We start from the raw sequence: 57,671 nt of genomic DNA, 5'->3' as shown, positions 1-57,671 counted from the left end.
CTGGATTCGCTAGTAATCGCGCATCAGCCATGGCGCGGTGAATACGTTCCCGGGCCTTGTACACACCGCCCGTCAAGCCATGGGAGCCGGGAGTACCTGAAGTATGCAACCGCAAGGAGCGTCCTAGGGTAATACTGGTGACTGGGGCTAAGTCGTAACAAGGTAGCCGTACCGGAAGGTGCGGCTGGAACACCTCCTTTCTGGAGCGACCTGCAAAAAAGGGCTAAAAGAGGAGATTATGTTCTCGTACTACGAAGGTCTATTGAAAGAGATACAATAAATAAGAGACAGCCACCGTTCCGGCAGGCGATTTGCCAGTCCTATAGCTCAGTAGGTTAGAGCGCTACACTGATAATGTAGAGGTCGGCAGTTCAAATCTGCCTGGGACTACCTGACAGAAGGTTAGGGGGGATTAGCTCAGCTGGCTAGAGCACCTGCTTTGCAAGCAGGGGGTCAACGGTTCGAATCCGTTATTCTCCACGAAGAAGAGATCATTGACATGTTGAAACGAAAGTAAATCGAATAAAAAAAACGAACGAGTATAACGCCGGTATATACGATACCGCACGTGAGATCGTCAGAAAAGATTTCACGAGCACGGCGAAGAAAGTAAAGAAGGGCGTATGGCGGATGCCTAGGCTCTCGGAGGCGAAGAAGGACGTGATAAGCTGCGAAAAGCTGCGGCGAGGAGCAAATATCCTGTGACCCGCAGATTTCCGAATGGGGCAACCCGGCAGGATAACCTGTCATCCCGAATAACGGGAAGCAAACGTGGGGAACTGAAACATCTCATTACCCACAGGAAAAGAAAATAACAATGATTCCGTCAGTAGTGGCGAGCGAAAGCGGAAGAGCCCAAACCGACTCTGTTTCGGCAGAGTCGGGGTAGAAGGACTGCATAAGACAAAGAAGCAGGTAGCCGAACGGTCTGGAAAGGCCGGTCAAAGACGGTGATAACCCGGTAGGCGAAACCAGCGACAGCGACAGCAGTATCCTGAGTAGTGCGGGACACGAGAAATCCTGTATGAATCAGCGGGGACCATCCCGTAAGGCTAAATACTCCCGAGAGACCGATAGCGAACCAGTACTGTGAAGGAAAGGTGAAAAGAACCTCGAACAGAGGAGTGAAAAAGACCCTGAAACCATACGCCTACAAGCGGTCGGAGCCCCTACGTGGGGTGACGGCGTGCCTTTTGCATAATGAACCTACGAGTTACTTTTGCCAGCCAGGTTAATCGATTCAGTCGAGGAGCCGAAGCGAAAGCGAGTCTTAATAGGGCGGTATAAGTTGGCAGGAGTAGACGCGAAACCAAGTGATCTACCCATGAGCAGGTTGAAGGTTAGGTAACACTAACTGGAGGACCGCACCGGTAAACGTTGAAAAGTTTTCGGATGACTTGTGGGTAGGGGTGAAAGGCTAATCAAACTTGGAGATAGCTCGTACTCCCCGAAATGCATTTAGGTGCAGCCTTCTGAATATATTTAAGAGGTAGAGCGACTGATAAGATGCGAGGGCTTCACCGCCTATCAAGTCTTGATAAACTCCGAATGCTTAAATATGAATCAGAGGAGTGAGGGCATGGGTGCTAAGGTCCATGTCCGAGAGGGAAATAACCCAGACCACCGGCTAAGGTCCCGAAATAACGGCTAAGTTGAATTAACGAAGTAGAATTGCAAAGACAGCTAGGATGTTGGCTTGGAAGCAGCCATTCATTTAAAGAGTGCGTAACAGCTCACTAGTCGAGGAGTTCTGCGTGGATAATAATCGGGCATAAGCCGTTTACCGAAGCTGTGGAATTGGCAACAATTGGTAGGGGAGCATTCCATGAGCCGCAGAAGGTTTTCCTTGAGGAATGCTGGAGGTAATGGAAAAGCAAATGTAGGTATAAGTAACGATAAAGAGGGCGAGAACCCCTCTCGCCGAAAGACCAAGGGTTCCTGATCAACGCTAATCGGATCAGGGTAAGTCGGGCCCTAAGGCGCAGCCGAACGGCGCAGCCGATGGCAGAAACGGTTAATATTCCGTTACTATGATACGGAGTGACGAGGAGACGGAGAAGTGACACTCTCGCCTGCTGACGGAATAGCAGGTTGAACGGAGTAGATAATGACATGGTAGGCAAATCCGCCGTGGCAGTCGAACCGGATAGTACTGGGCGCCCCCGGGCAACCAGATAGTAGAGGTAATCAGGCTCCCGAGAAAATCCCCTAAACATATGCGTATCATACCCGTACCCGAAACGGACACACGTGGTTGAGTAGAAAATACTAAGGCGCTCGAGCGACTCACGGTTAAGGAACTAGGCAAATTGACCCTGTAACTTCGGGACAAAGGGTCCCTCCCTGGTGGGAGGGCGCAGAGAATAGGTCCAGGCAACTGTTTAACAAAAACACAGGGCTGTGCGAAATTGAAAGATGAAGTATACAGCCTGACACCTGCCCGGTGCTGGAAGGTTAAGAGGAGATGTCATCGCAAGAGAAGCGTTGAATTGAAGCCCCAGTAAACGGCGGCCGTAACTATAACGGTCCTAAGGTAGCGAAATTCCTTGTCGGGTAAGTTCCGACCTGCACGAATGGTGTAATGATCTGGACACTGTCTCAACCGTGAACTCGGTGAAATTGTAGTATCGGTGAAGATGCCGATTACCCGCAACGGGACGGAAAGACCCCGTGAACCTTTACTGCAACTTAACATTGAATTTGGGTAACTGATGTGTAGGATAGTCCGGAGACAAAGAAGTGGATACGCCAGTATTCATGGAGTCACCCTTGAAATACGGACCTTTGGTTATTTGAGTTCTAACCCGTAGGATATGGGGACACTGTTTGGTGGGTAGTTTGACTGGGGTGGTCGCCTCCAAAAGCGTAACGGAGGCTTCTAAAGGTACCCTCAGGCCGATTGGTAACCGGCCGGAGAGTGTAATGGCATAAGGGTGCTTGACTGAGAGACCGACAAGTCGATCAGGTAGGAAACTAGAGCATAGTGATCCGGTGGTTCCGCATGGAAGGGCCATCGCTCAAAGGATAAAAGGTACTCCGGGGATAACAGGCTGATCGCTCCCAAGAGCTCATATCGACGGAGCGGTTTGGCACCTCGATGTCGGCTCGTCACATCCTGGGGCTGGAGAAGGTCCCAAGGGTTGGGCTGTTCGCCCATTAAAGTGGCACGCGAGCTGGGTTCAGAACGTCGTGAGACAGTTCGGTCCCTATCTGTTGTGGGCGCAGGAAATTTGAGGAGACCTGACACTAGTACGAGAGGACCGTGTTGGACAGACCGCTGGTTTATCAGTTGTTCCGCCAGGGGCATAGCTGAGTATCTAAGTCTGGAAAGGATAAGTGCTGAAAGCATCTAAGTACGAAGCCAACTTCAAGATGAGATTTCCCTGAAGGGTCGTTGCAGACGACGACGTAGATAGGTTGCAGATGTAAAGGCGGTAACGTCAAAGTCGAGCAATACTAATCACCCGAGACTTTCCGCTGCGAGAGCGGTATATTATGTACGATGGCGTTATACGGGATGCAGTTTAGTGAAAAGATTTACGGACGAATCGACATGTCAAAGGAAATTCAGGTGGTTATAGCGTCAGGGATCCACCTCTACCCATACCGAACAGAGAAGTTAAGCCTGACCACGCCGATGGTACTGCGTAAAAGTGGGAGAGTAGGTAGCCGCCGATTTTAGATAGGAAGGGGGAGACGAGAAAAGATCGTCTCCCCTTTTTTTATCCCCCCCTCCCGATGCTTCTTGCCCGGACCGAGGATACGAAGATAAAATGAATATAAGTTTGATGTTGATGAATGATATGCACTCCGGAGAGCAGGCCCTTCGGCAGTGAGAAATGACGGTATGCTTTCCCTATTGTCCTGTAAAATAAAAAAGAGCCGTTTGTAAAGCAAACGGCTGTTCAGGCTAAATAAACAAAAACGATTAATTATTATTATTGTCTCTCTATTAATGAGTCTATTAAAGAGTAAATGATAGAATTTGACAGATTATCTTTTTGTTTATTATTTTTGAGTAGCTGCGGTTGAAATAAAAATTGATTGAATATTTTATTATTTTGTCGGATTTTATTGTCTTCAAAAAATTCTAATGCTTCACGGTTTATATAATAAATTAAGTTAGATGAAAAAGACGAATCACCTTTGTAAACTTTGTAATATTCATCTGTATATTCTACCGTATATGTTAAATTAGACATAAACGAAGGATCTCCTTTATAAATTTTATATCCTTCGTTTGTATATACCAATGCATAAATAAGGTTTGAAGAAAAATCTGTATCTCCTTTATAAATTCTGTAACCTTTATTATCTGCTTCTACTGCATAAATTAGATTTGAAGAAAAAGCGGAACTACCTTTAAATATTTTGTAATTTTTGTTGGAAAACTCAATTGTATAAACCAAATTTGAAGAGAAAGCCGGATTCCCTTTATAGATTTTATATTCGTTATCAGAGCTTTCGATCGTATATCCCGGGTAATGAAAAATAGGTTCTCTTCTTTTCCCTATCTCAGAGCAGAATATATTCCCAATTGTGCAAATACTAAAAATAAAGGAGATGATCAGTTTCTTCATAAAGTTTATTTTTAGCAGGCTTTAAAACTCATGTCTAACCCTTTGACAGAATGAGTTAATGCTCCTACTGATATAAAATCTACACCGCATTCTGCATAATCCCTAATCGTGTCGAAAGTAATTCCTCCGGATGATTCTGTTTCGTATTTTCCTCCGATTCGTTTTACAGCTTTACGCGTAAGTTCAGGAGTAAAGTTGTCTAACATGATACGATCTATGCCTCCGATACGCATAACTTCTTCGAGTTCGTCCATGTTGCGGACTTCGATTTCTATTTTCAGATCTTTTCCTTTTTCCTTCAAGTATTCTTTTGCACGTGTTATAGCTTTTTCTATGCCTCCGGCAAAGTCTATGTGATTGTCTTTAAGTAAAATCATATCGAAAAGTCCGATTCTGTGGTTTACTCCACCTCCGATTTTTACAGCCGCTTTTTCGATCATGCGCAATCCCGGTGTTGTTTTACGAGTATCTAATATGCGGGTATGAAGACCTTCTAATCGTTTTACATATTTGTTTGTAACGGTTGCTATTCCACTCATTCGCTGCATTACGTTCAACATTAGACGTTCGGTTTGCAGAAGGGATCTGACTTTTCCTTCTACAGTAAAGGCTATATCTCCCGGTTTAACAGCTGTTCCATCTTTGATAAATATTTCCATCTTTAGATTAGGATCGAAATCTTTAAAAATGCGTTGAGCCATCTCTACGCCAGCTAGAATGCCTTCTTCTTTGATTAGTAATTTAGATTTACCCATAGCGTTTTCTGGAATACAACACAAAGTTGTATGATCTCCATCGCCGATATCTTCGGCGAATGCCAATTTTATTAAATCATCAATTAATTTGTCCATTAGAAATTTTCTATTCTTAATTGGTTTATAATATATTTTTTATCTGTTATTTTCATTAAAATGTGTACTCTGAATTCATGATTGTCAGAGGAAAGTTTTCCGATCATGTATCCTGAGTTGTTTTGTTCGCTTTGGTGGATCGTTTTAAAATCTGTCGGTTTATTTTTAGAAAAGAATGCTGATAGTTTTTCTTTTGCTTTTGGACGAGGCAATTGTCGTTTTATGCCTGATATAGTTAGAAGTATTTTATCTTCCATGTATTTTTCGAGACATTGAACATCTCCGGTTTTAAAAGCTTTGGGAATATCATTCGGTATATTTTGAGACAGAGTAGTTCCCGTTATGATTAGACCGAAAATCAATAGTGTAATAACTTTTAGCTTCATAACATTATTATTTTATGAGTTGTCAATCCTTAGAACTTTCTGTAAAATTTTATTACCTTTGCTCCCCAAAAAAAGGAAAATATCCGGACCGATTTTTATTACTTAAATGCAAATGTAAACAAAAAGCGGGAATATCATATCTATAAGATGAAAATACTCCTTTTAGTTGTCGGAAAAACTACTGAATCTTATTTTTCAGAAGCAATTAAAGAATATAGTGAGCGATTAAAGCACTATATCACTTTTGACATGGAAGTAATACCTGATTTGAAAAATATGAAGAATTTGAGTTTTGACCAACAGAAAGAGAAAGAGGCCGATCAGATTTTTAAATTTTTGCAATCGGGAGATTATTTGGTTTTATTAGACGAACGGGGTAAAGAATATTCTTCTGTGCAGTTTGCTGCTTATATTGAACGGAAAACACATGTAGTTCCTAAAAGACTTGTTTTTATTGTAGGTGGGCCATACGGTTTTTCCTCTCGTGTGTATAAGGCTGCTAATGAGAAAATATCACTTTCAAAAATGACTTTTTCGCATCAAATGATCCGGATGATATTTGTAGAACAACTTTATCGGGCTATGACTATATTGAATAATGAACCGTATCATCATGAATAGATTTGTTTGTTTTAGAATAACGTTAATAATAGTGTTTGTTGCTGTTTTTTTTAATCGTGTTTCTGCTGTAGAGTTTGATAGTGGGATGATGTTCGGCATCACTGTACAAAAGCAATTTACAAAACGATTTGGTGCGCAAGTGCAACAAAACTTGTGGATAAATCAGAATTTTACTCGTTATGAACGTTATATGCCTATTGTTGGTTTGCATTATTCTATATGGAAAAATTATTTGAAAGCTAATGTATATTATTACTATTTGAACCAGCTGTCCGAAACAGGATATCGAATACATCGGCAACGTTATCAATTAGGATTAAGCGGAGGATATACATTTACTCACTTGTCGGTATCTCTTTTGTCTCGTTTTGAGTCTACTTATACCAGAAATGCTTCTCGGAATCCTAATAATAAATGGCGTAATAGGGCACAATTCAGTTATATAATCGGTAGACAATGTAACTGGAAACCGTTTATTGCTGCAGAGGTATTTAATACTTTAAATCGTTTAGGTGGAAATGCTACTGAACGTGTATGGTATGAAATCGGAGCTGAGTGTAGTTTAGATAAGTCGATGTCTATAGAATTAAAGTTGCGTGAAGAACAAATGCTTTTGACTTCACCTGAGAAATTGAATACTTTTTTAGGTGTAGCTTATAAAGTAAGATTATGATATTTATTGTCTCTTTGTAATAAGAAAGTTACAGAAGATCGCATTTGGGAGTTCTGTACTGTGAATTGATTGATTTTCGTAGTAACTTATAGTTGTTAGACATTTCGAAAATATTTTCCACTTTCATGCATGATAGGAAATTATTTTCAGGTGTAGCATAATGTGTGGGGATAATCATATGTGCCGACTTAGACAAGGTACGGCAATAATTATTATGATAGTAGATAGGATTCCGACGAAAATTCAGAAATATTTCCGATCTAGTTTCATAGTAGAAAATTTATAAAAAATCGATGCTAAACAAATGTAGTGAATAAATCTGATTTCTTTTTTTCGTATGTCTTTTTTCAATTTAAGATAGAGCGATTTTCTAAAAAATGATTACATTTGTTCACTATAAAGAGAACTCCGTATTTGTGGAAAAATATTTTTCGGAGGGATTGAGAAGAAATAATAAATAAAATATAACATCATGAAATTTATTGTATCAAGCACAGCTTTATTATCTCATTTGCAAGCGATCAGTCGAGTGATAAATACAAAAAACTCTATGGCTATTCTTGATAATTTTTTATTTCGGCTCGAAGGTAATTCATTGACCATGACAGCATCGGATCAAGAAACCACTATGACTACCACAATAGAAGTTTTGGAAGCCGAAGGGCAAGGGTTATTTGCTGTTTCTGCAAAAATTTTGTTAGAGCCGTTAAAAGAATTGCCCGATCAGCCTTTGACATTTGAAATCAATGATGAGAATTTGGAGATATTTTTGTATTTTCAAAATGGTAAGTATAATTTTATTGGTGTGAATGGCGATGAGTATCCTCAAAAATCTCCGTTGAGTGATACGGCAAAAACATTTTCTATCAGTTCACAGGTATTGTTGAATGGAATTAATCGCACGATATTTGCTACGGCTGATGATGAATTGCGTCCGATAATGAATGGTATCTGTATGGATATTCATCCTGAGGATATTGTTTTTGTAGCTTCAGATAGTCATAAGTTGGTTCGTTGTAAAAATGATTCGGTACAATCCGGAATCCAGGCATCGTTTATTCTTCCCAAAAAACCGGCAAATCTTTTAAAAAATATTTTACCCAAAGAAGCCGGAGATGTAACGGTCTCTTTTGATGATAAGAATGCATGCTTTACATTATCGAATTTTGTTTTGAATTGTCGTCTTATTGAAGGCCGTTACCCTAATTACGCATCGGTAATACCTCAAAATAATCCCAATAGATTGATTATCGACAGGGCTTTATTTACAAATGTATTGCGTCGTGTATCCGTATTTTCTAATCAGGCGAGTAATTTGGTGAAATTGCAGTTGAGTGAAAATCAGATTGTCGTTTCTGCTCAAGATATAGATTTTTCTACATCGGCAGAAGAAAGCATTTCTTGCAGTTATTCAGGAGACTCTATGGGTATCGGTTTTAAATCGGTATATCTTATTGAGATATTAAATAATATCTCTTCTCAGGAAGTCTCTATAGAACTTTCTGATCCTTCGCGTGCGGGGCTTATTTTGCCAATAGAGAATCAGGCTAATGAAGATTTGTTGATGTTACTGATGCCTATGATGTTGACCGATTTTTAAACAAATAAGAAATTAAATGCAGCTGAATCTTAAAAATCCGATTGTTTTTTTTGATTTGGAAACAACCGGAGTTAATATTGCCACCGATAGAATTGTCGAAATAAGTTATTTAAAAGTATATCCTAACGGGAAAGAAGAGTGTAAAACATTGCGGATTAATCCGGGAATACCTATTCCTCCAGAATCGACAGCCGTTCATGGAATAAGTGATGCTGATGTTGCAAATTGTCAGACATTTAAAGAAGTTGCAAAAACGATTGCTCGTGAAATTGAGGGGTGCGATTTGGCTGGTTATAATTCGAACCGTTTCGATATACCTCTTTTGGTCGAAGAGCTATTGCGTGCAGGGGTCGATATTGATCTTTCAAAGCGAAAGATGATCGATGTACAGACTATTTTTCATAAAATGGAACAACGTACGTTGTCGGCGGCCTATAAGTTCTATTGTGATAAAGATTTAAATGATGCTCATACGGCAGAGGCTGATACACGGGCTACTTATGAAGTTTTGAAGTCACAACTTGATCGTTATGAGAATTTACCTAATGATGTAGCTGCACTTGCAGAATTTTCGACTCATAATAAAAATGTCGATTTTGCCGGTCGTATAGTGTATAACGATAAAGGTGAGGAGGTCTTTAATTTTGGAAAATATAAAGGACGTTCTGTTGCCGAAGTTTTTAAAACGGATATCGGATATTATGGCTGGATGATGCAGGGTGATTTTACTTTGAATACTAAAAATGTGATTACTAGCATCAAATTGAGAGCCTTTAATAAATAAGATTGTTAAGCCCGGTATTTTTTTTCTACCAATAATTGGCGAGAAGAGAATATTGGGGCTTTTTATATAAGATTTTTTCTGATAAAGATTGCTTTGGAGATGAGAGGGAAAAAAATTATATTGGGTATAACCGGAAGTATTGCAGCATATAAAGCCGCATATTTGGTGCGTGCATTTATAAAGAAAGGAGCGGAAGTTCAGGTCGTGATAACACCGGCGGGAAAGGAGTTCATTACTCCGGTTACGCTGTCGGCATTAACGGGTAAACCGGTAGTAAGTGAATTTTTTACGGCAAATGACGGTACTTGGCATAGCCATGTCGATTTGGGGCTATGGGCTGATGCAATGGTTATTGCACCGGCAACGGCAAGCACGATCGGAAAGATGGCAAATGGAATTGCCGACAATATGCTGATAACGACTTATCTTTCTGCGAAAGCTCCTGTATTTATCGCTCCAGCTATGGATCTTGATATGTTTGCTCATCCGTCCACTCAGCATAATCTTGATTTACTACGTTCGTATGGCAATCATATAATAGAACCCGGAATTGGAGAATTAGCAAGTCATCTTGAAGGGAAAGGTCGGATGGAAGAACCGGATAAGATTGTTGCAATTATTGAAAACTTTTTTTCTATTCGGCAAGAGTTGGCAGGAAAAAAAATTATAATAACTGCCGGTCCGACATATGAAAAGATCGATCCTGTACGTTTTATAGGTAACTACTCTTCCGGAAAGATGGGTTTTGCTTTAGCCGAGGAGTGTGCAGCAAGGGGGGCAGAAGTTACTTTGATAGCAGGTCCAGTCTCTTTAAAAGCATATCATTCTTCGATCTGTAGGATTGATGTTGAATCTGCTCGGGAAATGTATGATGTCGCATTAAGAGAATATCCCGGTGCTGATGCTGCGATAATGTGTGCGGCCGTTGCCGATTATGCTCCAGATCATTGTAGTGATATAAAGATAAAACGTTCGGGAGATGATATAGTCTTACGTTTGCAGCCAAATCCTGACATTGCGGCTGCTTTAGGAAAGATAAAGCGTCAGAATCAAGTGTTGGCGGGTTTTGCTTTGGAGACTGATAATGAAGAAGAGCATGCACGGTTGAAGATGAAGCGGAAGAATTTAGATTTTATTGTTTTGAATTCATTGAAGGATGCCGGAGCAGGATTTCGGTGCGATACGAATAAAGTTACGATATTAACAAGAGACGGGGAAAAAATTCCGTTTGAAGTTAAGCCTAAAAAAGAAGTGGCATCCGATATAATATCGGTTTTATCCGGATATATGAAATAACAGGAGAATAAAGAATGAAACGAGTATCTTTTTTTATCATGTGTTTTTTACTTTTGTCGTCTTTTTTGTCGGCACAAGAATTGAATTGTCGGGTACAAGTCAACAGCGATAAAATACAAGGTACCAATAAGCAGGTTTTTACTACGTTAGAACAAGCTATTTCGGAATATATTAATAATCGGAAATGGAGTAATGCTCAAATTTCTAATAACGAGCGTATCGAATGTACTTTTTTGCTTACAGTAAATGAAGTGGAAGATAATCGGTATAAATGCGATTTGCAAGTGCAATCGAGACGTCCGGTTTATAATGCTTCCTATTCTACGGCAATGCTTAATTTTAGGGATACGGAATTTGAATTTAATTATCAAGAGTATGAACCTTTGGTATATAATGAAAATACATTAGAGAGCAATCTTACTGCAGTGATAGATTTTTATGTGTATATGATTCTGGGATTGGATTTTGACAGTTTCTCTCCCGAAGGAGGAACGGTGTTTTTCCAAAAGGCGGAAAAAATTGTAGCGATGGGACAATCTTCTATGGAAATCGGATGGAAAGCTTTTGAGAGTAATCGTAATCGTCATGCTTTGATGTCGGCTTTTATTGAACCTCGAACTGCATTATTCCGCCAATTGTGGTACACATATCATCGGAAAGGCCTGGACGAGATGACTGTCAGTGCGGATAAGGGGCGAGCTAAAATAACAGAGGCTATCAATCAATTGAAAGAGGTTCGTTCCGAATCTTCTACTTCGGTGGTATTGCCTATATTCAGCGACAGCAAGTTGGATGAAGTAATTAATATATATTCTAAAGCCCCACAGCAAGAAAAAGAAGATATTTATAAAATTTTGATTGGTATATATCCTACCGAAAACAGTCGTTTGAAAGCAATTCGCGAGGAAAGTCGCTAATAGAATAACTATGATTCGAAAATTGTCTATTCGCAATTATGCACTCATTGATGCATTAGATATTGATTTTTATTCCGGTTTTTCAGTTGTTACGGGAGAAACAGGGGCTGGTAAATCAATTATTTTAGGAGCTCTTTCTCTTCTATTGGGGCAAAGGGCAGATAGTAAAGCTGTAAAATCTGGGGCGACAAAGGCGGTTATCGAAGGCTTCTTCGATATTTCTGCCTATTCATTACGATCGTTTTTTGAATATAATGATTTGGAATATGATCCAGAAAATTGTATTTTAAGACGTGAGATGCAGGCGTCAGGAAAGTCGAGGGCATTTATTAATGATACTCCGGTGTCTTTGGCTCAGCTTAAAGAATTGGGGGATCAATTGGTCGATATCCATTCTCAGCATCAAAACTTGCTTTTAGGAGATGGTCGTTTTCAGATGAAGGTTATTGATGTGTTAGCTCATAATGACCAAATTTTGAGCGATTATCATAAGGAATATAAAAAATATAAGTTACTTATTAAAGACCTTGAACGGTTAAAGATTGAGAATGAGAATAACCGTCAGGAAGAGGATTATATTCGTTTTCAGTTAGAACAGCTTCAGGAAATTGCTTTGGTTGACGGGGAGCAAGAAACTCTTGAGCAGGAACAGGAGATGCTTACACATGCCGAAGAAATTAAAAGCGAATTATATACTTTGTCCGGATATTTTGAATCGGAGAATATCGGAGGGCTTTCTTTAATGAAGAATATTCTTTCTGGTGTGCGCTCCTTACACCGGATTTATCCGTCTGTTGAGTCTCTTCAAAATCGTTTAGAGACACTCTATATAGAATTTAAGGATATTGCTGAAGATATAGAAACCCGATTAGAGTCTGTTTCTATTGATCCGGAAAGATTAGCAGAGGTGGAGGAGAGATTAGATGCCATTTATCGGTTACAGCAAAAGCATCGTGTTCAGACTGTTTCAGAGTTATTGGAAATTCAACGAAAGCTGGCGGCTAAACTTGAAATGATCGATAGTTCTGATGAGGCGATAAATTTGTTGGAGCAAAAGATTGCCGGACAAAAGGATGTGCTATGCCGTATGGCAGGCGAATTATCGCAAAAGCGTGCTGATGCAGCCTTGTGCTTTTCTAAAATGCTGGTTTCAGCGGCGACTCCTCTCGGAATGCCAAATCTTCGTTTTGAGGTTTTTTTTAGGACTAAAGAAGATTTAGACGAAAATGGGGCAGAGCAAGTGCAATTTTTGTTTTCTGCAAATAAAAATCAATCTTTACAGCCTGTTGCCGAAGTTGCTTCAGGAGGTGAGATTTCGCGATTGATGCTGTGTATAAAGTCGTTGATTGCAGGAGCTGTAGCATTGCCTACTATTATATTCGATGAGGTGGATACCGGCGTATCGGGAGAAATTGCCGATAAAATGGGGGTTATTATGAAAAATATGGCATGTTATATGCAAGTAATCAGTATAACACATTTGCCTCAGGTTGCGTCTAAAGGTTCATTTCATTATCGGGTATATAAATCGGATACCGATTTGGATACGGTAACCCGAATCGATTGTTTATCGGAAGAGGAGCGAATTGAGGAAATTGCCCGTATGTTGAGTGGAGTCGAATTGACTGATGCTGCTTTATCTAACGCACGTGAATTGTTACGTAAATAAAAAAGAATTAAAGAATGGAAAGAAATGAAATGATCTTTGGTATTCGAGCGGTAATTGAAGCTGTTGAGGCCGGAAAGGATATAGATAAAATATTAATAAAAAAAGATTTGCAGAGTGATTTGGCTCAAGAGCTTTTTGCTGCTGTCAGAGGACGTAATATCGTGGTACAAAAAGTGCCGATTGAGAAAATTAACCGGATGAGCCGCAAAAATCATCAAGGTGTTCTTGCGTTTATTTCTGCCGTAACTTATCAGCATCTCGATGACATTGTTCCTGGATTGTATGAAGAGGGAAAAAATCCCTTTATTATCTTGCTCGATGGTATAACGGATGTCCGAAATTTCGGTGCTATTGCCCGAACTTGTGAATGTGCCGGAGTGAATGCGATTGTGATACCGGAGAGAGGAAGTGTCTCAGTCAATGCCGATGCAGTGAAAACTTCGGCCGGAGCATTGCTCCATTTGCCGGTTTGTCGTGAATCATCCGTTTTTGAAGCAGTACGATTTTTAAAAAATAGTGGATTTAGAACCATAGCGGCTTCTGAAAAGGCTGTAGTCAATTATACAGATATTGATTATACAGTACCGGTAGCTATTGTAATGGGAGCAGAAGATACAGGAGTTTCTAAAGAGGTGTTGCGTTTGTGTGACGATATGGTTGCTCTTCCTCAGATGGGAGTTATAGGGTCGTTAAATGTTTCAGTGGCAGCAGGAGTTATGATGTATGAAGTCGTACGTCAACGAATGGGGAATTGTAAATAGATATTTATTAAAGAATAAGCACAGCGCGACGCTCATTTTGGGCGTCGCGCTGTGCTTATTCTTTACTTAGGTAAAGATCCTGTCTTTTTTATATAATAAAATATATGGTGAAAGAGAGGGCTGAGAGTTTTTACTCTCGGCAAGACTATACATTCCCGACCGAATGTTTAGGAGCCTTGCAATCGTAACGGATAGTGTCGGCGTTTTTTGTGTGTTTTAGGTATTTAGAAGGATAACAAGATTGGTAAGAAGGTAACTCTTGACCTTCTACTTATATTCCATCTTTGCAAAGGTAGGCTTTTTCTTTAAACTTCTTTCTTGAAAGAGAGAAAAGTTTTGTCCAAACGGTTGATTTATATATAATATATGTTAAATTCATAATAAAACGACAGATAAGTGTAAAATATACAATCAATTTGTGCTTTCCATTAGTAATAATAGAGACTATTCGAGCCCGTATAATTTCAATTTGTTATATAAAGTTTTTCTGTCTATTTGAAGTAGCCGTGCAGCTTTGGATTTATTATTTCCTGTTTTTTCTAATGCTTCTTTTATTAAGATCTTTTCTGTTGTTTCATTTCGTAATGGTATTGCTGTTTTGGTTTCCGAATGTTCGTATATTTCTGGTGGAAGTTCAGATAAAGAAATATAGTCTGTCGATGCAAGTAGAGCTGCCCGTTTTATAACGTTTTTCATCTGGCGTAGATTTCCCGGCCAACTGTATTGTAAAAAGATAGCAGAACATTCGGAAGTAAACCCTATTACATGTTTCCCCAATTCTTGATTTGCCTGATCTAAGAATAGATCAGCAAATAAAAGAATATCATCTTGGCGTTCTTTCAATGTCGGGATACGCAAAGTAAATTCGTTGATCCTGTGATATAGATCTTCTCTGAAATTACCTTTATTAATAGCCTCTTCTAAATTTTCGTTCGTTGCTGTAACCAAACGTATATCGACTGTTATTTCTTGATTACTACCTATCGGTTTTATTTTTCTTTCTTGTAACGCCCGTAGGAGTTGTACTTGCACTTCATAACTAAGATTTCCGATTTCATCCAAAAACAGAGTACCACCTTGTGCGGCTACAAAAGCTCCTGTTTTATCAGTTAAAGCTCCGGTAAAAGATCCTTTGACATGTCCGAAAAATTCAGATGCAGCCAATTCTCGAGGTATAGCTCCACAATCGATCGCAATGAACGGTTTATCCTTGCGCTTACTTAGTTGGTGTATTTCTTGTGCAATATGTTCTTTCCCTGTGCCGCTTGCTCCGTTTACAAGAACAGACATGTCAGTCGGAGCTACCAGACGAATATATTCGTATAATTGACGAGCCTGCTCGCTTTTCCCTTCCATGAATCGTGGAGGGGCAGGAGCTTTAGCTGAAGATTCATTTTGATGGTTATTGACCGAAGATAATTCTGTTTTTTGCTGTAATAACTCGTTTATTTTGATTAGTAATGCTTCTGGATTAAAAGGTTTGGCAATATAATCTGATGCTCCTGATTTCATTGCCAGCACCGCCGATTGTATATCTGCATAACTCGTCATTATGATAAAAGGGGGGACGGGAAAATTTTGCTTTTTTAGCCAAGCTAGCAGCATTATTCCTTCTTGATCCGGTAATCGGAGGTCAGATAGTATTAGATCGAACTCTCCTTTGGATAATTGTTTCTGAGCATCAGCCACATTTCCGGTATGAGTTACATCGAAACCTTTGCGAGAAAGCCATGTTTTCAGCATTAGAGCAAATGTTATGTCATCCTCGATAATTAATATTTTCCTTTTATTCATGAAATCTATTAGTAAGTCTGTTACAAAAATAAAGGATTTTAGGAAATTTGTTTTGTTCGATCATACTTTTTTCACCTATATTATATATTGATAATCTGTCAGAATTTTCTGATAAAGTAATCTGGTCGGTTCTTTTTTTGCATTTTCTTCCGACCTGTTGTTTTAAATATAACTTCGAACAAATCTCCAGAATATGTCGAATAATGATTACCTTTATCCCATTAAAAGAAGATTGAGAAGAATGATAAGTTTTTTACAGGTAGAAGGATTGACTAAATCTTTTGGAGATTTGGTATTGTTCGAGAATCTCACTTTCGGGATTTTTGAAGGGGATCGTATCGGTTTGATTGCGAAAAACGGAACGGGAAAGACTACGTTATTGAATATCATTACGGGAAAAGAAGATTATGACTCCGGTAATGTTGTCTATCGTAGGGATTTGCGTATCGGTTATCTACCTCAAGATCCTCATTTTCCCGAAGGTATAACAGTTCTCGAAGCCTGTTTTCATAGCGATAGTGAGGTTGTGGGTGTTATATCGGCATACGAAGAAGCTTTGATATCGGGAGATTCCGGTCGTATAGAGGAATTGGTAGAACAGATGGACCACCTGAAAGCGTGGGACTATGAATACAGGGCAAAACAAATTCTTTCGCAACTGAAAATTAATAATTTTGATCAGAAGATAGAACATTTGTCGGGAGGACAGTTAAAAAGGGTGGCTTTGGCAAATGTTCTTATTTCAGAGCCTCAGCTGTTAATTTTGGATGAACCGACCAATCATCTCGATTTGGAAATGACAGAATGGCTCGAAGAATATTTGAAGCGTAATAACATTACTCTGCTGATGGTTACTCACGACCGTTATTTTTTGGATCGAGTTTGTAGTTCGATTATGGAGATTGACAAACGGTCTTTATACTCATATAATGGTAATTATAGTTATTATTTGGAGAAAAGGCAAGAACGTATCGATGCGCAGAATGCAGAGGTTGCCCGTGCGAATAATCTGTTGCGAACCGAACTTGACTGGATGCGTCGTCAGCCTCAAGCTCGGGGTTCCAAAGCTAAATATCGTATAGATGCTTTTTATGAACTTGAAAAGAAAGCCAAACAGGAGCATGATACTGGAAATGTCAAACTCGATGTAAAGTCATCTTATATCGGATCGAAAATATTTGAAGCAAAGCATCTTTCAAAACGATTTGGAGATGTGAAAATCTTGGAAGATTTCAATTATATTTTTGCCCGTTATGAAAAAATGGGTATTATCGGAAATAACGGAGCGGGAAAGTCTTCGTTTATTAAAATGCTGATGGGACAATTGCAACCTGATAGTGGAGAAATAGAAATTGGGGAGACTGTACGTTTCGGTTATTACAGTCAAGACGGGTTGCAGTTTGACGAGCAGATGAAAGTAATAGATGCCGTACGCAATATAGCAGAAGAAATATCATTGGGAGATGGGCGACGTTTATCTGCATCTCAGTTTTTACAACATTTTCTTTTTACACCCGAAACACAATACAACTATATCTATAAATTGAGTGGGGGAGAGAAAAGGAGACTTTATCTCTGCACGGTGTTGATCAACAATCCTAATTTTTTAGTTTTGGACGAGCCGACAAATGATCTTGATATTGTTACCTTGAACATTCTTGAGGAATATCTCAGATCGTTTAAAGGATGTGTTATTGTAGTTTCCCATGATCGTTATTTTATGGATAAGGTTGTCGATCATCTGATGGTTTTTAAGGGTAATGGAGAACTAAAGGATTTTCCGGGAAATTATAGTGATTATAGAGAATGGAAGAATTTGATGGAGGAACAAAAAAAACTGGAAGTTTCCGAGAAAAATAAAAAAACGAAGAATGAAGCGAAGCAAATACGTGAAGTAACGACGACATCGAAGCGTCGTCTATCTTTTAAGGAAAAAAGGGAATTTGAGGAGCTGGAAATATTGATTCCCCGATTGGAAGAGGAAAAATCGAATCTTGAAGTAGAACTTAGTTCAGGGACTCTTTCTAATGATGAATTGTTAGAAAAATCGAAAAGAATTAGTGTACTTATCGATGAGATCGATGAGAAAACAATGCGTTGGCTTGAACTGAGTGAGATAGAAAGTTAAGCAAATATTAAAATGACAGCCGTTATTATTCCTATAATAATAACGGCTGCTTTTATTTACTCCCGATGTTTAAATTTTCTGGAAAAGAAATTTAAGCAGGCTCATGTCAGAGATGGTTTTATTTGTTATTTTCCAACCATTTTAAACGACGTTGGTCGGGTAGATGCTTTACTTTAAAATATTCAAATTTTGCATCGAAACCGTTTCCGTCCGGACTGGCGGCCATTAATCCGACCATGACAGGAGTATTATCTTGTAAATGAGCGTTTCTCATCATCGTATAAGTTTTATCGTCATACGAATAGAATATTTCTACAGCGTCGAGACGTCTGACGGCTTTTATCCACACAAAATCCGGTGTTTTGTCTAATGTAATCACACTCCAATCACTTGTTTTATGTGTTACTACGGTACTTAAATTGAATTTTCCATCGACAAATTCAACTCCGGCTTTGATGTAGTTTTCATGATCGATGCGGAGCATAAGTCCCATTTGATCGAACCTGCTTTTATAATCACCTGTAATTTTTACTTTTACCTCGAATTCTCCGCCATAAGTTGCATAATAAAAGGGCGCATCATCGACTGTGAAACCGTAATGAGATATTCTCCAATAGTCGCATTGCGGTGTGACGAACATGGTGAGGGCATTATCTTTTATTTCCCATTTTTCAGGTTCGTTGAACCATTGCATTTTTTCTAAACTTTGAGCGTATGTGCTTTGGAATATTCCTAAAGCCAAGATACCTAAAAATAATTTTTTCATCTTTCTATTATTAATTTTGTTTTAGGTGTTTTTATCTTATTATGTTCAGTTCTTCTATCAAGTGGGACGCATTTGCATATTTATCGATGATAAATAATATATATCTTATATCTGTACAAATGGTGCGTTGATAAGTTTTTTGATATTGAATGTCTCCAGTTATACCCTCCCAATTCCGGTCGAATCCGATACCGACAAGCTCTCCTTTTGAGTTCATTACAGGACTTCCCGAGTTACCTCCTGTCGTGTGAGTGTTTGCAATAAAATTTACAGGCATAGAACCGTCTGTTCGACTATAATTCCCGAAGTCTTTTTTCTTGTACAATTCTTTTAGACGAGGCGACACCACGAATTCCCAGTTGTCGGGATCTTCCTTTTCCATAACTCCGTCTAAAGTAGTATAATAACGACAAGAAATTCCGTCTGCCGGATTTAACGGAGATACGTTTCCGTAAGTTAACCGGATAGTGAAATTTGCATCCGGATAATTGGGTTTATCCCCGTTCATTTCTAAAATACCTTTGATGTAGGTGCGTTGAGCATTAGCTATTTTTATCTCATCTTGCTTTAGCGCTTTTGAAATATTTTTTGCTTCATCCCGTATTGATCGGGCAAAAGCGATCATGCCGTCCTGTTCTAAAACCTTAACGGATGGATGTTTTTTGAATTTTTCATATTGAGAGGGATTACCATATATCGATTTTTCAAATAATTCATCGACATACCTATCGATATTTCCGTTATATTTTTTGTCTATTGTTTTAAAGAATGTCGGACGCTTTTCCGGAGATATTTTTTCAGCATATAGTTTCAATAATGCTTTTGCGATTTTCTTGTCTACTTCAGGTGCGTAATCTTTATTTCGGAAATTAGAGTACCCTTTATTTATGATCTGCATAGCCGAGTCTGGAAAAATTTTCTTTCCGGATTTTTTCATTTTTTCAATTAAACTTTGATGCGTAGGAACCCGACTGAATTCAATGCCGATAAATAGAGCTTCATTGAGATATTGCATGCGTTTTTTTAGATTGGCTCTGTTATTGACAATCGTTGCTATATCTTCTGCGGCCTGTTTATATTCCGGTTTGTCGTTTTGTTTGCTCCATTCCAACAACTGTTGTTGCTCTTTCTCCTTAAGAGTTACAAGTTGCTGTTGGTTTATCATTTTGTTCATTCCTTTACTGCTTTTATAACTATTGGTAGAATTGGCATATTTTCCGGAATATTGAATGCGTATTTTCGGATCTTTCAACATTTCTTCCAACATTAATTGTTGACGAAGGTCTCGTACCTCGACTCGAATGCTATTTTCTATGTCTCGTCGTTCGATGACTTCGGCCGGAGTATAGTAATGATTAGTACGTCCCGGAAAGCCCATGAGCATGACAAAATCATTTTCTTGAATACCTTGTGTCGAAAGATTGAAATATTTTTTAGGTCTTAAGGGAATGTTTTTTTCAGAATACGGGGCTGGATTACCCATATTGTCGGCATATACTCTGAATATAGAAAAATCCCCTGTATGACGAGGCCACATCCAATTGTCCGTATCTGCACCAAATTTGCCGATAGAAGAAGGTGGCGCTGCTACCATTCGCACATCCGAATAAACTTTTTGGGTGAACATGTAGTATTGATTTCCGCCATAGAACGGTTTTATCGTAACTTCGATTCCCGGATGTTTTTTTAAAAAATCTTTGCCGATTCTCTTTTCTGCAAGATTATTCAAATATGATGCAGACAAATAATTCAGTTCTTGTTTTGACGTATCTTTTTTTATCTCGTTTTGAACATAAGCCGTTACATCTTCTATTTTGTCGATAAATGTGACGGTCAGTCCGGGATTGGGGAGTTCTTCTTCTCTGTTTTTAGCCCAGAACCCGTTGGTCAACAGATCGTTGTCGACAGAACTATGTTGCTGTATGTAACTATATCCGCAATGATGGTTAGTCAAAATCAACCCGTTGGGGGATATGACTTCCCCGGTACAACCTCTTCCGAAAATCACAACGGCATCTTTCAGAGATGTGGAGTCCGGGTGGTAAATGTCTTCGGCACAGATATCTAATCCGAGACCTTTCATTTGTGATATGTTTTGTTGGTTTAAGAGAGGAAGTACCCACATTCCTTCATCTGCCTTTGTAGAAAAGAAAGAAGAAGAAAAAAGCAATAGAATAAAAAGAAAAATTTTTTTCATAGAGGAGAAAATCTGATTTGTATATTCGAGGCGAAGATAAAAATAAAATCATCCCGTTCCAAATAGCGGCGCAGGATGATTTTTTGTATGAAAGAATATCAAAATTCCAATATTTCAGATTGCATAGAAAGGACATCTATTGTAAACAGCCGGTTACGTAACGGTTTTCCGCATCCGGTGATCACTTTAATGGTTTCCGAAGCCTCTATACATCCGATAATACCGGGGACTACACCTATGACACCGTTTATTGTGCGGGGCTTAGAGGTCAGTTCTTGTTCGTCGGGGTAAAGATCTCGGTAAGTCATACCACCTTGATAATTGAATACGGACGCTTGACCGAAAAATTCTCCGATTGTTCCGTATATATAAGGCTTTCCTGCTGCAACACAACAGTCGTTTATCAGATAACGTGTAGCGAAGTTATCGCACCCGTCTATAACCAGATCATATTTCTCGACTAAACTCATCGCATTTTTTTCTGAAAAAAACTCTTGATATGTATCGATTTGTATATTTCCTGACAGAGCCTGAAGGCGACGTTTCGCACATTCTACTTTCGGTAATCCTATTTCTTGTTCGGTGTATAGCACTTGTCGTTGTAAATTACTTTCTGAAACAACATCGGCATCGATTAATCCGATACGTCCTATTCCTGCTCCTGTAAGATAAAGAGATATAGGAGAACCCAATCCTCCTACACCCACTAATAGTACCGATGCTTCAGAAAGTTTCTTTTGTCCTTCGTTCCCGATTTCGGGAAGCATAATTTGACGGCTATAGCGTTCCATATTCGTTTAATTTATCTATCGAATATCTCATCCCAATCTTTCCATACAACTTCATATCCCTGCTGTTTGATCGCTTTTTCGACCTCTTCGGGGGATCTTTCGTCACTGACTGCGAATTGTTCCAAAGCTTGAGGATAAGTAAAATATCCACCCGGTTCGGTTTTTGACCCTGCGCTCATCGATGTGACACCAAGAGTCGTAATATTGTTCCTGAAGTTGGGGCTTTCTCGTGTAGAAATCGATATATCGACATCATGATCAAAAATGCGATACGCAAAAATCAGTTGAGCCAGTTGTCTGTCGGTCATTACTACATTCGGCTGGAAATGTCCTTCAGAGGGACGCATACGCGGAAAATTTACACTATATTTCGTTTTCCAGTAGTGTTTTCTCAGATATTGTAAATGTATGGCCATCATAGTCGTGTCGGTACGCCAATCTTCCAGTCCGATCAATACGCCCATTCCGATTTTATGGACTCCTGCTTGCCCCATGCGGTCAAACCCGTTTACTCTCCACTCGAATTTCGATTTCATTCCTTTGGGATGATATACCTTATAACGATCTTTGTTGTAAGTTTCTTGAAAGCATACCACACCATTTAACCCTGATCGGGTCAGTCGATAGTATTCTTCGCTTTTCAGAGGCATTACTTCTATTGTCAAATTCGAAAAATAAGGGCGGGCAAGCCGTAAAGCGTTTTCAAGATAATCGACACCTGCGTCACGGGGATTTTCTCCTGTCACTATCAATAAATTTTCAAATGGTCCGATTCTGCGTATGGCCTTGCATTCGTTGACAATTTCTTCATCCTTCAATATGACTCGTTTTATCGGGTTATCATGTTGAAATCCGCAGTACACACAATGATTTGTGCAGGAATTTGTAATGTATAAAGGTACATACATTTGTATCGTTTTACCGAAACGTTGTTGGGTGTACATGCGGCTTAGAAATGCCATTTTTTCAAGATATTTATCTGCTGCCGGAGAAATTAGCGCTATAAAATCGTCTATTTGCAAATGCTTTTTATTTAAAGCTCTTTCTACATCGGCATCTGTTTTGGCATAGATCTGTTGTGTGATCTCATCCCATGAATATTTTTCTAATTCTTCAGAAAATAACATATACTTATTTTTCTTTTTTATGCAATGAATTGATTCTTTTGAGAATGTTTTTTCGGGTACATCGTACACCAACGGAATAATATTCCGGTTCGGCATTCTCCAGATAAACTTTTAGTTCACGTAATAACTCCTGTTCTTGCATACACAATTTATAGGCTAATTTCATGCAAAGAGCCTGTACCGCAATGCTTTCACCGGGAGATAGCATATGATTGATACAATAATCGAAAAGGGTAACAGGGAAATCCCCTGTTACCGGTAATTGATATAATATAGACAGTCGCAACCGCTTTATTCCGTCGTGAGGAGAGTCCGGGAGTTCCTGTATCAATTGTTCGTAATAGGGGACGAACCATTCAGGATACATTTTACATAACTTTTCACATGCCCAAGTTGCTCGCCATGCAATTTTTATTTCGCTGTCTTTAGTTAATTGTATTAACGGAATAAACTCTTGTGGACGGCGCGAAACAGAAGTGACAATCTGATCGATAATCTTGCGTGACAAGGACTCTGATAACAATCGGCGAAAATCGGTTACTTTTTCCATTTATATTTATTTTGTACAGTCGTTTAAGTTTTGACTGATGCGCATGGCACAAAAATTCGGACCGCACATTGTGCAATATTCTCCGTCATTTTTTGAGCCTTCTTTATAATACTCTAATGCTCTTTCCGGATCTAAGGAAAGGTTAAATTGGTCTTTCCAGCGGAATTCGAAACGGGCTTTGCTCAGTGCATCGTCCCGTACCTGAGCACCCGGATGACCTTTGGCTATATCTGCTGCGTGAGCTGCGATCTTATATGCGATAACGCCATTACGTACATCCTCGCGATTGGGGAGACCTAAATGTTCTTTAGGAGTTACATAGCAGATCATTGCTGTACCGTACCATGCGATCATTGCGGCTCCGATAGCAGACGTTATATGATCATATCCCGGAGCGATATCGGTAGTCAACGGTCCTAACGTGTAAAAGGGTGCTTCATGGCATGATGTCAGTTGCTTGTCCATATTTTCTCTGATTTTTTGCATGGGAACATGTCCCGGACCTTCGATAATGACTTGTACATTATGAGCCCATGCTTTTTGGGTTAATTCTCCAAGTACATCTAATTCGAGGAATTGTGACCTGTCGTTGGCATCATGTATCGATCCGGGGCGCATGCCGTCACCTAAGGACAAAGCAACATCATACTGTTTCACGATTTCACAGATTTCGTCGAAATGAGTGTATAGGAAATTTTCCTGATTATGACTTATGCACCATTTTGTCATAATAGAACCTCCACGAGATACGATTCCTGTGAGTCGTTCTCCGACAAGTTCGGCATGAGCTTTTAATACTCCTGCGTGTATAGTGAAATAATCTACACCCTGTTCGCATTGTTCGATTAAAGTGTCCTTATAAATTTCCCATGTGAGGCCTTCGGCTTTTCCGTTTACTTTTTCGAGAGCTTGATAGATAGGAACAGTTCCCATCGGAACAGGACAATTGCGAATGATCCATTCTCGTGTCTCATGAATATTATCTCCGGTGGACAAATCCATTAAAGTATCTCCTCCCCAGCGACAACTCCATAACGCTTTGTCAACTTCTTCTTCAATACCAGAAGAGAGTGCCGAGTTACCGATATTCGTATTTAGTTTTACTAAGAAATTTCTGCCGATAATCATCGGCTCGGCTTCGGGATGGTTGATATTTGCAGGGATAATAGCCCGTCCGGCGGCAACTTCATCTCTGACAAATTCCGGAGTAATATGGCTTTTTATACCAAGCATCTCGTTTTGTAGATTTTCTCGGATAGCCACATATTCCATTTCCGGGGTAATAATTCCTTTTTTGGCATAGTACATCTGAGTAATTTCTTTCCCTTTTTTGGCACGATAGGGCAGTTGTACATTTTTGAAACGAATCGGATCTAAAGATTTATCTGCCGTGCGGGAACGTCCGTATTGGGATGTAATTTCGGAAAGACGTTCGACATCATTACGTCCTGTAATCCATGATTCCCGCAAGCGTGGCAATCCTTTTTCCAAATCTATTTCTATTTTCGGATCGGTATAAGCTCCGCTGGTATCGTAAATATATACGGGGTCATTATGCCTTGTGATCCGTTTTCCGTCAATGATTTTTACCGTATCGGTCAAATTTACTTTCCGCATGCCTACCTGGATGTTATATAATTTTCCGGGTACATAGATTTTTTCAGATCCCGGATAACTATTTTTCATGTCGTTTTTAGGTTTCATATCGTGTATTTTATTTATCAGGTGAATTAATCTAGAAAAGAGGTGAGGGGGCTGCTTGCTTCGGCATGGCGTCTTTGAACTCCGAGTCCTGATTCATAAGCTAACCGTCCGGCTTCTACGGCTTGTTTGAAAGCTAAAGCCATTTGCTCAGGATTTCCTGCGATTGCGATTGCTGTATTTACAAGTACAGCATCTGCCCCCATCTCCATAGCTTCTGCAGCATGTGATGGAGCTCCGATACCTGCATCTATAACGACAGGGATATTGCTTTGTTCTATGATAATTTCAATGAGATCCCGGGTAATGATGCCTTTGTTCGTTCCGATAGGAGCACCTAAAGGCATCACAGTAGCAGCACCTGCTTCTTCTAACCGTTTGCATAGTACCGGATCGGCTTGAATGTAAGGCAATACGACAAACCCCATTTTCGCTAACACCTCGGTTGCTTTCAGTGTTTCTATGGGGTCTGGTAATAAATATTTCGGATCGGGATGTATTTCTAATTTTATAAAATTAGTTCCGAATGCTTCTCTTGCTAATTGTGCAGCAAGTACTGCCTCCTCTGCATCACGGACTCCCGATGTATTCGGAAGTAATTGTATATGATCTCGATTGATATGGACTAAGATATCATCTTCCGGATTTTGCATATCAACACGTTTCATGGCAACGGTCACCATCTCTGATCCTGAAGCGATGATCGCTTTTTCCATTAACGGATTAGAACTGAATTTGCCTGTACCTACAAAAAGACGGGAGTTGAATTCCCTGCCTCCGATTACTAATTTATTCATTGTTATACTTGTTTATAAGATTTATAATCAATTGAGTTTCGACTTGAGGATTTTCTGCTCGCAGAATGCTTCCTGATAAAGCAATGCCTGTGACTCCGGTTGACATGATTTCAGGAATGTCATTTTTGGTAATTCCGCCTATCGCAACGATGGGTATTGTATACCCTTTTTCTTTACAAGCCATAAGTATTTTTTTATAACCGTCGATCCCTAAAATAGGGCTCAGATTTTTTTTTGTTTCTGTATAGCGAAAAGGTCCTAACCCGATATAATCGACTCCTTCTTTTATTAGCCGTTCGATATCATCGAGCGTATTGGCTGTTCCACCGATAATATATCCGTTCCCTAATATTTTTCTGGCATCAGATGGGGACATATCGTTTTTCCCTAAATGCACTCCGTCTGCTCCGGTTTTCAATGTCGCTTGTACATGATCATCGAGAATCAATTTTGCATTATATTTTCGACAATATTCTTTTAGTTGTAGAGCTGTTGCCATAACGGTCTGTTCCGGTATATTTTTCATTCGGAGTTGTATCCAGTGGCATCCTCCTTTTAAGGCTTCGATTGCAGATGTCAGATAATCGTATTTTTCGTTGCTATGGGTAATGAATTGTAACATAAACAGATTTGTTAGCAGATTGAATTTTTTAAGATGTTTATTCGATGTTGTAAAGTATGTAGCGTTATGTCTTCCCATAAATAACCGAGTACGGCAACGCCTCCGAAACCGAATTCTTGCAGTAATGGAATATGTTCGGGAGTTATTCCTCCTAATGCATAGACCTTTGAATTGATAATTCCTTTACGTGATGCATCAGCGAGTTCTTCTTTAGAAAAAGCAGATAAATATCCTTTTTTGGAAATACTGTCGAATATGGGACTGAGGAAGCAGTAGTCTATATCTTCGATATGATCGAGTTCTTCTATTGAATGGCATGATCGGCTTACCGACCCTGTGTGTATTGATGGACATACAGGATTGCGTTTGTTCAAATGAATGCCTTTTAAAGGAAAGGATTCGATTAAATCGAAATGATCGTGAATAACGATTTGTGAATACAGATGAGGTGGTATATCAGACAATAGAGATGCAATATTTTCGGACAAAGAACCCGGTTTACGTATATGTAATAAATCGAGTCCCCCCTCTAACAAAAGTGTTATGGCGTCTGCTTCTCCTTTAAAGAAAGTCGGTCGAGTAATTCCTACTAATTTCATGTAGTGTGCATCTTTTGGAAAGTTCGGTTCTTCTAATGAGAACCGAACTTCAGATTAATCGTATTTTAAAGAACTGAACCGAATCAGCCTCCACACGTAGCCCGAATTACCGTAACTTTATCGCCGTTGGCTAAGAAGGTATCAGGCCAATCTTCTTTACTGATAATTCGGTTATTGACAGCTACTGCTACTCCGTCTGACGTGATGCTCTGACCCGCGAGTAGATCTCGTAGTGTGACCCTGCTTCCTACACAGATTTCTTGGTGATTCAAAAATACTTTCATACACTGTTTTGTTTAATTTCAAGTCTAGGTTGTTACTATTTGTTTTGTTGTTGTGAGTTCAGTGGAATGTGTCTTCTTCCTTTTTTAGGATATGCAAGGGCTGTGGGGCAAAAAAGTGATTTAATGGACCATGTCCCTTGCCGGTTGTAACTTTACTGCCGGTTTTTATGGCTGAAGTAACAAACTGCTTTGCTAGTTTTACCGAATCGGATAAGGAATGACTCAATGCCAGATAAGAAGCTATAGCCGAGGATAGGGTACATCCAGTTCCGTGAGTATTGGATGTTGTTATATTCTCAGCTTTAAAGATATATTCTTCTCCATCTGCTGTAAGTAACAAATCGGTCATTATCTTACTTTTTAGATGCCCGCCTTTCATTAAAACTGCGTGGCAACCTTTCTCCAATAATTTTTTCCCGGCTTTATACATGTCTTTCTCTTTCGAAATTGGTATATTGCTTAATAGTGAGGCTTCATCAAGATTAGGAGTGATAATTGTCGATCGGGAAAACATTGTTTCTCGAATAGTATCGATGGTATTATCTTCGATCAATTTATGCCCGCTTGTCGATACCATTACCGGATCGAAGACGACATAACGAGGGGTATATTTGTCCAAAATTTCAATGACCGCTTTTATGATATTGACGGAGTGTAACATTCCTATTTTTATAGAATCTGTTCCAATATCGCTCAGAACTGCTTCTAATTGTGCCGTTACAATATCAGAATCGATGGGCTGTATAGCTTTTACGCCACAAGTATTTTGTGCAGTAATAGCTGTAATGACAGACATCCCGTACACTCCAATTGCCGACATGGTTTTTAGATCGGCTTGTATTCCGGCTCCGCCGCCACTGTCAGATCCTGCAATAGTCAGACATTTCGGATAATAAATCATCTTTGCTCAACTAATTAGATTTGAGTTTTGTTTTAACTCAAAAGAGGCAGGACCCTATGTAGTTTATAATATATGCTATGAACAAATTCCTACGCCGGCATTATCCGTCAGGTTCATAGGGTATAATCTCAGCCTTTTAGGGCACCCCTTTTGTTTCGTACAAAAGTAGAAAAAAGGTTTGGTTTTATTGCTATAATTTGATTAAAATCGGAAAATAAATTAAAAATGAACTTTAATTTAATATAAGTGGTTTATAAACAATGTTATGAATAATCTGTATATTTGTTTTATTGATATTTTCGGAGTTCTTGAAATTTTGAAAGATTTTTATAATACTAATTTGATAAAATATGAAAATGAAATTTGTAAATGATTTTAAGCAGTTTGCTATGCGTGGTAATGTGGTCGATATGGCTGTCGGTATCATTATCGGTGGTGCATTTGGTAAAATTGTATCGTCTGCGGTTTCTGATGTAATTATGCCGGTGGTCGGTTTATTGATCGGGGGTATTAATTTTACGGATTTGAAGTTGACGTTACATGCTGCTGAGGTCAATGCTGCAGGAGAGGTAGTAACTCCTGCTGTAGAGCTGAATTATGGAAATTTTATTCAAGCAAGTGTCGATTTTCTGATTATAGCGTTTGCTATTTTTTGCATGATTAAGTTAATGGCGAAGTTTACTTCTCGGCAAAAAGAAGAAAAAACGGCTACACCTCCAGCCCCTTCAGAAGAAGTTCAGGTTTTAACACAGATCAGAGACCTTTTGCAAAAACAAAAAACAGAGTGATTATTCTAAATTTTCCCGATAAAAAGATATTATCAGGTCATTTGAGTGTTTTATTTCGGTCTGTTTTCGTTTGTCGGATAGCTGTTGTCACCTTGCAAAGGTAACAAACTATACTTGATTGAAAGAAACTCTTAAATCTGATCCGAATAGATTTTATGTAAGCTCTAAAGAAGTATAATCATTCCGCTTTTCTTAACAAGTCACCCTGCAAAACCAAAATTTTGCAGGGTGACTTTATGGAAGTTATGGAAATTATGTGCTTTATTCTGTGGTTGTTGATTCCGTACCTGTAGAATAAGATAATTCTGTATAATAAGCATTCTCAATCACTTTACCTTCATCGTCTTTTACAGAAAAGACTCCGTTAGGTTTTTGTGAGCTTTTAAATTGGAATACGAGTTTGGTTATTCCGGCCTCTTTAGGAATATAGAATGATCTCCATGCCGCTTCAGTTGCATCTTGATTTATAGTCCCTTCATCATAAATGAGCATGACGGTTTTAGTTTTAGCATCAATTTCTTCTCCTTCAGCCGGTAGCTTTTCTACCAGTTTCAAAGAAGATGCTGTTCCCCCTTCTGCGGTTTTATAAGTTAAAGTTCTGAATGTAATAATGTTGTCTCCATAATCATTAACTTCCATCGTAATAGAAAGATTAGCGATATTGATCAAAGGATCGCTATCTTGAATGGTTATTTCCGAAGATCGGGTGTATTCCTCTATTTCCCATATAGAAATGTCACTCAACTCGGCTTGTATTATAGGAGAATCCGGTTGATTATCCCAGTCTATCAGATAACCGCAGTAGATGCGTTTGCCCCGATCTTCTGCGCTGATACCGTTTCCTGTAATTTTTGCATTCAGATTATCTAAATTAATGCAAGGAACTCCGCTTGAAATCTGTATAGTCCCTATCCCTGAAGATTGTGTCGTATTGCCGTTATCACCGATACATCCGGTTAATAATATCAGAGATAAAACTGTAAATGTAATTCCAACTGTTTTTAAGAATTTGTTCATATTTATTTTGTCGTTTATTTTGTGTGTATAAGATCTTTTTTATTGAAAACTCAAAAAACTCCTGTTAAAAGTTTGTTCTTAAACCTACTTGAAAAATGAAATTCAAGGGTTTATCTTTCCATAAATCGGGAATATCGCTTTTATTATTAATGTAATATGCCATTGATGGTTCTGCATATAATTCTAATTGAGGAATAAATGCATAAGCTGCTCCGGCTCTGAGTTGCAATGACCACTGCGGTTTTTTATCTCGAATATCTTCTGTCCCGTTACTGGATGCAATACCGTTTCTGGCAGTTTCGGTCCTGCGCCCGCTGACATTGAAATCTATTTTAGGCCCTGCCGCAGCATAGAATGAAAAATTCCCGGCACGGGCAAAGCGATATATCGCTTGTAAAGGTATACCTATGTAATGTAATTCTTGTTTTCCTTCTTGACTTAATGATTGAGTTTTGTAGTCTGAACGTAATAATGTGTAGACTATACCACTTTCGACTCCCCAATGCTTACCGAGATGTTTTTCAATAGTCAAGCCGACAGATATGGGTGTCTTGTGTGTGAACTTTAACGGTTCGGGAGTCGAGAATAAACTAAGCTCATCTCCCATAATCGAAGAACTTCTTGTCAGAGGTTGGTTATTCGTATTTTTTGATCCCGGAAGAGCATTCGCAGCCAATAATCCGAGAGAAAAACCGTTTCTTTTTTGGGAATTGAAATTGGTTTCTGTCAAGACCTCTTTTTGACCTGCTTGTTCAAATTCTTTTAGTTTACGATTGTATTCTTCTTCGGAAATGTTATCCGGATGTCTTTTCTGTTCGTTATTTGCTTTTTTTACAACAGAAGGAAAAGTCTTGCTCAGTTTTTCCTCTTTCCCCTGATTATTCGGTTGTTGTGTAATAAATTCATTTATCACCACATTCTCTGATAATTCTTTCTGAACATTTTTTTCTTTTTCAGTAGTCGTTTTAGACTGAGTGATCAGGGGCTTGTGTGGCAGGGAAACCTTAGCTTCTTGTATATTCGGTTCTTCTGTTTTAGGAGGTTGTTGTTGAGGAATGGCAGAATGTCGGTTTTGAACAATTTGTATCTTATCCGATTGTTCTAAAAACAGATAAGCGGTAACAGAGCATACGGCAACAATGATACATGCTGCTGCGTATCTGATAAATACAGGTAAAGAAAAGACTTTTTTACGAGGCAGTTCTTTTTCGATAGATTCCCATAAACCTACAGGAACCTCTGTTTCGTGGTCTTTTAATTTTTCCTGTATAAGATGTTCAAAATCTTTATTGTTCATCTTTCTCTGTTTTACAAGGCATAAACCTTTTTATTTTTCAATTATCTATTATAATTCTTCTAATTTTTTTTGTAACAGCCGTTTGGCTCGGGTCAATTGGGAACGAGATGTACTTTCTGTGATACCTAAGGCATCTCCTATTTCTTTATGGGAGTAGCCTTCTATGACAAACATATTGAAAACCGTCCGAAATCCCGGGGGAAGCTCCGCTATCAGTTCCATTAACTCGTCTGCCGATATTCGTTCTATGGCCGAATAATCTACCTCTTGTAAAACTTCCGTATTGTCGATTTCAACCGACTCTTTCAGAATATCATTTTTACGGAGATATTCTAATGCCGTATTTACAAAAATACGTCTCATCCAACCTTCAAAAGATCCGCTTCCTTCAAAAGATCCGATTGCAGAAAAAACCTTGATAAAACCCTCTTGCAACAGATCCTCAGCCGTTTCCCGGTTACTTCCGTAACGCAGGCATACCGACATCATTTTCCGTGCATAGGTATCATATAAAGCTTTTTGAGCTTTCGGATTATGCTGTTTACAACCTTCTATAAGTTGCGTTTCATTCATTCGGTTCGCGTAATTTATTGCGAACAACTATCAAATAGATGTTTTTCTCTATTTGATAGCTGCATCACATACGTATTTTTTGTCTTTTTTTAGGAATCTGGAACTTTAATAATCGTTTTAATGTCAAAAGTTCCAGATTGCTTCTATATATTTCGGAATAAGAATTAATCTAACTTGTGGATTATAAGTCCAGATCGAAGTTTGGGCTCGAACCATGTCGTTTTGGGAGGCATGATATTTCCGGAGTCGGCAATGTCCATTAATTGTTTCATTGATACAGGATAAAGGGCTAAAGCCACCTGCATTTCTCCGCTATCCACTCGTTTTTTCAGTTCTCCTAATCCGCGGATTCCTCCTACAAAATCGATACGTTTATCAGACCGGAGATCTTTAATCCCTAAAATTTCGTTTAATATGAGATTGGATGAAATCGTTACGTCAAGAACTCCGATCGGATCATTATCGTCATAAGTTCCCGGCTTTGCCGTAAGACTATACCATTTGCCTGCAAGATAAAGAGAGAAATTATGTAAAGCAGAAGGTTTGTATATCTCGTATCCTTTTTCTTCCACAATAAAATTCTGATGTAATGCAGACAGAAATTGTTCGGCTGTTAATCCGTTTAGGTCTTTTACGACGCGATTATAATCGATGATCGTAAGTTGGTTGGCAGGGAAACATACGGCCATGAAATAGTTGTATTCTTCGTCTCCTTTATGATTTGGATTTTGTTTTGCCTTTTCCGCACCGACCAACGCTGCTGCTGCCGAGCGATGATGTCCGTCTGCGATATATAGTGCCGGCATTTTTGCGAATTCTGCCGTAATGGTAGAGATGTCGTTTTCATCATTGACTATCCAGAATGTATGCCCGAATCCGTCCCCTGGTGCTATAAAATCATATACAGGTTTTTGATCTGTATATTTCTTTATGATCATGTCTAATATTTTATTATCCGGATAAGCGAAAAATACCGGTTCGATGTTGGCGTTATTTACACGAACATGCTTCATCCGGTCTTCTTCTTTATCCCGGCGAGTCAGTTCGTGTTTTTTGATAATGCCGTTCATATAATCCGGAACATAAGCTCCCACGACGAGACCATATTGAGTTTTCCCGTTCATGGTTTGTGCATAAATGTAATAATTTTCTTTTTCGTCCTGTATCAGCCAGCCTTTATCTTGAAATTTTTGAAAATTTTCGGCTGCTTTTGCATATACACGCTCATCATGTTCATCTGTTCCGGAAGGAAAATCTATTTCGGGTTTAATAATGTGATAGAGTGATTTTTCATTTCCCGCAGCTTCGGTTCGAGCTTCTTCCGAATTCAATACGTCATAGGGGCGGGATGCTACCTCTTCTACAAATTTTTGGGGTGGTCTTATTCCTTTAAACGGTTTTATTTGAGCCATATTATAGATTTTAAAATATATGCGAAAATAATATTTAGAACGGATAAAGCGTTAAGATGACAGAGGAATTTAGATTTCTTTGTCATCTTAACGCTTTGTTATAAACGTAAAAATATGTTTATTTGTTTACTTTAAACTTGTCTATACCCTCTTTCAAAAATCCTACCGATTGTTTTGCTGCGGCGATTCCTGCGTTGATGTTGGCTTCGGCTGTTTGAGCACCCATTTTCTTCGGAGTGAAGAAATAGCGTCCTGTAAATTTTTCTGCGAACACAGATGCATTATCAGGTGTAATGTCCGATACGTAACGGAAATCCGGACGTTCATCCATTATTTGCACTAATTCTTCTTCATTTATGACTTCCTTGCGTGCTGTATTAATGAGCATAGCGCCTTTGGGCATTTGTTTCAGAAGAGCATAATTGATCGATTTTTTAGTTTCATTGGTTGCCGGAATATGCAATGATACATATTGACAGGTTGAGTAAAGTTCATTGATGTCTGTAATCGGTTTTACTCCCTCTGCTTCCATCACTGATGCCGGGCAATAAGGGTCAAAAGCGAAAACTTCCATTCCGAAACCTTTCGCAATGCGTGCAACGTTGCGACCTACCTGACCAAATGCGTGAATACCTAATTTTTTACCTTTTAACTCTGTCCCTGATGTTCCGTTATACAGATTCCGGGCCATCATAACTGTCATCCCGAATACTAATTCGGCTACTGCGTTTGAATTTTGTCCGGGAGTATTCATTACACAAACTCCGTTGGCAGTTGCTGTTGCAAGGTCGATATTGTCATATCCTGCTCCGGCACGGACAACGACTTTTAATTGTTTGGCGGCATTGAGAACTTCTGCATCGATAATATCACTACGGACAATCAAGCCTTCAACGTCTTTAACAGCGTCCAATAATTTACTTTTTTCTCCGTATTTTTCGAGTAAAGCTAATTTGATACCGGCACTTTCTACTACATCTTTGATTCCGTTTACAGCAACAGCTGCGAACGGTTTATCTGTTGCAACTAATATTTTCATGATCGTGTCTCCTTATTAATGAGCTTTTTCAAATTCTTTCATCGTGTCGATCAAAGCTTCGACACTTGATTTTGGCATTGCATTGTAAATGGATGCTCTGAAACCTCCTACGGAGCGGTGACCTTTAATGCCGACCATACCTTTGCTTGTCGCGAATTTGATAAATTCGTCTTCCAGGTCTTTGTATTCGTCATTCATTACGAAACAAACGTTCATGATCGAGCGGTCTTCTACATTAGCTGTTCCTTTAAACAGTTTATTGCGATCTATTTCATCGTAAAGAATAGCTGCTTTTTCGATATTCATTTTTTCAAGCACCTTAACGCCACCCAATTGCTTGTAGTATTTTAATGTTTGCAATGCTGAGAATACCGGTAAACAGGGAGGAGTGTTGAACATAGATCCTTTTTTGATATGGGTTCGGTAATCGAGCATGGTGGGAATAGCACGATCTACATGTCCGAGAGCATCTTCACGAACAATTGCGATTGTAACACCGGCAGGTGCTAAGTTCTTTTGTGCTCCGGCATAAATGATATTGTATTTGGCAATATCGATCGGGCGCGAAAAAATGTCCGAAGACATATCTGCTACCAACGGTACTTTTACGTCCGGATCATAGCGCATTTCAGTACCGAAGATAGTATTATTGGTAGTGATGTGAAAGTAATCGGCATCTTCGGGTACTGTATATCCTTTAGGAATATAAGTAAAGTTAGCTTCTTTTGAAGAAGCGACAACATCGACTTCACCGAATAACTTGGCTTCTTTAATAGCGTTTACAGCCCAAGTTCCGGTTTCAAGATAAGCGGCTTTCTTTTTCAACAAATTGAACGGAACCATGCAGAATTGCAAACTGGCGCCACCACCGAGGAAAACGACTTCGTATCCGGACGGAACATCTAATAACTCTTTTACAAGAGCTTGTGCTTCATCCATTACAGCGACAAATTCTTTGCTACGGTGTGATATTTCCAATAAAGATAATCCTGTCCCTGCAAAATCTAATACGGCATCAGCCGTGTTTTTGATGGTGTATTCACTCAGAATAGAAGGACCTGCGTAAAAATTGTGCTTCTTCATTTGTTCAATATTTATAGTTTATATACTGTTCTATTAATATTTAGGAAATTGTTTTCCGGCATGCATATTAAGGTTTCTATAAATATGTAATATTCGGAGAATTCCGGATCGGATTAAAAACAATTTCTGTTGTATATCGATGCTGCGAAATTAATACAAATTTTATGTATAACAAAAAAAATATCCGATCAATTTGAATATAAATGGACAAATAAAAAAACTATTTGTTATTTTACTCTTCGTTTGGTTTACAATATTATAGTTGTAATCCCGTTTTTAAGGAGTTTGTCTATTTATAACGGTCTTTCCATAAATAAGATAAATGGTCTTTTAATTTATTTTCTGCCGGATTGGGCTGAGGTTTCCATATAGAGTCGTTTTTTAATTCGTCCGGAAGAAATTGTTGTTTGACGAAATGATTTTCATAATCATGTGCATATTTATAGTTTTTACCGTATTCCAGTTCTTTCATCAAAGATGTCGGCGCGTTTCGCAAATGTAACGGAACAGGTAGATTTCCGGTACGTTCTACTATCCCTAAAGCATCATTTATTGCCATATAGGCCGAATTGCTTTTAGGACTGCTCGCCAGATAAATCGTTGCCTCGGCCAAAATGATCCGTCCTTCAGGCCATCCGATATTCTGAAGCGCGTCGAAACAAGCATTGGCGATTAACAAGGCATTCGGATTAGCGAGTCCGATATCTTCTGCTGCCGATATGACAAGACGTCGGGCGATAAAGGCCGGATCTTCTCCTCCGGCTACCATTCGGGCTAACCAGTAAATAGCTCCGTCCGGGTCGCTTCCCCGAATCGACTTGATAAATGCCGATATGATGTCATAGTGCATTTCTCCGCCTTTATCGTATGCTGACGGATTTTGTTGCAGTCGTTCTGTTACTGTCGCATCATCGATAATTATTGTTTTTTCAGTTTCGTTCGAGCTGGTAATCAGGTCTAAAATATTGAGAAGTTTGCGGGCATCGCCTCCTGAGTAACGAAACAGTGCATTCGTTTCTTGTATTTTTATTTTTAAGTTTTTCAATACTTTGTCGCAATGAATCGCTCGATCGAGAAGCGCTTGTAAATTTTTTACTTCAAGAGATTTGAGAACATATACTTGGCAGCGCGATAAAAGGGGACGTATTACTTCAAAAGAGGGATTTTCTGTCGTTGCACCGATCAAGGTAACAGTCCCGTTTTCTACAGCGCCTAATAAAGAGTCTTGTTGAGATTTATTGAATCGGTGTATTTCATCAATAAAAAGTATCGGTCTGCCCGTTTGGAACATCCGGTTATTTTTGCATTTTTCTATAACATCGCGTACGTCTTTTACTCCCGAATGAATTGCACTTAGGGTATAGAACGGAACGTCTAACTGATTGGATATGATTTTAGCTAAGGTCGTTTTGCCGACTCCCGGAGGCCCCCATAAAATAAAGGAGGAAATTTGTCCGGCATCGATCATTCGCCGTAAAATAGCGCCTTTCCCTACCAGATGTTCTTGTCCTATGTACTCGTCTAAATTTTGTGGACGTAATCTTTCTGCCAGAGGTTGTAACATAAATATCGCTTTTTGATTTGATATTACAAAAGTACGAAAAAATAGATCGGTGAGATTCTTGTCGGAAGAATAATTTTGATGTGTATGTATAGGGTGTGGAAAGATTAACAACCAATTTATTGTTTTAACTCAAAAAGTATCTTATTTTTGTAAAAATACTTTGGATATACAAAATCTAAACTATGGAATAAGTTGTCCTTTTTATTAATGGTTGGTATATGGTAAACTTTAAAAATACTATTAGAATGAATCATCCTTATTTATTATGGAGTCTGCTCCCCGGATTTTCTTTATTTACCGGATGTACGGTTTCCCCGAAAAAAGAAGTTATAAAGTCAGATGATCGGTTACCGAATGTAATTTATATTTTTTCGGATGATTTGGGTTTTGGTGATTTGAGTTGTTATGGTGCGACAAAAATACAGACTCCACATATCGATTCGTTGGCGGCTCAGGGAGCTCAGTTTATGAACGCTTATGCATCGTCGGCAACAAGTACCCCTTCTCGGTTTTGTTTGTTGACAGGAGCATATCCGTGGCGTTATGAGAATACCGAGATCGCTACGGGGAATGCCGGTATGATTATCGATACGGCATGTGTTACTATGGCTGATCTGTTTAAGAACGCTGGTTATGTTACCGGTGCGATCGGTAAATGGCATTTGGGATTAGGAGGGCCGAATGGACCTGATTGGAATGGAGAGATAACTCCGAGCCCTCGAAATATAGGTTTTGATTATGATTTTGTTATTCCTGCTACGGTAGATCGTGTTCCGTGTGTATATGTCGAAAATGACAGGGTGGTAAATCTTGATCCGAAAGACCCTATTTTTGTAGATTATAATAAAAAAGTAGGTAATTGGCCTACGGGAAAAGAAAATCCTGAATTATTGAAAATGAAATCGAGTCATGGACACGATAATACGATTATCAATGGCATAGGACGTATCGGATATATGACGGGAGGCAAATCCGCTTTATGGGTAGATGAAGATATTGCCGACACGATAGTTTCTAAAGCTAAAGCCTTTATAGCCAAAAATAAAGAAAATCCGTTTTTTCTATATTTAGGGACTCAAGATGTGCATGTTCCTCGTATTCCACATCCTCGTTTTGCCGGGAAAAGCGATTTGGGTGTGAGAGGTGATGTCATATTGCAACTGGATTGGACTATCGGGCAATTGATGCATACGCTTGACAGTTTGGGCATAGCGAATAATACCCTATTTATTTTTACAAGTGATAACGGACCTGTGATTGATGACGGATATATAGATGGAGCTTTGGAAGACCTGAACGGACATACGCCTATGGGAATTTATAGGGGTGGCAAATATAGTGCTTATGAAGCCGGAACACGTGTGCCGTTTATTGTTCGATGGCCGGATAGAATCAAACCTGTAAAGCAACATGCGTTGTTTTCGCAAGTCGATGTATTTGCTTCTATGGCAGAACTGTTAGGCAAGAAATTACCGGAAGGGGTTGCTCCGGATAGTCGAGGCAATCTTTCTGTCTTTTTAGGTGACGAATCGAAAGACCGGGAATATGTCGTTCAGCAAAATCTGAATAATACACTCTCGATTATTCAGGGAAAATGGAAATATATAGAGCCGAGTAAAATGCCTAATGCCGTTTCATGGGTGGAAATGGATTTGGGAAACAGCCCTGAAGCTCAGTTGTACGATCTGTCTACCGACCCGGCAGAAAAGCAGAATGTAGCGATACAATATCCGGAAGTTGTAAAGCGTCTTTCGGTCTTGTTGAATGAGGTGAAATCTCGAAAAAAATAATGGAATAATTATTGTAAACCTTAAGAATCTGTTTCAGTCAAGTTTTTAAATTCTATTCGGAAGTCATCTTCATAGTTGAAACGGATAGTATAAGATTTAAACAGATTCTAAAATTTAACTGATACAATGAAATATTCTGGTCAAGTTTTATATTCGTTATCGGGAGTCGCAGTTCTGTTTTCTGCATTGTCTTGTTCAGGGAAAAAAGAGAAATCGGCAACACCTTATAATATTGTATATATTATGACGGATGATCATACGGCTCAAATGATGAGTTGTTATGATACCCGTTATATGAATACTCCGAACCTGGACCGTATTGCAGCAGATGGCGTTCGTTTTACGAACAGCTTTGTTGCCAATTCATTAAGCGGGCCGAGCAGGGCTTGTATGATTACGGGAAAACACAGTCATGCAAATGGATTCACCGATAATACCACTTGTGCTTTTGACTCTTCTCAGCAAACAATGCCTAAACTTCTCCGAAAAGCCGGATATCAAACTGCGTTGGTGGGTAAATGGCATCTTGAAAGTCTGCCTTCAGGATTTGATTATTGGGAGATTCTTCCCGGCCAGGGTGATTATTATAATCCGGATTTTATCCGTATGAATAATGATACGGTACAAAGACGAGGATATGTTACGAACCTGATTACCGACATAGGAATAAATTGGCTGGAGAATGAGAGAGATGAGACCAAACCTTTTGCTATATTCTTGCATCATAAGGCTGTACATCGAGACTGGTTACCTGAGATAAAGAATCTTTCTTTGTATGAAGATAAAATTTTCCCGTTACCGGATAATTTTTTTGATGATTATAACGGACGTCTTGCTGCTGCGGCACAGGAAATGAGTATTGCCGAAGATATGGATATTATTTATGATCTGAAAATGCTGGCAGTTGGGAAAGAGAGTCGTTTAAAATCGGTATATGAACAAATTATAGGTCGGATGACTCCGGAAGAACGTAAGGCTTGGGATCATTTTTATGATCCGATAATACAAGATTTTTATTCTCGGAAACTAAGCGGGAAAGAGTTGGCTGAATGGAAATTTCAGCGTTACATGAGGGATTATATGAAAGTAGTAAAATCCTTGGATGACAATGTCGGGAGGATTCTCGATTATCTTGATAAAAAAGGCTTATTGGAGAATACATTGATTGTTTATACCTCTGATCAGGGATTTTATATGGGAGAACACGGGTGGTTCGATAAACGTTTCATGTACGAAGAGTCTATGCGTACCCCCTTGATTATGCGTTTGCCGAAAGATTTTGATAAAAAAGGAGATATTTCTCAATTAGTTCAAAATATAGATTATGCACCTACATTTTTAGATTTGGCAGGAGTACCTGTCCCTGAAGATATGCAAGGTATTTCTTTACTTCCTTTATTGAAAGGGGAGAATCCGAAAAATTGGAGAAAGTCTCTTTATTATCATTTTTATGAATATCCGGCAGAACATGCCGTAAAACGCCATTATGGAGTTCGTACGGATAAATATAAGTTGATACATTTTTATAACGATATAGATGCTTGGGAACTGTATGATCTCGAAAAAGATCCGACAGAGATGCATAATGTGTTTGATGATCCGGAATACGGGAAAGTCGTTGATTTTATGAATCGAGAACTGGTGCGTTTACAAAAACAGTATAATGATACATTTGCATTATCCTTGAACAAGTTTATGATGGAATAATTGGGGGATACCTTCTCAGAACTTAATAAGAAAGAGGCTGTCTAAGTTTTCCGATAAGAGGATAATATTAGTCTTTTTGGCATTATTCTGGGCTATAACGATGTTGGCGATATCGGTGGTTCTTTATGGGCAGGGAAACCTACTATTTTTCAGAGAAATATTTACTATTATTGAAAATTAGTATATTAGACAATTGAAGAAGCAATCAAGGCACAAACATTTATAAAGTCTCCTATTGAGGAGTTGATTCTCGCTTGTCATACAATTTATATCTAATGGTATAATAAATATATTAAGATATTGAGTATCAGGATAAAATTAAAGAAAAATCATTCAAAGATAATAGTTTATCATAGAAATTCTCTACTTTTGCATTTGGACTAACTTAACTCTATCCAAGACATACGAAAATAAGAAGAAGCGTTATGCTTATCTTGTACTTGAAACCATAGGAAATTTTCAAATTGGATACGAGGATAGCATAGTGCTTTTCACGCTATAGCGTGGACTGTTATTGTTGCCTGTATACAAGGTTTCAAGTAAAGAGTGTGGCATACAGTTCCACGCTTTTGTATTTTATAATTAACGGTTGCAGTTGGGACGTGCACCAATAAAATAACATTATGAGTAAATTCTGTTTTAATTTTGAATGGATAAAGACTTTCTTCTATTTGTGTACCATGTTTATTGTACAATTTGCATACTCTCAAAATATCAAAGAAGAACCTTTTAGTTATTCAGCAGAACTGTTGTCTGCTGCTAAAAAAGGTAATACTGATGCGATGTACAAAATAGGAATTTGCTACTATGTAGGCAGACCGGGAACACATACCTCTGATGTGAAAAAATCAAAGGATGATTTAACAGAGATGTTACGAAGTATAGGGAATCTTTCATCAACACTACCGGAAAGTCAATCTAACGTGACGGATAGACTTACAATTCTGATACAAAACGATATTCCTTTTGCACAAGATTACAAGAAAGCTCTGAAATATCTACAAAAGGCAGCAGATAAAGGTTCGCCTTTAGCGATGCTTACTTTAGGCGACATTTATTATTCCGGTGAAGGTGGAGTTAAGCAAGCGGACCTAAAAAAAGCAGTTATGCTATATACCAAATCTGGTGAAAGCGGCTGTAGCGAGGCATATCTTAGGCTTGCCAATATTTATAGCACACAACACGCTTGGCTTATAAAAGAAGGCATTGAAAATTATAAACTTAGAGATGTTGTTAAGGCAATGTACCCACTCCTTCAAAAAGCACTTAATTATAATAAACTTGCAGCAGAGTTGGGATCTGCTCAAGCTGCGTATAATATCAATCATGCTTATCTTGGGCAAGGAACAACTGTGGCAGATTATCAAGAGTCATTGAAATGGCTGCGGCGCGCAAATGAGTTGGGGTATGCTCGTGCTACAACAGAACTTGCAGTGCGGTATCAGTTAGGTTGGGGTACTATGCAAAATAAACGCTTCGCCCTTCAGCTTATGTGGCAGGCTGCAAGTAAAGGAGATGCGGCGGCTATGCATAACCTCGGAGAATATTATTATCATGGTGCATTTTTGCCCAAGGATAGAGAAAAAGCTGTACAGTTCTTTTTCCTTGCAAATAAGAAAGGACAAAATAATTCTTCCAGCCTTTCTGCCTGCTATAAAGAGGGACTGCACAATGCAGCCAAATATTCCTCGGAACAAGAATGGTTTGCGGCATTAGAAAAAGAGTTGCTAGAAGGTTCTTTGCCTGAAATCACTTTACCCAAACCACAAGTACTTTATACAGTTGCGGTAGGAGATGTGATTAGTGATTGTGGTTCTTTTTCTATAATAAAAGACGGTATTTGTGTGACAGAACGGAGTTATGATGCAATTATTAAGGATATGAATACAGGCAAACTAACAGCGTCTGCTTATGGATTTAGAACAACTCTTGCTGACGATGGCAGTGAAGAACAGCCTATCCTCAATCAAATAGGCGAAAAAATGGTTACTGCCACAGATGTGTCAAGTGCCTTTTCTTATTGCCTCCAGATGCTTCAAGCCGATCCTTTCAATACAATGGGTTACAAAGCTATTGTTTATTATAATATGGCTGTATTCTATCACAATTATAATGATTTTGGCAAAGCCGAGGCATATCTGAAAAAGGCATTGGAGATAGAGCCAGAGTTTACTGCTGCAAAAGAGAGTTTGGCTTTACTTGATAAATCGGTTAAATCGGCAAATAAAGCAGCAAAAAAAGCTCGTCGTAAACTAGTATGGGAGTGCATAATGATAGGGGCACAAGGTGTTTCTGACGCTATGGGACAATTCGCAAGCATTCAACAATCCAAACAAACACGAATTGATAATGAGGAGGCAAGGAAAGCAGCCAACAAAGCCCGCAATAAAGAACGTGTACGTGAACTGAAGGCACAAGGTAGAGCTGCAAGGCAAAATAGGGTAGGCATGATAGGTCGAAGAGCCGTTTCCAACCAATATACAGATAATATCGGTAGGCTTACAGATATGAAAAACAATGGCATGTATGGCTCTCCAGAATTTCGTTCTTTGCAACAAGAGCAACAAAGATTAAGTAAAAAATACGGCATCACAAGCCATGAATCAGAGAATTGGTAAACTATAAATATATAAACAACGATATTCTAACGCTAATAGTTTTATGATTAGGTATAAATAACAAGAGCAAATCCACTGGGGAAAAGAATAACAAATCAATTAAAAGATAGACAAAAATGAATATATTAAAATTTTTATTTGCTGTTTCACTGTTTGTTATCGTATCATGTTCTTCTGATGATGATAAAGATATTACGGAACAACAACAGATTGGAGAAACGAATGGTTACCAATATGTTGATTTAGGATTGAGTGTAAAATGGGCAACTTGTAATGTCGGAGCAACATCGCCATATGACACCGGAAATCTTTACGCATGGGGAGAAGTGTCTCCTAAAGAGGAATATCTATCAACCAATTATAAATACTGGACAAACCAAAGGAATATCACCAAATATTGCACGGACAGTGACTTTGGTACGGTTGATGGATTGAAAAGTCTTGTCCTTGAAGATGATGTTGTCCGCATAGAAATGGGAGGGGGTTGGAGAATGCCGACAAATACCGAAATTCGGGAACTTATTCTTCAGTGTGATACTAAAAGAGACACGCTGAATAATGTTCCGGGTGTATTGCTAACTGGGCCTAACGGAAACAGCATGTTCGTTCCCGGAAAAACTCGTTGGCAAAAACCTTCCTCAATTCACACTCCTGCTACTGAAGATTACACCGGTGCTTTTTGGTCGGTAAACCTCTGTACGCTTTATGAGCAAAAACAAACTAATGCTTACGCCTTTATATTTAATACAAACGTTATAGGTGGTGGTGTCGTATGCGAGACCTTCACTACACAAGAGCGTTATGTAGGATTAGCCTGCAGGGGTGTCATTGAATAAAATGTTATCTCTAATTTGAAATACAATCATAAGCGATATACAACATTGGGGCAATTTGAATGTCGTCCCAATGTTTTTTATTTACTTGTTGGAAGTCTTTTAAATGTTATACATCTAATTTATATAATTTTTTATTTTAACAATTTACGGTCGTTGTTGTCACCTCCAATACTTTTATCTGTTGAATGGCAATCTGATTGAGTTTAATCAATTGCTTACACTGTGGAATGCCTTGGTCTATGAACACGGTGTTTAAGTTTTCCATGTTCGAGAGACAAATCGATTCATTAATAGAAGCATGGTCTCGGATATTCCCTTTCAATTCAGGGTGTTGTTCACGCCATATTTTGGCAGTCATTCCAAACATCGCCACATTGGCTTCATCGGCATAGACAATACAGGACTGTTCATTTTTCGGTAAGAGTCAATCCATTCTCTATGTTATGCACCATCTTTAAACGTCAATAATCAAAATCTCTATTTATTAGAATATATTATCTGAAAATCAGTTGTTTGTAACTATTTTTGCATCCGTTTGCTCTCGTTTTGTTTGATTTATTTCCATGTGGATTTTGCCCGAGCAAAATTTGTTGGCTCTAAGTATTTTAATTTTTTAAGCGATAAATAGAGCGGTTTTGCGATATTCAAGAAATGATAAATGATATAAATCGAGTATCTTTGCATCGGTTTAAGGAAAATTCAGATAGGCTCTGAGAGCATGATCATTTTTCCCGATCTGAATGAAAATACGGAGTTTGAATTTTTTCATGAAGTTTGATGAAAAAATTGTGTGATTTCGGTGGAAAATAGAGATGGATGAGGTGGAAAAAGAAATTACCGTTTAAGTTTAACAGATCTGTCACTGTATCTTTGATAGTTGCTATTGCATTTTTTATGCAATTCTTGGATACGACAGCCGTAAATACGGCAATACCCGCAATGGCTCGTTCTTTTAGAGTTGATGTTATTCATTTAAGTACAGGAGTAACGTCTTATTTAATAGCTTTGGCTATATTTATTCCGGTCAGCGGGTGGATTGCCGATCGTTTTGGTACACGCAATGTTTTTTGTATTGCTGTCGCTTTTTTTATTTTAGCTTCGACATTATGCGGGACATCTGTATCCTTGACTCAATTTGTTCTGTATCGTATTATGCAGGGAATGGCGGGTGCGATGATGTCTCCTGTGGGGCGTTTGGCTGTATTGAAGACTACACCTAAGGAAGACTTGCCGGTTGCAATGAACTATATTACTTTACCTGCATTAGTCGCTCCGATTATCGGACCTCTTGTCGGAGGATATTTAACGACTTATTGGGATTGGCGGTATATTTTTTATTTAAACGTTCCGATCAGTATTATATGCATCTTTTTGGCATGGAAGTATATCCCTTCTGAAGAGCGTAAAGAACGGTTGAAAGTTCGTTTTGACGCTGTAGGATTTGTATTGAGCGGTTTTTCTTTAGCCGGATTTATGTATGGAGTTGAAATTTTAAGCAAAGACGGTGTTTCTTATTTTTATTCTTTGTTGATTATAGGTTTTAGTTTGCTTTTGTTGTGGTTTAATGTCAGATATTCGAAACATATATCGCATCCTTTGATCGACTATTCTGTAATGAAAATTAATTCTTATAAAGTGACGATTCTTACCGGGTCTGTATCTCGGATGATTATAGGAGTTTTTCCCTATCTTGTACCGTTGATGTTTCAAGAAGGATTTGGACTGAATCCTTTTGAGTCAGGACTGCTGTTTTTATCCACAATGGTTGGAAATTTGTCTATGAAATCATTGACAGTATGGATTATGCACCGTTTCCGATTTCGTACGATATTGATCGTAAACGGTTGTTTTTCGGCTTTGTTTACTTTCTTTACCGCATTGTTGATGCCTACGACTCCGGTTTATGTCATTGTCTTAGTTTTATTTACAGCAGGTCTTTTTCGATCATTACAGTTCAGTTCTTTAACAACTCTGGCTTTTACCGATACACCAGCTTCCCAGACGACAGCGGCAAATACTTTGTATAGTACCATACAACAAATGTCAACAGGCATGGGAATCGCCATGGGAGCGGTAGTTTTGCGTTTTTCGAATATTATAAATCATGGAATTGCAGGACATTATACCATTCCAGACTTTAGATTGGCGTTTATTTTTGTAACGGTTCTCGGTTTTGTGCATCTTTATGGATACACTAAGTTGTCAAAAGATGCCGGTAGTGTAGTAATGCTGAAGAAAAAAATGTTTTGAAGTTCTCTTTTGTCGGTCAATAAGTTTGAGTAATTTTATAAATAATGAATATTAAAATTAGACAAGAACAAATTTTTGATTATAAGCTTGTTGACGATTTGGTAGAATATGCCTTCAGAAATGTAAAAGAAAGCGATCATACCGAACATCTATTAGTCGGTCGTTTGCGCAAATCGGATGCTTTTATTCCGGAACTTTCTTTAGTAGCAGAGGTTGATGAGAGAAAAATAGTGGGACATATTTTACTCACGAAAGTGGCGATAGTATCGGGAAATGAGTCGGTTATTTCATTAGCTGTAGCTCCGCTTTCCGTCTTACCTGAATTTCAGAAACAGGGTATAGGAGGAGAGTTGCTTCGGGAAGCACATAAACGAGCTTCACAGTTGGGCTATAGTTCTGCCGTTTTATTAGGGCATAAAGACTATTATCCGAGATTCGGTTATAAAAAAGCTTCTGATTTTAACATCGAGTTTCCTTTCGATGTCCCAGAAGAATATTGTATGGCAATAGAATTATTTCCCGGTGCTTTGGACGGAGTACAGGGTATAGTACATTATTCCGATCCTTTTAGGATATAAGATATATAGGCTTTAAGAGCAAATGTTTTATTTTTTTAGATAAGCATACCAATAAAAACTACCTACGAATAGAGCACCTCCGATAATGTTTCCTAATGTTGCCGGAATGAGATTGCTTACCAAGAAATCGTAAACCAATATGTCTGCTCCTTGGAGCATACCTAACGGAATGAAGAACATGTTGGCTATACTGTGTTCATATCCGATTGCGACAAAACCCATAACCGGGAACCACAATCCTATGAATTTCCCGGCAGTACTTGACGAACTCATTCCTAACCATACGGCAAGACATACGAGCCAATTAGCTCCGATTCCTTTTAAGAAGACTGTAATCCAAGACATCGATACTTTGGCGACTGCAATATTTTTTATTGCCGAATGCCAAGGATCGGATGCGACAACTCCTGTCGAATGTACCATAACATAAACAAAAAAAAGAGCTCCGAGAAAATTACTGAAGTAAACGATAACCCAGTTTTTCCATACTGCCGTCCATTTATATTTGTCGTTTAATACTCCCGGTATTAAAATCGCATTATTGCCGGTGAATAGTTCTGCTCCGGCGATGACAACTAATATGAGCCCCAAAGGGAACATGCAACCGGAAAGAAGTTTTTGTAGTCCGGGATTGTTATTCGTTATTTCAGGAAATCCGCTGCCGATTAGAAGAGACAATAATCCTCCCATTGCTATATAAATTCCGGCCAATATGCCTAAAATAACGGTTTTTCGTGTACTGAATTCGATTTTTTGCAAAGCCGATTTTTCTGCAGATATTACTATTTCTGAGGGAGGTAATGTGCTCATAATGTGTTCCGTTTTTTAATAAAGTGCAAATATAACGGATTTTATTGCAGTCGAAGCGGGTGGAAAAAATATCTTCATAAGATTGAATCGGTTTTCATTGTTAAATAATGTTTATTGAAAAACAATTGAGAGATTTGGAATGTTTTATAGTCAAACAAGCGATACAGGATCGTTTATTAGACGAACAATAGAGATTGTAGTCTGGAATAACGTGGAAAGCTTTAAGTTTTATCTATTTATGATATTCTTGTTTTTTGTGTGTTTCATTGGTATTATTATCCTTGCTTATTCTTGGAATAAGCTATCCTCTTTCTTGTTTTTGATATATTTCAAGTTTGGGAAGGCCGGCTCGGGAGAGACCGGCCTTCTGTTTTTATATTCAATAAAATTTAAACATCTCCTTTGGGAGTTTACCTGAATTTTATACGGGTCGGTTAGGAGCTTCCTTCGAGGATGTTCTGTTGTCTTTACGAGGATGATAGCGGGCTATTTGACGAGGGAAAACGGGAAAATAAACCGGAAGAAAGCGCAAAAATGACCTGATGATATTTTCTTATTGGCAAATTTAGATAGGCTCTAAATCTCATGCAGCTTTTTCAAATAAATAAGGCAGGTTTTTGTCGCCTGCCTTAATCCTTTTTCGGTTATATACTTTTTTTGAGACATGGATTCGATTAAAAGAAACCGGACGTCCGTGTTTTTCGATTTCTTCCTCTCGGCTCGCTTTTCTGTTAGCTTTGAGGTAATCTTCTTGAGTAAATTTCATTTTCTTTTTCATCGCCGAATTAAATTAACGGACTGCAAAGATAGTGAAATTTAGTGGATAACACATCATAAAGCTTCTTTCCAATGTTTTATATTGGAATTTATCGTTTCCATGACTTCTTTTGTTCTTCCATTCAAAATTAGTTTGTACATAGATTGTGCAAATCCGAGCATTTGGTCGAACTCTATTTTGGGGGGCATTGCTAAAGCATTAGGATCGGTCATAATATTTACTAATACCGGACCATCTGTTTTCATCGCCGATTCGAGAACAGATTCTACATTGTCAGGATGTCGTACGGTAAACCCGGTCATACCCATAGCCTTAGCTACAAGTTCAAAGTCAGGATTCAGCATATTCGTTTGGTTGTCAGGGAGTCCGGCTACTTCCATTTCTAATTTTACCATTCCTAAAGCCCTGTTGTTAAACACTATGATTTTTACAGGGAGTTTATACTGTACAATTGTTTCTAAATCTCCCAAGAGCATAGAAAGTCCGCCATCACCGCACAGGGCTATAATTTGCCGTTCGGGAGCAGCCAATGCAGCGCCGATTGCTTGAGGCATAGCATTTGCCATTGATCCGTGATTAAATGAGCCTAACATCGTTCGTTTTCCGGTACTTTCCAGATAACGAGCTCCCCATACGCAAGTCATCCCTGTATCTACGGTAAATATGGCATTTTCATCGGCTTTTTTATTGATAAGATGCATTACATATTCGGGATGTATCTTGTTTTCCGCACCTTTGTTTGTGACATAAGTATTGAGATTCTTTTTTACGGTTTCGTATATTTTCAAATGCCGTTTAAGGAAACTGTCGTCCTTTTTGGGTTCTATAAGCGGGTTTAGTATTTTGAGAGTATCTTTAACATCTCCGACTACACCCATATTTACTTTCGCTCTTCTTCCTATGCGATTAGCTCGGATATCGACTTGGATGATATAACTGTTTTCGGGCATAAAGGGGGTATATGGGAAATCCGTGCCTAACAATAATAATATTTCCGCTTCTTGCATACTATAATATCCTGATGGCAAGCCCAATAGTCCGGTCATGCCTACTTCATTCGGATTATTATGTTGAATTCCCATTTTCCCTTTAAACGAATATGCGACAGGTGCATTTAAAGATTGTGACAATTCGACTACTTCGTCATGAGCATTTTGTGCACCTATACCGCAAAAGATGGTGATTTTATTCGCTTTGTTCAATAAAGAAGCAATTTTTTTTATTTTTGTAATCTGGGGAGAAACAACGGGTTGTGTGTGATAAGGCGTGTTAGAAGAATCTATGTTGGCAACTTTCTGAGAAGTTAAGTCTCCGGGTAACCCGATGACAGAAACGCCTTTTTTTGAAATAGCTGTTTGAATTGCAGCTTGCATCATTCTCGGCAATTGCTGTGCGGTTGTCGCTATTTCGTTGTAATAGCTGCAATCATCGAATAATTTTATCGTATTTGTTTCTTGAAAGTATTTAGTGCCGAATTCATGGGTGGCGATTGTTGAGGCTATTGCTATTACTGGAGCATTGGAACGATGAGCATCATATATTCCGTTTATCAGATGCACATGTCCCGGTCCGCTGCTTCCAGCACAGCAAGCGATATTACCGGTTATTTGGGCTTCAGCTCCGGCGGCGAAAGCTCCTGTTTCTTCATGACGGACATGTATCCAATCTATTTTTTCATTTCGTCTTACTGCGTCATTGATTTCATTCAAACTGTCTCCAGTGACAGCGTAAATTCGCTTTACTCCGGTATCGACCAGCATGTCAACGACTTGTTCTGCTACTTTTTGTGCCATAAATATCTCTATAAGTTTATATAATAACGATTTTGCGTAGATATAAAACATTTGACAGGGAGAATGGTTTTCATATATTGGCAATTTAAAGATATGATTTGGCGTGAAAAATAGTTTTGATAGTAAAAAGAGGTTATATTTTGGAGTTATTGGCTGTGAAAGAAGAACTTGTGCCGAATTTAATTGTATTATTATAAATATGTAATATAATTGTAACGTAAGTATTCTTCTTTTGCAGAAAATACGATGATATGGGAGATAAGAAGTTAAGCCGATATTACTTAGACCGGGATATTAGTTGGATGTATTTTAACCGAAGAATTCTTCAGGAAGCCTGCAAGGAAGATGTTCCTTTGTTAGAACGTTTAGCTTTCTTGGGAATTTATTCTAATAATTTAGATGAATTTTTTCGGGTACGTGTGGCAACTCAAAATCGGATTGCCGAATGTAATGATCGCTCTGCTTTACGGGAAAGAGAGAATGCCAAACAACTTATTAAGCGTATAGCTAAACTAAATGGCAGTTATTCTAAGGATTATGAGAAGGCGGTAAAGGATGTGACAGAGAAATTACGCGGTGAAAATATCTATTTGATTTCTGATAAGGAAGCAGATGAGGAGCAACTCGGTTTTATTCGTTCTTTTTATTGGGAAAAATTGAATGGTTTTATTGTTCCGGTTTGGTTTTCGGCAATAAAGCAACTTGACAGTGAGACTGATGAAGATATATATTTGGCTGTAAAATTGTCGAAAGAGAATACGAACGCTACTTCGGAATATGCATTGCTTGAACTTCCGGTTTCTGTTTGTGGGCGTTTTGTACGGTTACCCGATAAAGACGGGAAAAGTTTTTTGATGTATCTCGATGATGTAGTCAGATGCTGTTTATCTTTGATTTTTAATGGATTGGATTATGTCCGTTTTGAAGCGTACTCTTTTAAATTTACTCGTGATGCTGAGATGGAAATCGATAACGATTTGCGTAACGGAATGCTTCAGAAAATATCCAAAGGAATCAAAAGCCGTAAAAAAGGAGAGCCTTTGCGTGTCGTTTATGACATGGAGATGCCTAAAGATCTTTTGAAAAGGGTATTGAAAAAATTAAATCTTGACAGTCTCGATACTGTTTTGGGAGGTGGACGTTATCAGAATCATAAAGATTTGATGCACTTCCCGGATTGCGGGCGTAAAGATCTGAAATATCCTTTGTGGCCTCCTATATTGAAGAAGGAACTTTCTGTTTCCGGAAGTATTTTTGATGAAATTCATAAAAAAGATCGTTTTATACATGTTCCTTATCACAGTTTTGATTCTTTTATACGGATATTGCAAGAAGCTGCGGTAAATAAACAGGTAAAAGGTATCAAAATAACTCTTTATCGTTTAGCTAAAGAGTCGAAAGTGGTAAAAGCTTTGATCGGTGCTGCTCGTAATGGGAAGAAAGTAACTGTTGTTATCGAGTTACTTGCGCGTTTTGATGAGGCTTCTAATATCGGATGGTCGAAAAAGATGCAGGATGCAGGAATAAAAGTGATTTTTGGAGTGGAGGGTTTGAAAGTACATTCGAAAATTGCCCATATCTCAATGAAAACAGGTACGGATATTGCTTGTATAAGTACGGGAAATTTTCATGAAGGAAATGCACGGTCTTACACTGATTGTATGTTGATGACCTCAGCTCCACGTATTGTGAAAGATGTTAATTCCGTATTCGATTTTATCGAATATCCTTACATACCTGTTCGTTTTAAAGAATTATTGGTTTCACCGAATGAGATGAAGCGAAAGTTTTTATCTCTTATCAATGACGAGATAAAAAATAAAAAAGCGGGAAAACCGGCGTATATTAAGATTAAGATAAATCATGTAACAGATCCTGTTATCGTAAATAAATTATACGAAGCGTCGCAAAAAGGAGTGTTGATAGATATGCTTGTACGAGGAAATTGTTCTCTTATTACAGGAGTGCGGGGAGTAAGCGATAATATACATATTAACGGTATTGTCGATCGTTATTTGGAGCATTCGCGCATATTTATTTTTGCAGCAGGAGGAAAGGAAAAAGTTTTTCTCGGTTCAGCTGATTGGATGCCCCGTAACTTGGATAACCGTATAGAAGTCATAACGCCGGTGTATGATCAAGCTATAAAGGAAGAAATGAAAAAAATTATCGATTATGGATTGAGAGATACTTTGCAAGGACGTGTAATAGATGGTACTGGGAAAAACAGTTCTTGGACTACGGATGACAATATCCCGTTTCGTTCTCAAAGTGCATTGTATGATTGTTATTTAGAAAAAAATCAAGAATGAATAAAGAAAATAAGAGTAGAAATAAGCGATCCGAAAAGAATTATGCCGCTATTGATATAGGTTCTAATGCGGTGCGATTACTTATTAAGCATATAAACGAAAATTCTGAAAAAAAATTCTCGAAAGTATTGTTGCTTCGTGTACCTCTTCGTTTAGGATTTGATGTCTTTTCTAAAGGACGTATCTCTGAAAAGAAAGAAAAGAATATGATTCGGTTGATGAAATCGTATCGTCATTTAATGAAGATATATGATGTCGCAGACTATCGAGCCTGCGCAACTTCTGCAATGCGGGATGCTGTCAACGGGAAAGATATTATTAAAATGATAGAGAAAAAAACCGGAATTAAAATTGAAATTATTACGGGACAGGAAGAAGCCCGTATGGTCTATAATAACCATATAGAGTGTATGGAAGACCGGCATGGGAATTATATGTATGTGGATGTCGGTGGTGGAAGTACAGAGGTCAATTTATTGATAAAAGGAGAGTTGGTATGCTCTAAATCTTATAATATAGGAACAGTGCGCATGTTAAATGATGCGGTAGATTTTGAAGAGTGGAAACGTCTTGAAGCCGATATGAAAACATTGTCGGAAAACTATCTCGGAACTAATATTATCGGTTCAGGTGGGAATATCAATAAATTGTATCGTTTGGCAGAGAAAACCGATAAGAAACGACAGCGCATATCGGTTATAGTATTGAAGTCTCTTTATGAGAAACTTAAGTTGCTTTCGTTCGAAGAACGTATGCAAGTATTTAATTTGAAACCCGATCGGGCAGATGTTATTGTTCCGGCATCCGAAATATTTCTGACGATAGCAGAAATTCTCCATTCTGAATACATTTATGTGCCTGTGATCGGACTGGCTGATGGCATTATAGATGGGTTGTATGCAGCTAACCGTAATAGGTAATATGTGTTTTTGTAATAAAAATGTAATATAAATGCATTATGAATGAAACATGAATGGCTAATTCGCTGGTTATCTTTGCAAAATAATTAAAAGATAATATATGGAGTCATTGGCTTTTATACAGTGGTGTCTTGACCATTTGAATTATTGGACTATTACTTTATTAATGGCTATAGAAAGTTCGTTTATCCCTTTTCCTTCGGAGATTGTAGTTCCACCTGCTGCATACAAGGCGGCTGCCGGTGAACTGAATATTTATCTAGTGGTTTTGTTTGCGACGTTAGGAGCAAATATCGGAGCTTTAGTGAATTATTATTTAGCGATGTGGATAGGACGTCCTTTGATATATAAATTTGCATCGAGCCGTATCGGACATATGTGCTTGATTGATGAGGCATCTGTTATGAAAGCAGAAAAATTTTTCGATGATAACGGTCGTATATCGACTTTTGTAGGACGTTTAGTGCCTGCAGTCAGGCAGTTGATTTCTATACCTGCCGGGCTTGCACGTATGAAGTTGTCTACATTCTTGCTTTATACGACATTAGGGGCAGGTCTTTGGAATATCATATTAGCTGTGATAGGATATTATCTCGAATCGGTCGTTCCTCAAGATCAGTTAATGAGTAAAGTAGCAGAATATAGTAAAGAGCTTTCTTGGGGTTTTATAGCTTTGGGTATTTTAGTATTAGGGGTGTTGATATATAAAGGAGTAAAAAAGCCTTGATGCATTATGAAAATTTTGGGCAAGGTTCTTTGAGTTTTCACTTTTAGAGCCTGTCGTAAATTTTGCTCGGGTCAGATTTGAGAGTTTCTTTCGAGGATATTTTTCTGTTTTCAGGAGGATGATAGCGGGCTATTTGACGAGGGAAAACGGGAAAAAAGACCGGAAGAAAGCGCAAAAATGACCTGATAATATTTTTTATCGGAAAATTTAGACAGGCTCTTAGATAAGTACTGTTTGCAGTTCCTTTAAATCTTTGACTATATAATCGGCTTTGGCCTGTATGAGTTCTTCCTTACTACCGTAGCCATATAGGACTCCTGCTGAAGAAATGTGATTAGCCTTAGCTCCTTCTATATCGTGTTTCCGGTCTCCGATCATGATACATTTATCTAATTTGTTTTTGAGTTGGCAGTTTTCTAATACGTAGTTAATGACGTCTTTCTTGGAAGATCGGCTGTCATCAAAAGTCGCGCCTCCTATAAAATCGAAATAGAATGATAGTTCAAAATGATCGAGTATCTGTTTGGCTAAAATTTCAGGTTTAGACGTTGCTAATAATATTTGCTTGTTTTCCTTTTTCTGTTTCTGTAAGAAATCTTTTATTCCGGGATAAACTGCGTTTTCGAATATTCCTTTTGAAGAAAAATATTCATGATATTTTGATGTTGCAAGAGTTGCTTGCTCTTCAGTAAAATGATAGAATTCTTTAAAAGAATCTTTGAGAGGTGGACCAATGAACGGTTGCAGCAAGCTTAATTCTTTTATTTCAATTCCAAAATGTTTCAGAGCATATTGTACCGATCGGGTAATGCCAGTCATTGAATCGGTAACAGTCCCGTCCAAATCTAAGAGCAGATAGGAGTATTTCATTTTTTATTTAAGGGGTATTTTGACGGTTATTTTTGAGTGTGGCAAATAAATATAATTTTTTTTAATCCGTCAATAGATGATGTTGGAAAATCGATTTTGAAAAAACAGAATCTGATTTCTTGGATGTAATTTTGAAAACATTATAGACAACATTTTGTTGCCTATAATGTCTCCTATATTAGGAATAAAGAGTCTAAATTTCACTCGGCTCTGTTTTGAAAATAATAATTTCTTAATCGGAAAATATTTAAGGATTTTCCAAGTTTTTTATTTTCTCGACCAATGAATAAGCGTGATTAATGGCTTTGTCTTTCATTTGTCTCAGAATCTTCTCATCATGCCGGTTGGCGTAAGAGAGGCCTCCGCTATATATATAGCCTTCCCATTGCAATCCGCATAGATTGGCCAGCTGTTTATAGGGCGGAAGAAAATCTTCGATAGGATAATTTTGTAATCCGCCGTAACAGTACATTTCCTCTGGAGCACCGGAAGTGAAAGAAAGTATCAACTTTTTGCCTTTCAGCTTGTCTCCTGTTCGCCCGTGAGAAAAACCGTGTACAAACGTTTGTTCTATCCAACGATGCAGTAGAGAAGGTGCACTATACCAGAATAGAGGAAATTGGAAGACGATAATATCTGCACGAAGCAGCCGTTTTTGTTCTGTTTCTATATCTATACGGAAATCCGGATATAATTTGTCTAAATAAGCAAACTCTGCTTCAGGTAACAGACTGTTCAGTTCTTCCAATATATTTTTATTTGCGAATGAATTATTTAAATCAGGGTGTCCCGATACTATCAATATATTTTTCATATTTCAATGTAACAGGTTATTTACTTGTTTTTGGGATTGAATTGTTTATCATAATTCAGCAAAAAACGTACCAGCTCGGGATTACGATGTGACCATTGGAAATCTGCTTCTTGATCGAGCGGGCGAATAGCTTCCATTTCTGCATCAGTAAGGGAGAAATCAAATACATCCAAATTCTGCTTCATCCGTTCTATATGAGTAGACTTGGGAATAGCGATAATATTTCGTTGAATGAGGTAGCGCAAGGCTACTTGTGTAGCTGTTTTGTTGTGATTCTCAGCAATTTTTGCGATAGTAGGGTTGTCGAACAGAGTTTTATTTGCCTGTGTGAGCGGAGCCCATGCCATAATATGGGTATCGTATTTGTTCATCTCTATCTCCGCATCCCATTGTTGGCTGAATACGTTCGTTCGTAATTGATTTACCGCAGGCTTTATATCGACATTTTCTGCTAAATCTACGAAACGGTCGGGATAAAAGTTACTCAAACCAATACTTCTTACTTTTCCGGCTTTTACAGCTTTTTCCATAGCTCGGTATGTTCCGTAATAATCTCCGAAGGGTTGGTGAATGAGTAACAGGTCGATATATTCGGTGCGCAATTTTTGTAAAGACTCATCGATACTGGCTGCTGCTCTACTTTCTCCTGCATTGCTGATCCAGACTTTGGTAGTAATGAATAATTCGCTGCGAGGAACACCGCATTTAGTAATGGCTGCACCCACACCTTCTTCATTATAATATGCTTGTGCTGTGTCTATGCTACGGTAACCTACACTGATGGCATCGAGTACACAACGTTCGCATTCTTCAGGAGTGACCAGATAAACTCCATAACCTAAGATCGGCATCTCTACGCCGTTATTTAATTTTACTTTTTGCATGATTTCTTATTTTTTTAGCATTTCTATTTTTTCTAACCATTTCATAACATCTTCTTCAGCTTGTTTTACCTGACTACCTCGTATCGGAAGCCCCTTTAAAACATTCGATTTCGGACAAAGAGCCTTTATGTCGTTTTCTGAATGCCCCATGCGGCTTCCTTCATGAGTCATAAACGGAATGACTGTTTTTCCTGAGAGATTATAACTTGATAAAAATGTCGCTATCGGAGGTGCTATTGTAGCCCACCAGCAAGGTGAACCGACAAAAATGACATCGTATTTATCGATATCTTTTACTTTAGTTTTTAGAGCGGGTTTATAGTTGTCGTTGATTTCTTTTTTAGCTTGATCGACAACTTCTTGATAGTTTTTGGAATAGGGTTTTATAGGTTGAATTTCAAATAAATCACCATCAGTACCTTTTTGTATCTGTTCGGCAACAGCTTTGGTATTCCCGCTATAAGAATAGTAGGCTACTAAAATTTTTGAATCGTTATTTTGTGCCGAAGAATTAAAGGTAGTTGATATCATAAGGATAAAAATAAGTATAGAATGCAGAGTTTTCATAATTTTTTATGTTTAGACATTGAGAGAATACTCCCTTTTTCTATTTGTTTCTTCCTTTTGCTATTAAAATTATTTATTTGTAAGATGCTGCATAAATATTTATACAATCCTCATTACTTAGCGGGATACGATCACAAGAGAAGAGAAAACCCATGGTATCTTTAGCATTGATAGCGAATTTTTTAAATTCATCGGGGGTAATACCATAATCGGACATTTTGAGATCGGCTACGCCGCAATCTTCCTGAA

General features: G+C 38.4%; 48 protein-coding genes, 2 tRNA genes, 3 rRNA genes, 3 pseudogenes and 1 riboswitch (2 of these 57 cut by a window edge). Of the genes and pseudogenes, 25 read left to right on the top strand and 31 right to left on the bottom strand.

The genetic code is table 11. From position 1 onward, the window contains the following. From QUE35_RS04245 to rrf, 5 genes are all read left to right on the top strand, one after another. A 16S ribosomal RNA gene (locus QUE35_RS04245) occupies positions 1–200 on the top strand; it begins 1,329 nt to the left of the window's first position. Between the two features lie 116 nt (positions 201–316). Next, a tRNA-Ile gene (locus QUE35_RS04240) sits at positions 317–390 on the top strand. Between the two features lie 16 nt (positions 391–406). Further along, positions 407–480: transfer RNA gene (locus QUE35_RS04235), tRNA-Ala, on the top strand. A gap of 123 nt (positions 481–603) precedes the next feature. Then, positions 604–3,479: ribosomal RNA gene (locus tag QUE35_RS04230) — 23S ribosomal RNA — on the top strand. A gap of 88 nt (positions 3,480–3,567) precedes the next feature. Further along, positions 3,568–3,678, top strand: a 5S ribosomal RNA gene (gene rrf, locus QUE35_RS04225). The 16S, 23S and 5S rRNA genes sit together here with 2 tRNA genes alongside, the layout of an rRNA operon. Positions 3,679–3,938: 260 nt before the next feature. Here rrf and QUE35_RS04220 read toward each other — a convergent pair. From QUE35_RS04220 to QUE35_RS04210, 3 genes are read right to left on the bottom strand one after another with little or no spacing between them, the layout of a single operon-like run. After that, positions 3,939–4,580 (bottom strand): 6-fold beta flower protein, encoded by a 642-nt coding sequence (locus QUE35_RS04220; RefSeq protein WP_022390661.1) that lies wholly within the window; start codon positions 4,578–4,580, stop codon positions 3,939–3,941. Between the two features lie 11 nt (positions 4,581–4,591). Continuing rightward, entirely contained in the window at positions 4,592–5,431 is an 840-nt protein-coding gene (gene nadC, locus QUE35_RS04215) for a carboxylating nicotinate-nucleotide diphosphorylase (RefSeq protein WP_009319227.1), read from the bottom strand. Continuing rightward, positions 5,431–5,817 carry a DUF4783 domain-containing protein gene (locus QUE35_RS04210; RefSeq protein ID WP_022600891.1) on the bottom strand — a complete coding sequence of 129 codons (387 nt, stop codon included), beginning with the start codon at positions 5,815–5,817 and terminating at the stop codon, positions 5,431–5,433. The genes nadC and QUE35_RS04210 overlap by 1 nt, the downstream gene beginning before the upstream one ends. A 147-nt stretch (positions 5,818–5,964) precedes the next feature. Between QUE35_RS04210 and rlmH the strand changes: the two genes are divergently transcribed. The 8 genes from rlmH (at position 5,965) to rlmB (ending at position 14,138) form a co-directional block, all read left to right on the top strand. Next, the gene (gene rlmH, locus QUE35_RS04205) at positions 5,965–6,438 is read left to right on the top strand and encodes a 23S rRNA (pseudouridine(1915)-N(3))-methyltransferase RlmH (protein WP_022600892.1); all 474 of its coding nucleotides are present in this window, start codon (positions 5,965–5,967) and stop codon (positions 6,436–6,438) included. Beyond that, a complete protein-coding gene (locus QUE35_RS04200) occupies positions 6,431–7,111 on the top strand; it encodes a DUF2490 domain-containing protein (protein WP_147404912.1) in 681 nt (226 codons plus the stop codon). The genes rlmH and QUE35_RS04200 overlap by 8 nt, the downstream gene beginning before the upstream one ends. 472 nt (positions 7,112–7,583) lie before the next feature. Then, entirely contained in the window at positions 7,584–8,711 is a 1,128-nt protein-coding gene (gene dnaN, locus QUE35_RS04195) for a DNA polymerase III subunit beta (RefSeq protein WP_009319231.1), read from the top strand. Between the two features lie 16 nt (positions 8,712–8,727). Next, positions 8,728–9,495 carry a 3'-5' exonuclease gene (locus QUE35_RS04190; RefSeq protein WP_022600895.1) on the top strand — a complete coding sequence of 256 codons (768 nt, stop codon included), beginning with the start codon at positions 8,728–8,730 and terminating at the stop codon, positions 9,493–9,495. A 99-nt stretch (positions 9,496–9,594) separates the two neighbouring features. After that, the gene (coaBC, locus tag QUE35_RS04185; RefSeq protein WP_022600896.1) at positions 9,595–10,791 is read left to right on the top strand and encodes a bifunctional phosphopantothenoylcysteine decarboxylase/phosphopantothenate--cysteine ligase CoaBC; all 1,197 of its coding nucleotides are present in this window, start codon (positions 9,595–9,597) and stop codon (positions 10,789–10,791) included. A 14-nt stretch (positions 10,792–10,805) separates the two neighbouring features. After that, on the top strand, positions 10,806–11,708 hold the full coding sequence (gene porD, locus QUE35_RS04180) for a type IX secretion system protein PorD (protein WP_009319234.1): 903 nt from the start codon (positions 10,806–10,808) through the stop codon (positions 11,706–11,708). Between the two features lie 10 nt (positions 11,709–11,718). Further along, positions 11,719–13,377 (top strand): DNA repair protein RecN, encoded by a 1,659-nt coding sequence (recN, locus tag QUE35_RS04175; RefSeq protein ID WP_009319235.1) that lies wholly within the window; start codon positions 11,719–11,721, stop codon positions 13,375–13,377. Positions 13,378–13,391: 14 nt separating this feature from the next. Beyond that, entirely contained in the window at positions 13,392–14,138 is a 747-nt protein-coding gene (gene rlmB / locus QUE35_RS04170; protein ID WP_022390658.1) for a 23S rRNA (guanosine(2251)-2'-O)-methyltransferase RlmB, read from the top strand. A gap of 444 nt (positions 14,139–14,582) precedes the next feature. Here rlmB and QUE35_RS04165 read toward each other — a convergent pair whose 3' ends face one another. Then, a complete protein-coding gene (locus QUE35_RS04165) occupies positions 14,583–15,932 on the bottom strand; it encodes a sigma-54-dependent transcriptional regulator (RefSeq protein WP_022600897.1) in 1,350 nt (449 codons plus the stop codon). A gap of 241 nt (positions 15,933–16,173) precedes the next feature. Here QUE35_RS04165 and QUE35_RS04160 point away from each other — a divergent pair. Further along, positions 16,174–17,746: pseudogene (locus QUE35_RS04160) on the top strand (ABC-F family ATP-binding cassette domain-containing protein); the annotation flags it as partial. 95 nt (positions 17,747–17,841) lie between these two features. Further along, positions 17,842–18,060 (top strand): annotated as a pseudogene (locus QUE35_RS13735) (ABC transporter C-terminal domain-containing protein); the annotation flags it as partial. A gap of 118 nt (positions 18,061–18,178) precedes the next feature. On the opposite strand, the gene QUE35_RS04155 reads toward QUE35_RS13735, so the two are convergent. From QUE35_RS04155 to thiD, 11 genes are all read right to left on the bottom strand, one after another. After that, positions 18,179–18,826 (bottom strand): DUF1349 domain-containing protein, encoded by a 648-nt coding sequence (locus QUE35_RS04155; RefSeq protein ID WP_022389673.1) that lies wholly within the window; start codon positions 18,824–18,826, stop codon positions 18,179–18,181. A gap of 31 nt (positions 18,827–18,857) precedes the next feature. Next, positions 18,858–21,023, bottom strand: coding sequence for a S46 family peptidase (locus tag QUE35_RS04150; RefSeq protein ID WP_022600900.1), 2,166 nt, complete (start codon positions 21,021–21,023; stop codon positions 18,858–18,860). Positions 21,024–21,121: 98 nt separating this feature from the next. Next, entirely contained in the window at positions 21,122–21,814 is a 693-nt protein-coding gene (locus tag QUE35_RS04145; protein WP_009319243.1) for a HesA/MoeB/ThiF family protein, read from the bottom strand. A gap of 11 nt (positions 21,815–21,825) precedes the next feature. Further along, complete coding sequence (thiH, locus tag QUE35_RS04140; RefSeq protein ID WP_022600901.1) at positions 21,826–22,941, bottom strand: 2-iminoacetate synthase ThiH; 1,116 nt, start codon at positions 22,939–22,941, stop codon at positions 21,826–21,828. Positions 22,942–22,945: 4 nt separating this feature from the next. Beyond that, the gene (locus tag QUE35_RS04135; protein WP_009319245.1) at positions 22,946–23,491 is read right to left on the bottom strand and encodes a HEAT-like fold family protein; all 546 of its coding nucleotides are present in this window, start codon (positions 23,489–23,491) and stop codon (positions 22,946–22,948) included. Positions 23,492–23,497: 6 nt separating this feature from the next. Next, positions 23,498–25,195, bottom strand: coding sequence for a phosphomethylpyrimidine synthase ThiC (thiC, locus tag QUE35_RS04130; protein ID WP_022600903.1), 1,698 nt, complete (start codon positions 25,193–25,195; stop codon positions 23,498–23,500). Positions 25,196–25,221: 26 nt separating this feature from the next. Next, entirely contained in the window at positions 25,222–25,989 is a 768-nt protein-coding gene (locus QUE35_RS04125) for a thiazole synthase (protein ID WP_022600905.1), read from the bottom strand. Next, entirely contained in the window at positions 25,982–26,611 is a 630-nt protein-coding gene (locus QUE35_RS04120) for a thiamine phosphate synthase (protein ID WP_009319248.1), read from the bottom strand. Before QUE35_RS04120 ends, QUE35_RS04125 begins: the two co-directional genes overlap by 8 nt. Before the next feature lie 11 nt (positions 26,612–26,622). After that, a complete protein-coding gene (locus QUE35_RS04115) occupies positions 26,623–27,210 on the bottom strand; it encodes a thiamine phosphate synthase (RefSeq protein ID WP_009319249.1) in 588 nt (195 codons plus the stop codon). 83 nt (positions 27,211–27,293) lie between these two features. Next, positions 27,294–27,494, bottom strand: a complete 201-nt coding sequence (gene thiS, locus QUE35_RS13685) for a sulfur carrier protein ThiS (protein ID WP_009319250.1) — start codon at positions 27,492–27,494, stop codon at positions 27,294–27,296. Positions 27,495–27,552: 58 nt separating this feature from the next. Beyond that, on the bottom strand, positions 27,553–28,395 hold the full coding sequence (gene thiD / locus QUE35_RS04110) for a bifunctional hydroxymethylpyrimidine kinase/phosphomethylpyrimidine kinase (protein ID WP_022600906.1): 843 nt from the start codon (positions 28,393–28,395) through the stop codon (positions 27,553–27,555). A gap of 69 nt (positions 28,396–28,464) precedes the next feature. After that, a riboswitch (TPP riboswitch) is annotated at positions 28,465–28,554 on the bottom strand. 191 nt (positions 28,555–28,745) lie between these two features. Here thiD and mscL point away from each other — a divergent pair. Next, a complete protein-coding gene (mscL, locus tag QUE35_RS04105; protein ID WP_031258470.1) occupies positions 28,746–29,183 on the top strand; it encodes a large-conductance mechanosensitive channel protein MscL in 438 nt (145 codons plus the stop codon). A 261-nt stretch (positions 29,184–29,444) separates the two neighbouring features. Here mscL and QUE35_RS04100 read toward each other — a convergent pair whose 3' ends face one another. The 7 genes from QUE35_RS04100 to QUE35_RS04070 form a co-directional block, all read right to left on the bottom strand. Then, positions 29,445–30,200: a hypothetical protein gene (locus QUE35_RS04100; RefSeq protein ID WP_022600910.1), complete on the bottom strand. Its 756-nt coding sequence runs from the start codon at positions 30,198–30,200 to the stop codon at positions 29,445–29,447. Positions 30,201–30,264: 64 nt separating this feature from the next. Beyond that, a complete protein-coding gene (locus QUE35_RS04095; protein WP_009319257.1) occupies positions 30,265–31,497 on the bottom strand; it encodes a porin family protein in 1,233 nt (410 codons plus the stop codon). Positions 31,498–31,545: 48 nt separating this feature from the next. Continuing rightward, positions 31,546–32,070, bottom strand: coding sequence for an RNA polymerase sigma factor (locus QUE35_RS04090; RefSeq protein ID WP_009319258.1), 525 nt, complete (start codon positions 32,068–32,070; stop codon positions 31,546–31,548). A 164-nt stretch (positions 32,071–32,234) separates the two neighbouring features. Further along, complete coding sequence (locus QUE35_RS04085; RefSeq protein ID WP_009319259.1) at positions 32,235–33,482, bottom strand: DUF1015 domain-containing protein; 1,248 nt, start codon at positions 33,480–33,482, stop codon at positions 32,235–32,237. Between the two features lie 118 nt (positions 33,483–33,600). After that, on the bottom strand, positions 33,601–34,521 hold the full coding sequence (locus tag QUE35_RS04080) for an NAD(P)-dependent oxidoreductase (protein WP_022600913.1): 921 nt from the start codon (positions 34,519–34,521) through the stop codon (positions 33,601–33,603). A 15-nt stretch (positions 34,522–34,536) separates the two neighbouring features. After that, on the bottom strand, positions 34,537–35,604 hold the full coding sequence (gene serC, locus QUE35_RS04075) for a 3-phosphoserine/phosphohydroxythreonine transaminase (RefSeq protein WP_009319261.1): 1,068 nt from the start codon (positions 35,602–35,604) through the stop codon (positions 34,537–34,539). Between the two features lie 289 nt (positions 35,605–35,893). After that, positions 35,894–37,168 (bottom strand): replication-associated recombination protein A, encoded by a 1,275-nt coding sequence (locus QUE35_RS04070; protein ID WP_009319262.1) that lies wholly within the window; start codon positions 37,166–37,168, stop codon positions 35,894–35,896. Positions 37,169–37,413: 245 nt separating this feature from the next. On the opposite strand from QUE35_RS04070, the gene QUE35_RS04065 reads away from it, so the two are divergent. From QUE35_RS04065 to QUE35_RS04050, 4 genes are all read left to right on the top strand, one after another. Then, a complete protein-coding gene (locus QUE35_RS04065) occupies positions 37,414–38,958 on the top strand; it encodes a sulfatase family protein (RefSeq protein WP_031258472.1) in 1,545 nt (514 codons plus the stop codon). A 126-nt stretch (positions 38,959–39,084) separates the two neighbouring features. Beyond that, positions 39,085–40,665, top strand: coding sequence for a sulfatase family protein (locus tag QUE35_RS04060; protein WP_022600915.1), 1,581 nt, complete (start codon positions 39,085–39,087; stop codon positions 40,663–40,665). 623 nt (positions 40,666–41,288) lie between these two features. Continuing rightward, the gene (locus tag QUE35_RS04055; protein WP_081705648.1) at positions 41,289–43,283 is read left to right on the top strand and encodes an SEL1-like repeat protein; all 1,995 of its coding nucleotides are present in this window, start codon (positions 41,289–41,291) and stop codon (positions 43,281–43,283) included. Between the two features lie 116 nt (positions 43,284–43,399). Further along, on the top strand, positions 43,400–44,119 hold the full coding sequence (locus QUE35_RS04050) for a hypothetical protein (RefSeq protein ID WP_022600919.1): 720 nt from the start codon (positions 43,400–43,402) through the stop codon (positions 44,117–44,119). A gap of 131 nt (positions 44,120–44,250) precedes the next feature. Here QUE35_RS04050 and QUE35_RS04045 read toward each other — a convergent pair. After that, positions 44,251–44,525 (bottom strand): annotated as a pseudogene (locus tag QUE35_RS04045) (KilA-N domain-containing protein); the annotation flags it as partial. 410 nt (positions 44,526–44,935) lie between these two features. Here QUE35_RS04045 and QUE35_RS04040 point away from each other — a divergent pair. Further along, the gene (locus QUE35_RS04040; RefSeq protein ID WP_022600923.1) at positions 44,936–46,369 is read left to right on the top strand and encodes a DHA2 family efflux MFS transporter permease subunit; all 1,434 of its coding nucleotides are present in this window, start codon (positions 44,936–44,938) and stop codon (positions 46,367–46,369) included. A gap of 44 nt (positions 46,370–46,413) precedes the next feature. Further along, positions 46,414–46,947, top strand: a complete 534-nt coding sequence (locus QUE35_RS04035) for a GNAT family N-acetyltransferase (RefSeq protein WP_022390415.1) — start codon at positions 46,414–46,416, stop codon at positions 46,945–46,947. A gap of 27 nt (positions 46,948–46,974) precedes the next feature. Here the strand turns inward: QUE35_RS04035 and QUE35_RS04030 are convergent, their stop codons facing one another. From QUE35_RS04030 to QUE35_RS04020, 3 genes are all read right to left on the bottom strand, one after another. Beyond that, complete coding sequence (locus QUE35_RS04030; protein ID WP_022600926.1) at positions 46,975–47,757, bottom strand: formate/nitrite transporter family protein; 783 nt, start codon at positions 47,755–47,757, stop codon at positions 46,975–46,977. A 583-nt stretch (positions 47,758–48,340) separates the two neighbouring features. Continuing rightward, complete coding sequence (locus QUE35_RS04025) at positions 48,341–48,535, bottom strand: hypothetical protein (RefSeq protein WP_009319270.1); 195 nt, start codon at positions 48,533–48,535, stop codon at positions 48,341–48,343. A 53-nt stretch (positions 48,536–48,588) separates the two neighbouring features. Beyond that, positions 48,589–50,328, bottom strand: coding sequence for a thiamine pyrophosphate-dependent enzyme (locus QUE35_RS04020; RefSeq protein WP_031258477.1), 1,740 nt, complete (start codon positions 50,326–50,328; stop codon positions 48,589–48,591). A 251-nt stretch (positions 50,329–50,579) separates the two neighbouring features. On the opposite strand from QUE35_RS04020, the gene QUE35_RS04015 reads away from it, so the two are divergent. From QUE35_RS04015 to QUE35_RS04005, 3 genes are all read left to right on the top strand, one after another. Beyond that, a complete protein-coding gene (locus QUE35_RS04015; protein ID WP_022600930.1) occupies positions 50,580–52,640 on the top strand; it encodes an RNA degradosome polyphosphate kinase in 2,061 nt (686 codons plus the stop codon). Continuing rightward, the gene (locus tag QUE35_RS04010; protein WP_022390420.1) at positions 52,637–53,560 is read left to right on the top strand and encodes a Ppx/GppA phosphatase family protein; all 924 of its coding nucleotides are present in this window, start codon (positions 52,637–52,639) and stop codon (positions 53,558–53,560) included. The genes QUE35_RS04015 and QUE35_RS04010 overlap by 4 nt, the downstream gene beginning before the upstream one ends. A 100-nt stretch (positions 53,561–53,660) precedes the next feature. Next, entirely contained in the window at positions 53,661–54,287 is a 627-nt protein-coding gene (locus QUE35_RS04005; RefSeq protein WP_022600931.1) for a DedA family protein, read from the top strand. 219 nt (positions 54,288–54,506) lie between these two features. Here QUE35_RS04005 and QUE35_RS04000 read toward each other — a convergent pair whose 3' ends face one another. The 5 genes from QUE35_RS04000 to QUE35_RS03980 all read right to left on the bottom strand — a co-directional run. After that, positions 54,507–55,157: an HAD family hydrolase gene (locus tag QUE35_RS04000; protein WP_031258480.1), complete on the bottom strand. Its 651-nt coding sequence runs from the start codon at positions 55,155–55,157 to the stop codon at positions 54,507–54,509. A gap of 247 nt (positions 55,158–55,404) precedes the next feature. Beyond that, the gene (locus tag QUE35_RS03995; protein ID WP_022600933.1) at positions 55,405–55,971 is read right to left on the bottom strand and encodes an NAD(P)H-dependent oxidoreductase; all 567 of its coding nucleotides are present in this window, start codon (positions 55,969–55,971) and stop codon (positions 55,405–55,407) included. A 20-nt stretch (positions 55,972–55,991) separates the two neighbouring features. Beyond that, positions 55,992–56,855 carry an aldo/keto reductase gene (locus tag QUE35_RS03990; RefSeq protein WP_022600934.1) on the bottom strand — a complete coding sequence of 288 codons (864 nt, stop codon included), beginning with the start codon at positions 56,853–56,855 and terminating at the stop codon, positions 55,992–55,994. 6 nt (positions 56,856–56,861) lie between these two features. Continuing rightward, on the bottom strand, positions 56,862–57,422 hold the full coding sequence (locus tag QUE35_RS03985; RefSeq protein ID WP_031258481.1) for a flavodoxin: 561 nt from the start codon (positions 57,420–57,422) through the stop codon (positions 56,862–56,864). A gap of 73 nt (positions 57,423–57,495) precedes the next feature. Next, positions 57,496–57,671, bottom strand: partial view of an iron-containing alcohol dehydrogenase gene (locus tag QUE35_RS03980; RefSeq protein WP_022600936.1) — the end only. The gene runs 1,006 nt beyond the window's last position; only the last 176 of its 1,182 coding nucleotides appear in the window; the start codon falls outside the window, past its right edge — the gene reads right to left on this strand; the stop codon is at positions 57,496–57,498.

This window comes from Coprobacter fastidiosus, assembly GCF_030296935.1.
In the GTDB taxonomy this organism is placed as follows: Bacteria; Bacteroidota; Bacteroidia; order Bacteroidales; family Coprobacteraceae; genus Coprobacter; species Coprobacter fastidiosus.
Note: the sequence above shows the minus strand (reverse complement) of the source record. Positions and strands in the feature narration are given on the sequence as shown.

Coding starts and splice junctions, on each gene's coding strand:
- QUE35_RS04035 (WP_022390415.1), top strand. CDS start 46,414: ATGAATATTAAAATTAGACAAGAACAAATTTTTGATTATAAGCTTGTT.
- thiS (WP_009319250.1), bottom strand. CDS start 27,494: ATGAAAGTATTTTTGAATCACCAAGAAATCTGTGTAGGAAGCAGGGTC.
- QUE35_RS04155 (WP_022389673.1), bottom strand. CDS start 18,826: ATGAAAAAATTATTTTTAGGTATCTTGGCTTTAGGAATATTCCAAAGC.
- rlmH (WP_022600892.1), top strand. CDS start 5,965: ATGAAAATACTCCTTTTAGTTGTCGGAAAAACTACTGAATCTTATTTT.
- thiC (WP_022600903.1), bottom strand. CDS start 25,195: ATGAAACCTAAAAACGACATGAAAAATAGTTATCCGGGATCTGAAAAA.
- QUE35_RS04055 (WP_081705648.1), top strand. CDS start 41,289: ATGAGTAAATTCTGTTTTAATTTTGAATGGATAAAGACTTTCTTCTAT.
- QUE35_RS04190 (WP_022600895.1), top strand. CDS start 8,728: ATGCAGCTGAATCTTAAAAATCCGATTGTTTTTTTTGATTTGGAAACA.
- QUE35_RS04115 (WP_009319249.1), bottom strand. CDS start 27,210: ATGAAATTAGTAGGAATTACTCGACCGACTTTCTTTAAAGGAGAAGCA.
- serC (WP_009319261.1), bottom strand. CDS start 35,604: ATGAAGAAGCACAATTTTTACGCAGGTCCTTCTATTCTGAGTGAATAC.
- QUE35_RS04095 (WP_009319257.1), bottom strand. CDS start 31,497: ATGAACAATAAAGATTTTGAACATCTTATACAGGAAAAATTAAAAGAC.
- QUE35_RS04020 (WP_031258477.1), bottom strand. CDS start 50,328: ATGGCACAAAAAGTAGCAGAACAAGTCGTTGACATGCTGGTCGATACC.
- porD (WP_009319234.1), top strand. CDS start 10,806: ATGAAACGAGTATCTTTTTTTATCATGTGTTTTTTACTTTTGTCGTCT.
- QUE35_RS04090 (WP_009319258.1), bottom strand. CDS start 32,070: ATGAATGAAACGCAACTTATAGAAGGTTGTAAACAGCATAATCCGAAA.
- QUE35_RS04145 (WP_009319243.1), bottom strand. CDS start 21,814: ATGGAACGCTATAGCCGTCAAATTATGCTTCCCGAAATCGGGAACGAA.
- QUE35_RS04210 (WP_022600891.1), bottom strand. CDS start 5,817: ATGAAGCTAAAAGTTATTACACTATTGATTTTCGGTCTAATCATAACG.
- nadC (WP_009319227.1), bottom strand. CDS start 5,431: ATGGACAAATTAATTGATGATTTAATAAAATTGGCATTCGCCGAAGAT.
- QUE35_RS04000 (WP_031258480.1), bottom strand. CDS start 55,157: ATGAAATACTCCTATCTGCTCTTAGATTTGGACGGGACTGTTACCGAT.
- thiD (WP_022600906.1), bottom strand. CDS start 28,395: ATGATTTATTATCCGAAATGTCTGACTATTGCAGGATCTGACAGTGGC.
- QUE35_RS04220 (WP_022390661.1), bottom strand. CDS start 4,580: ATGAAGAAACTGATCATCTCCTTTATTTTTAGTATTTGCACAATTGGG.
- QUE35_RS04200 (WP_147404912.1), top strand. CDS start 6,431: ATGAATAGATTTGTTTGTTTTAGAATAACGTTAATAATAGTGTTTGTT.
- dnaN (WP_009319231.1), top strand. CDS start 7,584: ATGAAATTTATTGTATCAAGCACAGCTTTATTATCTCATTTGCAAGCG.
- QUE35_RS04060 (WP_022600915.1), top strand. CDS start 39,085: ATGAAATATTCTGGTCAAGTTTTATATTCGTTATCGGGAGTCGCAGTT.
- QUE35_RS04080 (WP_022600913.1), bottom strand. CDS start 34,521: ATGAAAATATTAGTTGCAACAGATAAACCGTTCGCAGCTGTTGCTGTA.
- QUE35_RS04100 (WP_022600910.1), bottom strand. CDS start 30,200: ATGAACAAATTCTTAAAAACAGTTGGAATTACATTTACAGTTTTATCT.
- QUE35_RS04040 (WP_022600923.1), top strand. CDS start 44,936: ATGAGGTGGAAAAAGAAATTACCGTTTAAGTTTAACAGATCTGTCACT.
- QUE35_RS04120 (WP_009319248.1), bottom strand. CDS start 26,611: ATGTTACAATTCATTACCCATAGCAACGAAAAATACGATTATCTGACA.
- QUE35_RS04005 (WP_022600931.1), top strand. CDS start 53,661: ATGGAGTCATTGGCTTTTATACAGTGGTGTCTTGACCATTTGAATTAT.
- QUE35_RS04165 (WP_022600897.1), bottom strand. CDS start 15,932: ATGAATAAAAGGAAAATATTAATTATCGAGGATGACATAACATTTGCT.
- rlmB (WP_022390658.1), top strand. CDS start 13,392: ATGGAAAGAAATGAAATGATCTTTGGTATTCGAGCGGTAATTGAAGCT.
- QUE35_RS03995 (WP_022600933.1), bottom strand. CDS start 55,971: ATGAAAAATATATTGATAGTATCGGGACACCCTGATTTAAATAATTCA.
- QUE35_RS04015 (WP_022600930.1), top strand. CDS start 50,580: ATGGGAGATAAGAAGTTAAGCCGATATTACTTAGACCGGGATATTAGT.
- QUE35_RS04085 (WP_009319259.1), bottom strand. CDS start 33,482: ATGGCTCAAATAAAACCGTTTAAAGGAATAAGACCACCCCAAAAATTT.
- thiH (WP_022600901.1), bottom strand. CDS start 22,941: ATGTTATTTTCTGAAGAATTAGAAAAATATTCATGGGATGAGATCACA.
- QUE35_RS04065 (WP_031258472.1), top strand. CDS start 37,414: ATGAATCATCCTTATTTATTATGGAGTCTGCTCCCCGGATTTTCTTTA.
- QUE35_RS03985 (WP_031258481.1), bottom strand. CDS start 57,422: ATGAAAACTCTGCATTCTATACTTATTTTTATCCTTATGATATCAACT.
- QUE35_RS04010 (WP_022390420.1), top strand. CDS start 52,637: ATGAATAAAGAAAATAAGAGTAGAAATAAGCGATCCGAAAAGAATTAT.
- recN (WP_009319235.1), top strand. CDS start 11,719: ATGATTCGAAAATTGTCTATTCGCAATTATGCACTCATTGATGCATTA.
- QUE35_RS04150 (WP_022600900.1), bottom strand. CDS start 21,023: ATGAAAAAAATTTTTCTTTTTATTCTATTGCTTTTTTCTTCTTCTTTC.
- QUE35_RS04135 (WP_009319245.1), bottom strand. CDS start 23,491: ATGGAAAAAGTAACCGATTTTCGCCGATTGTTATCAGAGTCCTTGTCA.
- QUE35_RS04125 (WP_022600905.1), bottom strand. CDS start 25,989: ATGAATAAATTAGTAATCGGAGGCAGGGAATTCAACTCCCGTCTTTTT.
- QUE35_RS04025 (WP_009319270.1), bottom strand. CDS start 48,535: ATGAAAAAGAAAATGAAATTTACTCAAGAAGATTACCTCAAAGCTAAC.
- QUE35_RS04070 (WP_009319262.1), bottom strand. CDS start 37,168: ATGTTACAACCTCTGGCAGAAAGATTACGTCCACAAAATTTAGACGAG.
- mscL (WP_031258470.1), top strand. CDS start 28,746: ATGAAAATGAAATTTGTAAATGATTTTAAGCAGTTTGCTATGCGTGGT.
- QUE35_RS04050 (WP_022600919.1), top strand. CDS start 43,400: ATGAATATATTAAAATTTTTATTTGCTGTTTCACTGTTTGTTATCGTA.
- coaBC (WP_022600896.1), top strand. CDS start 9,595: ATGAGAGGGAAAAAAATTATATTGGGTATAACCGGAAGTATTGCAGCA.
- QUE35_RS03990 (WP_022600934.1), bottom strand. CDS start 56,855: ATGCAAAAAGTAAAATTAAATAACGGCGTAGAGATGCCGATCTTAGGT.
- QUE35_RS04030 (WP_022600926.1), bottom strand. CDS start 47,757: ATGAGCACATTACCTCCCTCAGAAATAGTAATATCTGCAGAAAAATCG.